We start from the raw sequence: 55,097 nt of genomic DNA on the forward strand, positions 1-55,097 counted from the left end.
GCACCGGGGCGGCGCCGGAGCACCTGACGGGCCAGATCTCCGGGCTCGGCTGGTACGCGATGGCCTACCAGGGCCAGCTCGCCTTCCCCGGCCACCAGATGATGCGGCTCTCCATGGACCTCGCCACCGGAACGGCGGGCTGTCTGCTGGCGCTCGGCGCGGCCCTCGACGGGCCCGGCCCGGCACACCTGCCGTTCCTCCCGCCGCTCACGCGGCCCTGAAGACGCGGCCGCAGTCCCGCGGTCGTGACACCACCCCTGTCCCCATGACGAAAGGACACGATCATGGCTCTTCTCGACCTGCAGACGATGGAGTCCGACGAGCACACCGGCGGCGGCGGCGCGAGCACCGTCAGCCTGCTGTCCTGCATCAGCGCCGCGAGCGTCCTGCTCTGTCTGTGACGCACACCGCGTGACCAAGGCTCCGGGTGGCCTCCTCCCCTCGCGGGAGGGGCCGCCCGGGGCCCTCACTCTTCTCCGGGAGCAGGCAGCATGGCAGGTCCGCACCAGCGAGACGACACGGTGACCCGCGAGAGCCGGGCGCTGCTGCGCACGGCCGCCCGGCACAGCGCGACCCGCCGCACGGCCCTGTCCTCGGCCGAGGTCGCGTCGGCCGGCGCCGCGCTGCTGCTGCCGGCGGCGCTGGGACGGACCCTGGACCTGCTGCTGGCGCACGAACCCGCCACGCGCTGGGTGCTCCTGTGCGCGGGACTCGTTCTGCTGTCGGCCGTACTCGACGCGGCCGGGACGGTGCTCCACGGCACCGTGGACGCCCGCACCACCGCATGGCTGCGCCGCCGCGCGACGAGCCATGTGCTGGCCCTCGGCCCCCGGGCCCAGGACCGCTTCCCGGCCGGCGAGCTGGTCGCCCGGCTCGTCGGGAACGCCGCCGCGGCCGGAACGGAACCCGCCGCCCGCGCCGCGCTGCCGGCCGCGGTCGTCGTGCCGGCCGGGGGTGTCGTCGCGCTGGCGGTGATCGACCCGTGGCTGGCGGTCGTCCTGCTCGCCGGGGCACCGCCGCTGTATCTGCTGTTGCGCGCGCTGGCCCGTGACACCTCCGCCTGCGTCGCCGACTACCAGCAGGTGCAGGGGCGGATGGCGGCGACACTCGCGGAGGCCGTCACCGGACGGCGCACGATCCGCGCGGCCGGACTCCAGCAGCGGGAGACGGCGCGCATCCTCGCGCCGCTGCCCGAACTGTCCCGCGCGGGCCACCGCATGTGGCGGGTGCAGGGCCGGGCCGCCGCGCAGGCGGTCGCGGTCGCGCCGCTGCTGCAACTGGCGGTGGTGGCGGTCGCGGGCCTGCTCCTGGCGCGGCACCGGCTGACGGCCGGGGACCTGCTCGCCGCGTCCCGGTACGCGGTGCTCGCCACCGGTGTCGGCGCGCTCGTCGGCCGGCTCACCGCCGTGGCGCGGGCCCGCGCGGCGGCCGGACGGCTAGGCGAGCTGCACGCCGTGCCCGCGCCGCGGCACGGCGGACGCCGGCTGCCCGAGGGCGGGCCGGGGCGCCTGGAGCTGCGTGGGGTGATCGCGCGGCGCGGCGAGCGCACGGTGCTCGACGGGGTCGACCTGGTGGTGTCCGGCGGGACCACCCTCGCTCTCGTCGGCCGCTCCGGGACCGGCAAGTCACTGCTCGCCGCGCTCGCCGCACGGCTCGCCGACCCGGACGCCGGGGAGGTCCTGCTCGACGGGGTGCCCCTGCGCGAGCTGTCCCACGCGGAGCTGCGTGCCGCGGTGGCCTGCGCCTTCGACCGCCCGGTGCTGCTCGGCACCACGGTGGAGGACGCGCTCGCCCTCGGTCTCCCGCGCCCCTCCCCCGCCCGGGTCCGGGAGGCGGCCCGTACCGCCCACGCCGACGACTTCGTGCGGCGCCTGCCCGCCGGGTACGCCACCGCCTGCGCCGACGCCCCGCGCTCCGGCGGCGAGTCCCAGCGCCTCGGTCTTGCACGGGCCTTCGCCCGGGGCGGGCGGCTGCTCGTCCTGGACGACGCGCTGTCCAGCCTCGACACGGTCACCGAGCATCGCGTCACCGAGGCCCTCACCGCCCCCGGCACGCACGGCACCCGACTGCTCGTCGCCCACCGCGCCGCCACGGCCGCCCGCGCTGACGCCGTGGCCTGGCTGGACGGCGGACGCGTCCGCGCGGTGGGACGGCACGAGACGCTGTGGCGGGACCCCGGCTACCGGGCGGTGTTCGCCGGCGCGGCCCCGGAAGAGGTACGGCGGTGAGCGGCGCGGGACGTACGGCGGTGCGGGGCGGGCTCTTGGCCAGGGGGACGCGTTTTCTGCACCGGCGGTGGCCCGTGCTGCTGCGGCTGGCCGGCTGGTCGGTGCTGGAGACCGGCCAGACCTTCCTGCTCGGGTACGGCCTCGCCCGCGCCCTGGACGACGGGTTCCTGGCCGGGCGGGCCGGGACGGGGCTGCTCTGGCTGGCGGTGGCCGGCGTGGGGGTGCTGGTCGGCGCGCTGGGCACCGGGCGGGTGTACGGCGCCGTCGCCGCGCTGGTGGAACCGCTGCGGGACCGGCTGGTGACCCTGGTGGTGGAACGCGGCGTGCGCGAGGCGGACGACGGGGCACTGTCCGGCCTCACCCAGCAGGTGGAGATCGCGCGGGACACCTTCGCCGGGCTGGTGATGGTGGCGCGGTCGTTCGTGTTCACGTCAGTCGGCGCGGTCGCCGGGCTGCTCGCCCTCGCCCCGCCCCTGCTGCTCGTCGTGGGGCCGCCGCTGGCCGCCGGTGTGGCGCTGTTCGCGATGACGCTCCGGCCGCTGGCCCGGCGGCAGGAGACCTACCTCGCCGCCGACGAGGCGCTCGCCGCGCGCCTCGGCGCCGTCTGTCCCGGGCTGCGGGACATCACCGCGTCCGGGGCGGAGGAACGGATCGCGGCGGACGTCGGGGCCGACATCGACGCCGAACTGCGTGCCGCACGCTCCCTGGCCCGCTTCTCCGTGCTGCGCACGGCGGCCCTCGCCGTCGGCGGCCATCTGCCGGCCGTCCTGCTGCCGGCCGCGGCGCCCTGGCTCCTGTCCCGCGGTGTCACTCCCGGTGCACTGGTCGGCGCCCTCGCCTATGTCACCCAGTCCCTGCTGCCCGCGCTGCGCACCCTCGTCCACGGCCTCGGCACGAGCGGCGCCCGCCTGACGGTGGTCCTGCGCCGGCTGGCACCGCGGGCGGACGCCGCAGAGCAGGGGGCGGGCGATGAGCAGGGGGCGGTCGCGGCGGTCCGTTCGCCGGCTCCCGTGGCCCCACCGGCTCCGGCGCCCGCCGAGGCCGCCCTGTGCCTGACCGGCGTGACCTTCTCCTACGGCCCCGGTGCGGCCCCCGTGATCGACGACCTCGACCTCACGCTCCCGCAGGGCGCCCATCTGGTCGTCGTCGGGCCGAGCGGCATCGGGAAGTCGACGCTCACCGCGCTCGTCGCGGGGCTGCTCGAGCCGGTGCGCGGCGGTATCCGCGTGTACGGCGCGCCGGTGCCCTCGGCGCGGGCCGCAGCGCTGCGGGTGCTCGTGCCGCAGGAGGCGTACGTCCACAGCGGCACCCTCGGGGAGAACCTGAGCCTGCTGCGGCCGGATCCGGTGCCCGAGCCCGAGCTGCTCGCGGCGGCCGACGCGGTCGGGCTCACGCCGCTGCTGGAGCGGCTCGGCGGACCGGGGGCGCCCGTGGACCCGGCGGCGCTGTCGGCGGGTGAACGGCAGCTGATCGCACTGACCCGGGCCCATCTGTCGTACGCGCCGCTGGTGCTGCTGGACGAGGCGACCTGCCATCTGGACGCGGAGGCGGAGGAGCGCGCGGAGCGGGCCTTCGCCCGGCGGACGGGTGGGACGCTGGTCGTCGTGGCCCACCGCATCAGCTCGGCGCGGCGCGCCGACCGTGTGCTGGTGCTGGACGGCCGGCGCACGGCGTACGGCACGCACGGCGAGCTGCTGGCCGGCTCGCCGCTGTACCGCGACCTGGTCGGCCACTGGGCCACCCCCTCAGACCCAGCCCTGGCCCTGGGAGATACGGATGGCGTCGATGCGGTTGCGGGCGCCGGTCTTGCGGGTGATGGCCGCCATGTAGTTGCGCACCGTGCCGTGGGACAGGTGCAGGCTCCCGGCGATCTCCGCGACGGAGGCACCGCCGGCGGCGAGGGATAACACGCTCAGCTCCCGCCGGGTCAGCGGCATCTCGGCGGCCTCCAGGAAGCCGAAGCCGAGGGAGTCGTCGACGAAACGTTCCCCCTTGGCGACGCGCCGGATGCCCTCGACCAGGCGCTCGGGCGCGCCCTCCTTGCCGATGTAGCCGAGCGCGCCCGCCTCCCTGGCTCTTCGCAGCAGCCCCGGCCGGTGCGCGTCGGCCAGCACCAGCAGCCGCGGCCCCGTGCCGTCCGCCGGCCGCCCGCACAGCTCCCCGAGCGGCGGGACGCCCGGTGCGTCGGAGCACTCCAGGTCCGCCGCGCACACGTCGGGCCGTACCGACCGCATCCGGCCCGGCGCGGCGCGCCATGAGGTGTCGTAGACGCGCAGGTCGTCCTCCCGGCGCAGCCAATCCGCGAGGACGGACCGCACCAGAGACGCGTCATGGACCAGAAGTACCCGGATCAATGCTGCCCCTTCAGCTCGTTGCGCCGGAGTCGTGGTGGTGAACGCGTGCCCCATTGTTGGCGTTCGTGACGTTCCCCGGTGGCGGAGATCCGGCCAACGCGAGGCGCGGGGGCGCACGGGTGCAGCCCGTGCACCGCCCCGCGCTCCGACTGCCCGGGCATGATCGCCCGCCGGGCGGGGTAGCCGGACGGGTTTGCGTCGGCGCAGGGCGTCGGCAACGATCCTTCCGCCCACCGGGCCGCCGCGACGGCCGATGGCGCCGCCCGTCACGGCGGCTCGCGGGCGCTCGCCGTGCGCGGCTCGGCCCGGCGAGGCAGATTTGATCCCTGGGACCTCCCCGGGGCTTTCCGGCGTGCCTGCGGGGAATGCGTGCAACGTCGGGTCCGCGGCCGACGCGGGCGGGCGAGGAGGTGGTCGGCGTGACCGACGGGCAGCCGCCCGGGCATGCTGCGCCGGCTCCAAGGGAGCCGGACGGCGGACCGGCCAGCGAGAAGCCGGACGAGAAAGCGGCCCGCGGGAGGCAGGACAGCGGACCACTCCTGTCGCTGGCGCTGACGGCGATGCTGGAGGACGTCGGGGCGCACTCCGGCGCGGTGTACCTGCGGGTTCCCGACGAGCCGGTGCTGGAGATGGCGGTGATGGTCGGGCTGCCCCGGGCGTTCGCCGCCCCGTGGGAACGGGTCGGGCTCGGCGCGCCGATCCCGGTCGCGGAGGCTGCCCGCGAGCGGCGCCCGGTGTGGGTGGGCGGCGAGGAGGAGATGGCCCGCCGCTACCCCCGGATCTCGGTGGTGCTCCCCTACCCCTTCGGGCTGGCCGCGCTGCCGGTGGCCACGGAGTCCACGGTGTACGGGGCGGTGTTCGTCACCTGGCCCGGCGGGCGTCCGGCCGAGCCGCAGCAGGACGAGCTCCGGCGGCTGACCACGGCCTGCGACCACCTCGCCCGGCAGCTGGAGCGGGTCGCCGCCGAGGGCCGGCCGCTGCGGTCCGAGCCCGACCTGCTCGCCACGCCGCCCCCGGAGGGGCTGACCGGCTCGCTCGGCTCCGCCGAGGCGGCCCGGATGGTGGCGCGGCTGCCGTACGGGCTGTGCTCGCTGGACCTGAACGGCCGGGTCTCCTTCATCAACGCGGCGGCGGCCGAGCTGCTGGGCGTCGAGGTGGACGCTCTGCTCGGCAACCAGCCGTGGATCACGCTGCCCTGGCTGCGCGATCCGATGTACGAGGACCGCTACCGGGCCGCGCTGATCAGCCAGCAGGTCACGTCGTTCGTGGCGATGCGCCCGCCCGGCACGTGGCTGTCGTTCCGCCTGTATCCGAGCACGACCGGGCTGAGCGTGCGCATCTCCCGGGCCCGTGCGGTGTCGGAGCTGTACCGGGCCGGTCCGCAGCCCGGGGACGCGCCGTCCCGGCTGGTGACCATCTCGCAGGTGCTGAGCCTGGCGGGGGCGCTGACCGAGGCGGTGGGCGTGCAGGACGTGGTGGAGCTGGTCGCACAGGAGCTGGCCCCGGCCATCGGCAGCCGGGCCGTGGTGCTGCTCGGCTCGCGGGCCGGCCGGCTGCATGTGCTGGGGCACCGCGGCTACCCGGACGCGCACCTCGTGGAGCGGTTCGACGGGACGCCGATGACCGAGGCGACACCCGGCACGCAGGCCCTCAGCAGCGGGGTGCCCGCGTTCTTCGCCTCGCAGCGGGAGCTGGAGCGGCTGTATCCGTCCCGCTACGCCACCCCCGACGGCTTCGCGGCCTGGGCGTATCTGCCGCTCATCGCCTCGGGACGTCCGGTCGGCACCTGCGTTCTCGCCTACGCCGAACCGCACCCGTTCCCGGCCGACGAACGCGCGGTGCTGACAAGTCTCGGCGGACTGATCGCGCAGGCACTGGAACGCGCTCTGCTGTACGACGTCAAACACCAGCTGGCGCACGGGCTGCAAGAGGCTCTGCTGCCGCACTCGCTGCCGCCGCTGCCCGGCATCGACGCGGCCGCCCGCTATCTGCCCGCGACCCGCGGCATGGAGATCGGCGGCGACTTCTACGACCTGGTGCCCTCTCCGCCGCTGGCCGCGGCGGTCATCGGGGACGTCCAGGGGCACAACGTGACGGCGGCGGGGCTGATGGGGCAGATCCGCACCGCGGTACGGGCGTACACGACCGTCGGGCACAGCCCGGGCGAGGTCATGAGCGCCACCAACCGGCTGCTGATCGACCTCGGCTCCGACCTGTTCGCCTCCTGCCTGTACCTGCGGCTGGACCCGGGGCGCGGGCGCGCGGTGATGGCGCGGGCCGGGCATCCGCCGCCGCTGCTGCGCCGGCCGGACGGGCGGGTGAAGGTGCTCGACCGGGCGGGCGGTCCGCTTCTGGGCATCGACGCGTCGGCCGCGTACGCGACGACCGAGTTCCCGCTGCCGCCCGGCGCGCTGCTCCTGCTGTACACCGACGGGCTGATCGAGTCCCCGGGCACCGACATCGAGGACGCGCTGGCCGAGCTGGGCGAGCGGCTCGCCGACTGCGGCGACGTGCCTCTCGGCGAACTCGCCGACACTCTCGTCAGGCAGTACACCGCCGGGGAGGAAAGGATCGACGACGTGGCACTGCTGCTCCTGCGGGCGCGCTGAGCCGGTCGCGGTGAGCGGTCCGGCCCTCCCGCCGGAGGACCGGACCGTCTCCCCTGCCGGCCGGGAACCGCGGTGAGGCCGGTCAGGGGGTCCGGAGCGGGACGAGGTCAGTTCGTCCCGGTGAGCGCGGAGCCGTCGCCCGCGCCGGAGCCGTCCTGCGCGCCGGAGCCGTCGCCCGTGGCCGAACCGTCGCCGGCTCCGCTGCCGGACTGGCCCGCGCCGCTGCCGGACTGGCCGGCACCGGACTGCTGGTCACCCGCGCCCTGGCCCGCGCCACCGGCACCGGCGCCGCCACCCGCGCCCAGCGTCGCCCCCGTCGCCTGCAGTGCCGTCGTGACCGGCTGGAAGAACGTCTCCCCGCCGGAGGTGCAGTCGCCGCTGCCGCCGGAGGTGAGCCCGACCGCGAGGCCGTCCTGGGTGAACAGGGAGCCGCCGCTGTCGCCGGGTTCGGCGCACACGTTCGTCTGGATGAGTCCGGTGACCGTGCCCTCGGGGTAGTTGACGGTGGCGTCGAGTCCGAGGACCTGCCCGTCGTGCAGTCCCGTCGTGCTGCCCATCCGGAAGACCTGCTGGCCGACGGTCGCGTCCGCGGCCTGGCTGATCTGCACGGTCTGCCCGCCGCCGGCATTGACCTCGCTGGGCGCCTGCGTGTTCGGGTCGTCGTACTTCACGAGGGAGAAGTCGCCGTTGCCGGGGAAGACCGCCTGGTCGACGGTGGCGATGGGCTGTCCGTTCTGGGCGTCGGACCACTGCTTGGCGGCGACCCCGCAGTGACCGGCCGTCAGGAAGGCGGGCGAGCCGTCGGACGCCGTGACGTTGAAGCCGAGGGAGCAGCGCGCCCCGCCGCCGAAGATGGCGTCGCCGCCGGAGACGAAGGTCTTGAAGGTCCCGGTGGACTTCTTCACCGTGGCCATGCCGGGGCCGAGGCTCCGCACGGTCGACTGGAGCCGCTCCCACCGCGCGCCGGTGACGGTGCGGTCGGCGGTGACCAGCAGCTTGTCGGTGCGCGGGTCGATCGCCCAGGCGGTGCCGGGTATGGAGGCGCGGTCCTTCAGCGTGCGGGCGCCCGACTTCAGGGCGGCCAGGCTGTGGGCGACCTCGCGCACGGCCGCGCCCGCCTTCTTGGCCTGCACGACGACGTTGTTGTTGTCACCGGGGACGACGTTGACGACGAGTTGGCGCTTGCCCGCGTCGTAGTAGGAGCCGGCGAAGGAGTCGCCCAGCAGACCGGAGAGCTGCGCTGCCAGGCCCTGGGCGTCGGCGGCCTTGAGGGTGCGCGGGGCGGGCGTGCCCGAGGCGCCGTCCTGCGAGGCGTTGGCCTGGGGCAGCAGGATCGCGGCCGCGCCGAGGGCCGCCACACCGCCCGCCGCCATCGCTGCCTTGCGCTTCGGGATTCGCTTGTGACTCAACCTTCTCGCCCTCCTGGGGGTTGTGGGGGTCTGGGCCCTGTCAGCGGCGCCTGGATGGCCGTTGGTACGCAGGGGGCGGGCGGGGCGTTCAACGCGGTGGCCCAACCGGTCGGCCGCGCACGGCGATTCGGCCAGTACACGAACGGGGATCGGCCGGGACACGAAGAGGAGTCGCCCGGAACACGAAGGGGGATCGGCCGGGACACGGGCGTGGCGGGCCGCGTGCGGGAAGAATCCCCGCATGACGATGACGACCGCCGAGGCGGACAAGATCCTCTCCGGCAACTTCGCGCCCTGGGTGCTGGATCTGGGGCTGTCCGTGCAGGAGATCGAGCCGGGCCGGGCGACGCTGCGGCTGCCCTGGTCGGACCGGCTGGCCCGGGAGGGCGGGGCGCTGTCGGGGCAGGCGCTGATGGCGGCCGCCGACACCGCGACCGTGCTCGCCGTGTCGGCGGCGCGCGACGGCTATGTCCCGATGACGACCGTGCAGCAGTCGACGTCCTTCCAGCGCGCCGTGACCGGGGCGGACGTCCTGGTCACGGCGGTGCTCACCAAGCTGGGCCGCCGCACGGCGTTCGCGGACGTGTCGCTCGTCGACGCGGCCTCGGGCGAACTCGCCGCACAGGCCACCACGGTGTACGCACTGCTCGGCTGACGCGGGCGGTCTCGGACCGGTGACGGCTGACGCGGGCGGTCTCGGACCGGTGACGGCTGACGCGATGCGTGTCGGACGGGCGACGGCCGACACGATCGGTATCGGTCCGGCGACGGTCGGTTGCGGACACTGAACGGAATATCTGCTTCAGGGAATCTGCACATCGAATGCTCAACCAGGTCACCGGGCGCCGCGGATCTGCACAACCGCGCGGCGCCCGGTCTTCGTTTGCGCCAAGTGCCCGATTCGGCCGGCGAACCGCAAGCCACGGTGTGCGCCGAAGCGGAGCAAGGTGTGAAGAAGTCGCCGACACGGCGTGGGCACGCCTGCACCTTTGGACCGGTGAGCGGCACAAGTGCCCAGGTGAGAGCCATGGTTGATTGGAAGCGCGCGGTCGCCGCGTGCTTTTATCCAACGCACCGCGGGGATCCCCCGTGACCCCCGGTACCCCCCTTGTGACATACCCATATGAAGGGAAGTTCCATCATGAACTCCACCCCCCAGGTTGCGACCGTCGAGATCTCCGACGCCGAGCTGGACAACGTCTCCGGCGGTCTGTCCGTCAACGCCCTGAACACCGTCACCGGTGCCCTCAACGGCGTTGCCCCGGTCTCCGGCCTGGTGGACACCGCCGTCGGCACCGTCGAGGGTGTCACCGGCCTGAACACCGCCCCGGTCACCAACCTGGTCGCCGGTCTCTGATCGCACCCTTTTGTGCCCCCGGGTCCCGGAAGCCGCCCCCCGGCTCCGGGACCCACGGGTGTGCCATCGGTGCAGTTGTCGATGTAGGTGACCGTGCAGTTCCGCCAACAGGCCCTCGCCAAGCTCCAGTCGCCGGAGGAGCTCGATCTTCCGGTGCGTCTCGCCCGCCCGCAGGGCTGGCTCGTGCTGTCGGTGACGGTGGTCGCGATCGTGGCCGCCTCGGTGTGGGCGGTGACCGGTTCCGTGGCCTCCACGGTCAGCGCACCGGCCGTTCTCACCCATGGGGAGGGCAGTTACGTCCTGCAGAGCCCGGTCGCGGGCCAGGTGACGGCGGTCCTCGCCGAAGAGGGCGCCCGGCTGCCCGCGAACGCCCCGGTGCTGAAGGTCCGCACGGCCGAGGGCGAGACCACGGTCCGCACGGTCGCGGCGGGTCGCATCACGGCGCTCGCCGCCACGATCGGGCAGATCGTCTCCACCGGCGCGAACGTCGCGGCCGTGGAGAAGGTCGCCCACGCCGGCGACCCGCTGTACGCCACCGTGTACGTCCCGGCCGAGAACGCCTCCACCATTCCCGCGCACGCCGCCGTCGACCTGACCGTGCAGACGGTGCCGGCGCAGCAGTACGGCGTGCTGCGCGGCCATGTGAAGTCCGTGGACCGCACCGCCCAGTCGGCGCAGGCCATCGGCGCGTTCCTCGGGGACAGCCAGCTCGGCGAGCAGTTCACGAAGAAGGGCCGACCGGTGGCCGTCACGGTCGAACTGGACACGTCGCCGAGCACGAAGAGCGGCTACCGCTGGTCGTCCGCGGACGGGCCGCCGTACCCTCTGACCTCCATGACCCTGGCCACGGGTTCGATCCACCTGGCCGATCAGCGTCCCGTCGATTGGCTGCTGCCGTGACCACCGCCGCCCCCGAGACGCGGGGCCGGCGCCGCGCCGCCCCGCCGAAGCGCTCCGTGCCGAAGCCGCGCGCGAGGACCGTGCGCACCCCGACCGTGCTGCAGATGGAGGCCGTGGAGTGCGGCGCCGCCTCGCTGGCCATGGTGCTCGGCCATTACGGCCGGCACGTCCCGCTGGAGGAGCTGCGCATCGCCTGCGGCGTCTCCCGCGACGGTTCACGCGCCTCCAACCTGCTGAAGGCCGCCCGCAGTTACGGCCTGACGGCCAAGGGCATGCAGATGGACCTGGCGGCACTGGCCGGGGTCAAGGCACCCGCGATCCTGTTCTGGGAGTTCAACCACTACGTCGTCTACGACGGGATGGGCCGCCGGTTCGGCCGTCGCGGCGTGTTCGTCAACGACCCCGCCAAGGGACGCCGGTTCGTCACCCTGGAGGACTTCGACGGCAGCTTCACCGGTGTGGTGCTGGTGATGGAGCCGGGCGAGAACTTCACCACCGGTGGCCGCAAACCCGGCGTGTGGGGGGCGATGCCCGCCCGTCTGAAGGGCACCGCGGGCACCCTGCCGGCAGCGGTGCTGGCGAGCCTGCTGCTGGTGCTGGTGGGCGCGGCGGTGCCCGCGCTGAGCCGCACCTATATCGACATGTTCCTGATCGGCGGCCAGACTTCGCTGCTGGGCGTGCTGTTTGCGTCCATGGCGGCGTGTGTCGCGCTCACCGTGGCGCTGACCTGGCTGCAACAGGCGAATCTGCACCACGGCCGGATCATCTCCTCGACGCTCTCCAGCGCCCGCTTCCTGCGCCATCTGCTGCGGCTGCCGGTGACCTTCTTCTCCCAGCGCAGCCCGGCCGACCTGGTGCAGCGGCTCCAGTCCAACGACCAGGTCGCCGAGACCCTGGCCCGCGATCTGGCGGCGGCGGGCGTGGACGCGGTGGTCGTCGTGCTGTACGCGATCCTGCTGTACACCTACGATCCGCAGCTGACGGTCGTCGGCATCGGTGTGGCCCTGCTGAACGTGGTCGCCATGCGGGTGGTCATCCGGCTGCGGGCGACGCGCACGGCGAAGCTGCGCGCGGACAGCGCCCGGCTGACCAACACCGCCTACACCGGCCTTCAGCTGATCGAGACGATGAAGGCGACCGGCGGCGAGGACGGCTACTTCCGCAAGTGGGCCGGACAGCACGCCACCACGCTGGAGGAGCAGCAACGGCTCGGCGTGCCGAGCGCCTGGCTGGGTGTGGTCGCGCCGACGCTGGCCACGCTGAACAGCGCGCTGATCCTGTGGATCGGCGGCATGCGGGCGATCGAGGGACACATCTCGGTCGGTCTGCTGGTCGCGTTCCAGGCGCTGGTCACCCGGTTCACCGCTCCCCTGACCCGGCTGAACGGCGTCGCGGGGCGCATCCAGGACTTCGCCGCGGACGTGGCCCGGCTGAAGGACGTGGAGAACTTCCGCGCCGATCCGCTCTACGGCCGCACGGGCGGCGCCGACTCCACGCGCCGGCTGCACGGCCACGTCGAGCTGCAGAACATCACCTTCGGCTACAGCCCGCTGGACAAGCCGCTGCTGACCGGGTTCGACCTGACGGTCGGCCCCGGCCGGCAGGTCGCCCTGGTCGGCGGCTCGGGCAGCGGCAAGTCGACGGTGTCCCGGCTGATCGCGGGCCTGTACACACCGTGGGAGGGCGTGATCCGCATCGACGGGCAGCGCCTGGAGGACATCCCGCGCGGCGCGCTCGCGGCCTCGGTGTCCTTCGTCGACCAGGACGTGTTCCTGTTCGAGGGCACGGTCCGGGACAACGTGGCGCTGTGGGACCCGTCGATCCCCGACGACGCGGTGCTGGAGGCGCTGCGCGACGCGGCGCTGTACGACGTGGTGATGCGCCGGCCCGGCGGCATCCACAGCAAGGTGGAGCAGGACGGCCGCAACTTCTCCGGCGGGCAGCGCCAGCGGCTGGAGATCGCGCGTGCCCTGGTGCGCCGCCCGAGCATCCTCGTCCTGGACGAGGTCACCAGCGCCCTGGACGCCGAGACCGAGCAGATCGTGATGGACAACCTGCGTCGCCGCGGCTGCGCCTGCGTGGTCATCGCGCACCGGCTGAGCACGGTGCGCGACAGCGACGAGATCGTCGTGCTCCAGCACGGCCAGATCGTCGAGCGCGGGCGGCACGAGGAGCTGGTGGCGCTGGGCGGCGCGTACGCGGCGCTGGTCAGGGAGCGGTGAGATGACGGCCGTACACGAAGGTGACCTGGTACTCGGCGCGTTCGGGCAGCTGGGGACGCCGCTGAACTGTGCGGGCCTCGGCCGGCTGGACCTGGAGGGCCCTCAGGTGCTCTGGCTGGTCGCGGCCGGGGCGCTGGACCTGTTCGCGGTCGACGCCGCCCAGCAGGGCCACTGGCACCACCTGGGACGCCTGGAGGCGGGCTCGCTGCTGCTCGGCCCGGTCGCCGGGCCGCAGCACACGCTCGTCGCCCGCCCGGTGCGCGACTGCGTGATGCACCGCATCGCGCTGCGCGAGCTGTACCAGCCCGCGCAGACGCAGACGTGGAGTTACGACGAGTACGGCAACCCGCAGTACGTGCCGCCGACGACGAGTCCGCTGGAGTACGCCCTCGCGCTCGGCGTCGGCCGCGGTCTGTCGGTCCTGTTCCAGGCGCCGATGGCCGACGAACACCCGGCCGAGGGCGGGGGCGCCCCCGCGCGAGCGTATTCGAGCGCGGGGGACGATGACGACGTGTTCTGGATGCAGGTGCCGCCCGGCAGCGTCCAGTACGGCTCCCTGTACGGACAGGAGGCGGCCGCCGACCTGCTGATGGACCCGGCGGTGTGGCAGGGCATGGTCGACCAGCAGTACCGGCTGCTGGCCACCCTGGACCGCTGGATCGAGCAGCTGGAACGCACCCACGAGACCCGCACGGCCGCCGGCATCAAGGCCGGTGAGGCGGTGCGTGCCCAGGCCGACCGCACCCTGCTCGCCTCCATCGGGCGCACCTCCGCGACGCGCACCACGTCCGCCGACGCGGACGCCACCTACGCGGCCTGCAAGCTGGTCGCCGAGGCCGCCGGGATCACGCTGACCGGACCGCCGCAGTCCGGCACCGGTGACGACCGCCTCGATCCGGTCGAGCGGGTCGCGCTCGCCTCGCGGCTGCGCACCCGGGCCGTACGGCTGCACGGCCGCTGGTGGCGGGAGAACGCCGGGCCGCTGGTCGGCCAACGGGCGCTGTCCGGGGCGCCGGTGGCACTGCTGTGGCGACGCGGCGGTTATGTCGCCGTCCACCCGGCGACCGGGCGGGAGACGCCGGTGGAGAAGGCGAACGCCGGGGAGTTCGAACCGCGCGCGGTGATGTTCTACCGGCCGCTGCCCGAGAAGGGGCTCGGGCCGCTGGGGCTGCTGCGGTTCACTCTGCGCGGCACCCGCTCGGACCTGATGTGGCTGCTGCTGGCGGGGCTGGTGACCGTGGCGATCGGCGCGCTGGTGCCGGTGGCGACGGGCCGCGTGCTCGGCGAGTACGTGCCGCGGGCGCAGTCCGGGCTGATCGTGCAGATGTGCCTGGCGGTGATGGTCTCCAGTGTGGTGGCGGCGGCGTTCATGCTGCTGCAGAACCTCACCATCCTGCGGCTGGAGGGCCGGATCGAGGCCACGCTGCAACCGGCCGTGTGGGACAGGCTGCTGCGGCTGCCGACGAAGTTCTTCGCGCAACGCTCCACGGGTGAACTGGCGAGCGCGGCGATGGGCGTCAGCGCGATGCGCCGGCTGCTGGCGGGGGTCGGCCCGTCGGTGGCGCAGTCGGTCACGGTCGGCGCGATGAACCTGGGGCTGCTGCTGTGGTTCAGCGTGCCGATGGCCATGGCGGCGATCGGCATGCTCGTGGTCATCGCGGGTGTGTTCACGGCGCTGGGGCTGTGGCAGGTGCGCTGGCAGCGCAAGCTGGTGGTGCTCACCAACAAGCTGAACAACCAGGCATTCCAGACCCTGCGCGGACTGCCGAAGCTGCGGGTGGCGGCGGCCGAGAACTACGCCTACGCGGCGTGGGCGTCCCAGTTCGCGCGCAGCCGTGAGCTGCAGCAGCGGCTGGGGAAGATCAAGAACCTCAACTCGGTGCTGGGCGCGGTGTATCTACCGCTGTGCTCGCTGCTGATGTTCATGCTGCTGGCCGGTCCGGCGCGCGGTGCGCTGTCGGCGGCCGACTTCCTCACCTTCAACACGTCGGTGACGATGCTGCTGACCTCGGTCACCCAGCTGACCGGCGCCTTTGTCTCCGCGGTGGCGGCGCTGCCGCTGTTCGAGGAGATCAGGCCGGTGCTGGAGGCCGCGCCGGAGGTGCCCGCGGCGAGCACCCGGCCGGGTCCGCTGTCCGGGGCGATCGAGGCGCGCCGGCTGTCGTTCCGCTACTCCGACGACGGGCCGCTCGTCCTGGACGACGTGTCGTTCGAGGTCCACCCGGGTGAGTTCGTGGCGGTCGTCGGCCCGAGCGGCTGCGGCAAGTCCACACTGCTGCGGCTGCTGATCGGCTTCGACAGACCTCTTTCCGGCAGCGTCCTGTACGACGGGCAGGACCTGGCCGCCCTCGACCAGTCGGCGGTGCGGCGGCAGTGCGGGGTGGTGCTCCAGCACGCGCAGCCGTTCACCGGGTCGATCCTGGACGTCATCTGCGGCACCGAGCCGTACACGCCGGAGGAGGCGATGGCGGCGGCCGAGATGGCGGGGCTCGCCGAGGACATCCAGCGGATGCCGATGGGGCTGCACACCATCGTCGCCGGCAACGGGGCGATCTCCGGCGGGCAGCGGCAGCGGCTGATGATCGCGCAGGCGCTGATCCGGCGCCCGCGGATCCTGTTCTTCGACGAGGCGACCAGCGCCCTGGACAACGAGACGCAGCGCACGGTGATCGAGTCCACCAAGGCGCTGAACGCGACGCGGATCGTCATCGCGCACCGCCTGTCGACGGTGCTGGACGCGGACCGTGTGATCGTGATGGAGAACGGCAGGGTGGCCCAGCAGGGGCCGCCCGCGCAGCTGCTCGCCGACACGGGCGGGCGGCTGCACGAGCTGGTGCGACGGCAGATGACGTGACGTTCTCCTTCGTCGAGGTGGGTCAGTCGAGGCCGGGCACCGGGGCGCCGGAGGGAAGTCCGGCGTCGATGTAGGCGGCGTAGAGCGCCTTCCAGTCGGCGGTGGGGCCGGCGTGCGGCCCCTGGAGGCGCTCGCCGCGCGCCGCGGCGTCGAGTGCGGCGAGGCAGACCTCCCACCCGGCGCCGTTGCGGGCGGCGCTGTCCGGTGCGGCGAGGACGTTGGTGAGGGTGAAGCGGGTGCGCCCCTCGGTGAGCTCCTCCAGGTCGAAGCGGAGTTCGTCGTCGCCCCAGGAGAAGGACAGGTGCCGGGGCGGGTCGACCGCGACGACCCGGCCGGTGGAGTCCGGCATGGCCGGGTCGCCGCGGAAGGCGACGGTGCCGCCGGGGCGCAGGTCGAACTCGGCGCGGGAGGGGAACCACTGGGCGAGTTCGTCGGGGTCGGTGACGAAACGCCAGACGCGGTCCACGGGGTGGTCGTAGGTGCGGCTGAAGCGGACCGCGGGGCGGCCGTCGTCGAGGGTGAGGTAGGTGCCGGTGAGGTCGGCGGCCATGGCGGATCAGTCCTTCGAGGTGGGGGGTTCCTGAGGGGGCTCGGGGGCCCCGGCGTTCCCGGACGCCTCCGGCGTGCCGTCGAGGCGGCGGCCGAGGGCGTCCAGGCTCGTGTTCCACAGCCTGCGGTAGGGGGCGAGCCAGGCGTCCAGCGCGGCGATCGGGGCCGGGTCGAGGGCGTAGACGCGGCGCTGCGCCTCCTGCCGTACCCGGACCAGGCCGGCCTGCCTGAGCACCTTGAGGTGCTTGGAGGTGCTGGGCTGGCTCAGTCCGCGGGCCTCGACGATCTCGCCGACGGACCGCGGCCGCTCCAGCAGCAGCGCGACGATGGCGCGCCGGTGCGGGTCGGCGAGGGCGGTCCACAGCGAGGCGTCGTAGTCCATGGGCCTCAATATTCCCTTCTGGTTATATTCCTGTCAAGGAATGCACAGGTGCGTAGTGGCATGATCCCACCGCGCTGGGTACTCGCCATCCATGCGGATGAGTGTGGTGGACGTCGGATCGAACACAGTCCGGCTGGTGGTCGCGGACGCGGAGGGCGGGGTGCCGCTGCCGGTGCACACCGCCAAGTGGCGGCTCAGACTGGGACAGCGGGTCAGACCCGGGGACCCGATTCCCGAGGAGGACATGGTCCAGCTCGCCGACGCGGTCGCCGCGGCGAGCCGGGCCGCGGCGAAGTGGGGCGCGGCGGGGCCGCTGGCGTTCGCGACCGCCGTCGTACGGGCCGCGCCGAACCGGGTCGAGGTGCTGCGGGAGGTGCGGACCCGCACCGGAGTGGACCTGTGCACCCTGCCGGGTGAGCTGGAGGCCGAGCTGACGTTTCTGGCGGCGCGGCGCTGGATGGGCTGGCGGTCGGGTCCGCTGGCACTGCTGGACATCGGCGGCGGTTCGCTCGAGGTCGCCTTCGGGCGCGGCCGGCTGCCGGACTTCGTGGCCTCGCTGCCGCTGGGCGCGGCGCGGCTGACGCATGAGTTCCTCGAGGGCGGCCAGGATCCGCCCGCGCCGGAACAGCTGAGGGCGCTGCGCCGCCGGGTGCGCCACGAGCTGCGGGACGTGGCGGCGCGCATCCGGTGGGAGGGCCCGCGCACGGCGGCCGCCACCTCGCGCACCTTCCAGCAGCTGGGGCGGTTGTGCGGGGCGGCGCCCGGCCGGCACGGGCCGTTCGTGGAGCGGGAGCTGCACCGCGCGGACCTGCGACGGGCCGCCGCCCGGCTGGCCGAGCTGCCGGCCGCGGAACGGGCCACGCTGCCCGGCATCTCCGCGCCGCGCGCCACGCAGAGCCTCGCCGGTGCGGTGGTCGGGCACACGGCGATGAAGCTGACCGGGCTGAGGTCGGTCGTGGTCTGCCCGTGGGCGATCCGCGAGGGCGTGATGCTGCGCCACGTCGAGGACGGACCGTCCTGGTGGGCGGAGATCTGCCGGCGCGCCGAGGAGACGGCGCCGCCCGAGCCGGTGCCGCTGCGGATCGCGACGGCGACGAAGTGAACGGCAAGAGCGAGGAGGACGACGACATGGCCGAGAACAGCAGCCGCCGCCCCGAGACGGCGCTGGGGGAGATCCTGCACGAGGTGGAGGACGCCGAGAAGCACGTCACGGACGAGGAGCGGGATCGGCGCCACCGGGGCGAGGCCGGCGAGGCCATCACACCGAACGTCCGCGCCGAGGAGGAATCCCAGGGCGACTGAACCCGGTCCGGCGCGCAGGGTACACACCGACGGCCACCACCACGCACCCCGCCGCACACACAGGCCGGGGCCCCGGAGCGTTTCCGGGGCCCCGGCCTGTGTGTGCGGCGGGGTGCAGGGGCAGGGGACGTACACGCCTGCGGCTGCGTGAAGCCGGGGCGCGCAGGTCCCAGGCACGGAGACCTGCGGCTGCGTGAAGCCGGGGGTGCGCAGGCCCGAGGCACGGAGACCTGCGGCTGCGTGAAGCCGGGGCGCGCAGGTCCCAGGCACGGAGACCTGCGGCTGCGTGAAGCCGGGGCGCGCAGGCCCGAGGCACGGAGACCTGCGGCTGCGTGAAGCCGGGGCGCGCAGGTCCGGGGCATGGACCCTGGGCTGCGAGGCCCGGGGCACGGGGAGCCCGGGGCGCGCAGGCCCGGCTGACGGGCGCGGACGCCCCCGCGCCCGGTCGGGGGGCCCGCCGCGATGAGGCCTCCCCCGATCTGCCACCGCACCCCACACCCCCGCCGCCGGCGGGCGGGCCAGCCCGGGCGGGGATCGTCCCCCGCGCCCGCCCCCAGGCACACGCCCCGCCGACGCTCCCGCGCCGGAGACACACATCCCGGAATGCAGACCCGGCGGCGTACAGACCCGGGCGCGCAGGCCCGGCTGACGGGCGCGGACGCCCCCGTCCCCGTCCCCGTCCCCGGTCGGAGCCCGCCACGCCCGCCACGATGACGCCTCCACCGACCTGCCACCGCACCACCCACCCCGCCGCAACGCCGGTCGCCCCCCAGCCGGAACCGACTCGTCACTCTCCTCAGCTCCGCCCGCGGGCACGCGCTCCCCCGCCGACGGGCGCGGACGGCCCCGCCCCCGAGCAAGGCCCGCCGTCATGCCCTCCGCGCGCCCGCACCGCGGCAGCGGTGACCAGCCCGCGGCAGGCGACCGCGTGCGGAGCGTTCACGCGCCAGGGCGTGCCACGCGTGTCTTCAGTCCGCCCGGGTACCCAGGCGGCATGGCACATGATCTCCGCGAACCTCGGCTGCCGTCGGCCCGCGGCCCCCTGTCCGGGGCCGTCCTGGACCATCTGCGCGGCACCGGTCCGCTGCCCGCCGCCTCCGCGGTGGCCGGCGCGGACCCCTACGGCGACGACCTGCAACTCGCTCTGTACGTGTGCTACGAGCTGCACTACCGGGGCTTCGCGGGCGTGCCCGGGGACCGCGAGTGGGACCCCGACCTGCTGCGCACCCGGGCCGCGCTGGAGCAGCGTTTCCTCTCGGCGCTGCGCGCGGACACACCCGTGCACGACAGCGTCGAGGAGGCCGTGGGCGACCTGCTGGTGGAACCGGCCGACGGCACCGGCGTCAGCCACCACCTGTGCGAGAAGGGCGAGCTGTGGCAGCTGCGCGAGTACGCGGCGCACCGCTCCCTGTACCACCTGAAGGAGGCCGACCCGCACGCCTGGGTGCTGCCCCGGCTGACGGGACGGGCCAAGGCGGCGATGGCGGCCGTGGAGTTCGACGAGTTCGGCGGTGGTCGCGCCGACCGGGTGCACGCCCGTCTGTTCGCCGACCTGATGACGGACCTCGGCCTGGACACCGCCTACGGCCGCTATCTCGACGCGAGCTGCGCGGAGATGCTGAGCATCGTCAACCTGATGTCGCTGTTCGGCCTGCACCGCGAGCTGCGCGGCGCCCTGGTCGGGCACTTCGCCGACGTCGAGATCACCTCCTCCCCCGGCTCCCGGCGGCTCGCGGAGGCGATGCGCCGCGCGGGCGCGGGCCCGGCCGCCGTGTTCTTCTACGACGAGCACGTGGAGGCGGACGCCGTGCACGAGCAGATCGTCCGGCACGAGGTGATCGACGGCCTGCTGGAGGAGGAGCCGCACCTCGCACCCGACGTGGTCTTCGGCATCGACGCCACCGAACACCTGGAGGGCCGTCTCGCCGACCGGCTGCTCGACGCCTGGCGCTCGGGCACCTCTTCGCTGCGGACACCACCGGACGCCCCGACGGCCACAGAAGTCCCTCATATTTCCTGATGGAGGGGGAACTCGACGCCCGTGACTCCTCTGGTACTTCCGGGCGTGTACGCCCCTCAGGACGATACCCGGCTCCTGGCCGGGGCCCTGTGCGACGAGCCGCTCCCACCGGGTGCGGCCGTACTGGACGTGGGAACCGGCAGCGGCGCGCTGGCCCTGGAGGCCGCGCGTCTCGGTCTGCGGGTGACGGCCGTCGACGTGTCGCGGCGGGCGGTGTGGAGCGCGCGGCTGAACGCCTGGAGGTCCGGCCTGCGGCTGCGCATCCTGCGCGGCAACCTCTTCGAGCCGGTGCGCGGACAGTCCTTCGACCTCATCGTGGCCAACCCGCCCTACGTGCCAGCCCCCGACGGCCCCCGGGCGGCGCGCGGGGCGGCCCGCGCCTGGGACGCCGGAGACGACGGCAGGCTGCTGCTGGACCGGATCTGCCGGGAGGCACCCGGCCTGCTGCGCCCCGGGGGGATCCTGCTGATCGTGCACTCGGCGCTGAGCGATCCCGAGGAGACCCTGGCCTGCCTGCGTGCGGCCGGGCTGAAGGCGTCGGTGACCCGGCGCCACCGGATCGGCTTCGGTCCCGTGCTGCGTGAGCGGCAGGGCTGGCTGCGGGCGCGGGGGCTGCTGTCCGCCGAGGACACGAGCGAGGAGCTGGTGGTGGTCCGTGCCGAACTCCCCGTCTGACCCGCCGCGCAGGATCAAGGTCCAGCGCCGCGGCCCGCTGCTGGTCGAGGGCCCGGTGGAGGTGGAACTGGAGGACGGCAGCACCGTCTCCTCCGACCGCTTCCGCGTCGCCCTGTGCACCTGCCGGCGCAGCCGCCGCTACCCGTGGTGCGACACGAGCCACCGCAGGACGACGAGGCCGGACACGTCGGCCCGGGGCGGCGACAGCCGGACGGACGCGACCGGGGACCGGACGGATCCGGCCCGCCGGGGCGACTGACCCCTTCGACAGGACACAGCAGAGCCGGCCCTCCGGTGTGACCGGAGGGCCGGCTCTGTGGCACGAACGCGATGCCGGGGGTCGGCCGGCGGCCCCACTCCGCCTGGCCGACCCCCGGTGCGAGATCACACGGCGCCCCGCAACAGGGGCTCGCACTCCCCACCTGCGAGCCTCGCGCGGCGTTTCACGGGGTCCGTGCGATCCCGGTCCTTAGAACGCGAAGACGATCGGCCCGTGGGCGGTCTTCACGCACTCGTTGGCGAAGGTCCGTTCGTAGGAGATCCGCTTGCCCTGCCAGACGCCGTCGACGGTGACGACGACGGGGTCGTACTGCTTGGTGCACAGCGGTTCGGCGCCGGCGTTCAGCGCGTCGAGGTCGCCGCCGGCCAGGCGGAGTTCGGCGCAGGCCGCGGCGGGGTCCGGGTGGGTTCCGGAGGCCGTGGGCGCGCAGGAGAGAGTGACCGCGCGGGCCGGTGTGGCGCTCGCGGCGCTGTCACCGTGACCGACGGTCAGGACGAGCGCCGAGGGCGCGTAGAGCGAGGCCGGGGCGGCGTGGGCGGCGCCGGCCAGGGGGCCGCAGACGGCGGTGGCCGTCAGGGTCAGGGCCGCTGCCCAGCGCGCGGGGTTCCGCATTGTGTGCATCCTTCCGCTTCGGTTCGGGGGTGGTGCCGGCCGTGTCCTCGGTCGGAGGCCGCGGCGGCGAGCGCAACTCTGCCGAGTCCGCCGCCGAAACTCACATCGACCCCATGTGTTTCAGTAACATTGCGTATTGAATCAGTGGCGTGAAGTGACGTAATTCGAACGTTCCAATGCCGGTTCCAAGCGCTTTCGATCATGAGAACCGGTCAAATGACGCGATTCACTCGGTCAGTTAATCGTCCGGAAACATTCCGCTTTCGCGTCCCCAGGTCGCCGGAACGACCCATTCCGTTCACCTTTCACCTGCCGCGACCGCCCTACCGGTCGGTATGGTCTGGGCACCACGGTCCCTGTGACGAGAGGCGGATCCCGCATGGCCAAGCACTGGGCGGACTTCCAGTACGAGATCTACCTGAACGGGATGACGGGCGCGGTGCCCCGCCTGCCCACCGATCTGACCCGGCTGGAGGAACTGACCGAGCAGCGGCTCGGCCCCGGTCCGGTCGGCTACGTGGCCGGCAGCGCGGGCGACGGCAGCACCGCCCGCGCCAACCGGGCCGCCCTGGAGCGCCGACGGATCGTGCCCCGGATGCTGCGTGACGTACGCGAGCGGGACCTGTCGGTCCAGGTGCTGGGCCGCTCGCTGCCGGCCCCGCTCGCGCTGGCCCCGGTCGGCGTCCTGTCGATCATGCACCCGGGCGCGGAGCCGGCCGCCGCCCGGGCCGCCGCCGCCCAGGGCGTGCCGTACATCCTGTCCTCCGCCTCCAGCACGCCGATGGAGCAGGTCGCCGAGGCGATGGGGGACGCCGAACGCTGGTTCCAGCTGTACTGGCCCAGGGACCCGGAGGTGGCTCGCAGCTTCCTCGGCCGGGCGAAGGCGAGCGGGTTCAGCGTGCTCGTGGTCACGCTGGACACCCCGCTGCTGTCCTGGCGGCCGCGCGACCTCGACCAGGCGTACCTGCCGTTCCTGCACGGGGTGGGCACGGCCAACTACTTCTCCGACCCGGCCTTCCGTGCGGGGCTCGCCAAGCCGGTGGAGGAGGATCCGAACGCGGCCGTGATGCATTTCGTCGGTATGTTCTCCGACCCGGGCAAGACCTGGCCGGACCTGGAGTTCCTGCGCGAGAACTGGGACGGCCCGATCGTGCTCAAGGGGGTCCTGCACCCGGACGACGCGCGCCGCGCGGCGAGCGCCGGGATGGACGGCGTGGTGGTGTCCAACCACGGCGGCCGCCAGGTGGCCGGCTCCATCGCCGCCGCCGACGCCCTGCCCAAGGTGGTGGAAGCGGTCGGTGACCGGCTCGAGGTGCTGTTCGACAGCGGGGTGCGCACCGGCGACGACGTCTTCAAGGCGCTCGCGCTCGGCGCGCGGGCGGTGCTGCTGGGGCGGCCGTACGTCTACGGGCTGGGCCTGGACGGGCAGGCGGGCGTGGAACACGTGATCCGCTGTCTGCTCGCCGAACTGGACCTCACGCTCGCCCTGTCCGGGCACGCCGGCCCCGCCACCGTCGGTGCCGACGACCTCGCCGAGGAGACCGCGTGAGCGCCCACCGCAATGTCCTCGCGGTCGTTCCGCCGCACGTGGGCGGCCGGGCCTCGGGCGCCGGACTCGCCTCCCTCTTCCCCGGCGACGCCCACGTCACCGTCGTGGAGGGCGCCGACGAGGACCCGGCCGCCCTGCGCGCGGCGCACGTCCTCGTCACGGCCCTCGCCCCGGTGACGGACCGCCATCTCGCCGTCGCCGAGCGGCTGGAGCTGGTGCAGTGCGCGAGCCACGGCTACGACTACGTGGACGTGGCGGCGGCGCGCGCCCGCGGTGTCACCGTGTGCACGATCGGCTCCACCGGTGCGGAGGCGCAGAACGTCGCCGAGCAGACGTTCGCCCTCATGCTGGCCCTCGCCAAGCAACTCGTCCCGGCGCACACCGCGTTGACACAGGCCGACTGGGCGCTGCCCCGCCTCACGCGGTCGCTCACGGAGCTGTCCGGCAAGACGCTCGGCGTCGTCGGCCTCGGCGGGATCGGACAGCAGGTCGCGCGCCGGGCCGCCGCGTTCGACATGACGGTGCTGTACACGGCGCGCCGCCGGGTGCCGGCCGAGACGGAGGACCGGTTCGCCGCCCGGTACGCCCCCCTCGACGAACTCCTCGCCGCCTCCGACTACGTCACCCTGCACACGCCGCTCACCGAGGAGACCCGGCACCTGCTCGACGCGCGCCGGCTCGCGCTGCTGAAGCCGACGGCGTTCGTGGTCAACACCGCGCGGGGCGCCCTGATCGACCAGGACGCCCTCGCCGACGCCCTGGAGCGCGGCGAGCTCGCCGGGGCGGGGCTCGACGTCTTCGACCCCGAGCCCCCGACGCCGTCCCTGCGCCTGCTGAAGGCGCCGAACGTGGTGCTCTCCCCGCACGTCGGCGGCGTCACCCGCGAGACGGTCGTCCGTATCGGCGTGGCCGCTGTCCAGAACGCGACGGCGTTCCTGGCGGGCGCGTCACCCCGGGACGTCGTGACGTAGCCCCCCGCGTCAGGTGGGGTCGGCCAGGCCGGCCGGAAGGGCCTGCCGGGTGGCCGTGCCGACCACCGACCGGGAGGCGGAGGACGGGAGCGGGGTGTCCCTGACCCAGCGCCTGGCGTCGGAGCCGTCACGAACCTTGACGACGATGTCGGCGCCGACGTCCTCGGACGCCGCGGCCAGGGCGAGCGACTCGTCCCAGCGGGGCAGCAGTTCGCCCCGCACCGTGAGGTCGTAGCGCACGTCGTCGGCCCGCCGGTCGCCGCGCGGTGCGCAGGGGCCGAGGATGACGACCCCGGCGTCCGCGTGCGAGTCCAGGCACAGCTGGGGCGCGGCCGTGCTGCGCAGCTGTCCGTCGTCGTCGTACGACCACTGCTGGGTCACGGCCGGGGAGCACACCGCGAGTTGGAGCTGGGCGCCGACGGCGGCCCGGCCGCGGATGTCGAGGCACAGGCCGGCGGCGACGTTGCGCAGCCTGCTGCGCCGGGGAGTCGCCGGCAGCTCGGCTGCTCCGGGCGGCGCGGTGGAGACGGCGGGCGGCAGCGAGGCGGTCGTACGCGGTGAACCGGGGGCGGAGGGGGCCGTACCCGGTGCGCCCGTGGCGGCGGCGGAGGCGGCCGCGCCGGTGCCGTGACCGTCGTCGGACCAGACCCCGGTCACGAGGAGCATGGTCAGCAGCACGCCGGAGGCGAGCCCCGCACCGGTGAGCAGCGTGCGCGTGGACCGGGCCCCGGGCAGCGGGCGGCCCGGCAGCAGCCGACGGCCCGGGCGGCCGCCGCGATGGCGTGCGGAGCCCCGGCCGTGGCTCCCGGCCCGGCCACGGCCGGGTCGGGAGTCGCGATAGCGGCGGGCCCCCCAGCCGAGCACGGCCTCGGCGAGGAGAGTGCCCAACGCGCCCTCGAAGTACTCCAGTTGTTCGGCCGCCGCTCGGCAGTGGCGGCACTGGGCGAGATGCCGGCGCACCTCGGGCAGCAGCCCTCCGCCGCGGCGCAGGGGAATGTCGAGAAGACGGTTGTGATGGCGGCAGTCCGGACTCGGCGCGAGTTCCCGATGGGCGCGGACACAGCCCTCGCGGAGTTTTTCCCGGGCGTCCTCGTAAGCGGCTGCCGCGGCTTCCTCGGTCATGCCGAGCAGTCCGGCCGGAACGGTTACCGGCTCGGCCTCGACGTCGATGTGCCACAGCAGGCACTGGGCCTCGGCGGGAAGGGCGTGGAATGACCGCTCGGTCAGCCGGCGGTTTTCTGCTGTCATGTACTTGGCAACTCGCATACCGCGCCCGCCGGCCGGTTTGCGCAGCTGCGGCAGAACCCCGGTTATCCGCTCGGCGCCGGCCCATTGCCGCACCGTGCCCCTTACGGCCAGCAGCAGCCGCGGGCGCAGTGCGGCGGCTGACTCCCCCAGCGTGAGCCGGTCGAGCACCTGATGGAACGCGGCCGCCGTGACCATCGCCGCGACCTGCGACGACGAGGCCAGGCAGATGACGGCGTAGTCGTGCACCGGCTGCCAGTGCCGTGCCATCAGCAGGGCCGTGGCCTGGGCGACGTCGTCGTCGGGCCCGCCGCGGGCCCGCGCGGCGAGCGCCTCGTCGGATTCCTCCACGGCGCCGCGGGAGAGCGGAAAGGGCGGCGGAAAGGGGGGACGAGGGGGGTGGGGGGTGGGCACGGTGAGCGGATTCCTTCCCACGCGCTGGAGCAACACAGGATCTCCGCGCGCCGTGAAAGCAACACGCGGTACGGCCTGCCATTTCCGGCGCGCGGGAAGCGCTCAGCCTTGCATACCTGACTTGCACGCAACAAGCCGCCCGGAGGGCGTCCGCGCCATTGACAGAAAGTCAGAATGCCGCATCCCAATCCCCCCTTGTGGCAAGCGTTTTCGGACATTCCCGCGCCCCGTGTGAAACGCGCGCACACGTCCGTGCCGCGCGCACGCTCCCGGCCCACCACGCGCTGTAGTCCACTGGACACGGCCTTTCCTCGGAGGCCCCGCGCGGGACGGCGGCTCTCCCGCGCGAAACGGCCGCCGGCCTTGATCCTCCCGCCCTCGGCCGGCGGCCCGGAGGAGGCGTGTTCAGATCTGCCAGGAGCGCAGCCGGTCGGCGGCGCGGTACACGTCCGCCTTGCCGGACATCAGGTCGCGGGCGAGGTCGACCAGAGCGCCGTAGGGCGGGTCGATGCCGACCCCGCTGACGAACATGTAGGCCACCGCGGTGGAACAGGCGAAGCGGGCATTGGCCGAGGGCAGTGGTTTGAGCACGGCGAGGGTGTGGAGCAGGGCGGCGGCCCGCCAGGCGGGGTCGGAGTTCACGCCGAGCCGCGGCGGGTCCACGCGGTGCCGGGCGACGGCGGCGACGAGCGCGGAGAAGTCGTTGATCGTGGGCTGTTCGGGCAGGACCTCTTCGTGTCGCTGCAGCAGCCAGGGAACGTCGATGTGCACGACGGAAGCCATCGCTCAGGCGACCCGCCCCTCGCCGCTCACCGGTGGCTCGTCGTCGGGGAAGGCGACGGCGAACTCCTCGGCGTGGGCCGTGAAGAACCGCCGGAACGCCTCCGCGCCCTCCTTCAGCGCCCGGTGCCGCGCGATGTCGGCGGCGGCCGCCTCCCGTACGAGCGCCTTCATCGACGTACCGCGCTCCTTGGCGATCTGCCGCAGGTCCTCTAGCTCGCGCTCGCTGAACTCCACATTCAGAGCTGGCATGCCCTCACGGTACCGCTCGGGTACTCACGCGTAAATACCCGCAGGTCAGACAAGAGATCAGTAGGTACCGGACGCGATACGGCCCGGGTGCGCGGGACAGCGCGCACCAGGGCCGGACGCGGATGGCCGGAGCCCACGTGGCGTGGCCCCGGTGTCACACCCCCGGCTCGACGCGCCAGGCAGGCCGAATTGTGTCTTGACCCTGAACGGCCGAAGCCGGTGGAGGCCGGGGGTTCCCGACCGCGCGCGGCGGGGACGCACTACTCTGGAACCGAGTGACACACCGTTCACTGTGAGTGTGCGCAATGGAGTGCGAGGATGAGCCCGGACTACCCGTTCGACGACGCCGCGACGGCCCGGGCTGTCATCGCCGACGACGGCACGCTGACCGGGTGGAACGCCGGTGCGCAGCGTCTGCTCGGCTGGACCGCCACGGACGTGGTGGGCCGGCCCGCCACCCGTCTGCTGGTGGACCCGGCGGGCGTGTCGCCCCGTCCGGCGGAACCGCGCCACCACGGAACGGTGACTTTGCGCCACCGGGACGGCCGTACGGTCGAGGTGTGGGTGCTCGCCCATCACCTGAGGCCCCACGACGGCGAACCGGGCCACTGGCTGGTGGTCACCCCCCTGGACGCCACCGGCCCCCCGTCCCCCGACGACCCGCTGGACGCGGCGGCGCTCGTGCAGTCCCCCTGCGCGCTCGCCCTGTTCGACGAGCGGCTGCGGCTGCACCGGATGAACGACGCCATGGTGGAGCTCGTCGGGCTGCCCGAGAACCGGGTGCGCGGACTGCGGCTCGCCGAGATCGGCGGAATCCCGCAGAGCGACGACCTCGAAGGCGGCCTCGTGCAGGTGCTCACCACGGGCCGGCCGCTCGACGCCCAGACACGACTGCGCGCCGACGGTGCGGGCCGTCCGCGCGCCTGGCTCGCCCGGATGGCCCCCGTCACCGACGCCGAGGGCCGGGTGCGCGGGGTGTGCGTGACCGCCCACGACCTCTCCGACCAGTACCAGTCCCGGGAACGGCTGCAACTCGTCAACGAGGCCAGCGTCCGCATCGGCACCACCCTCGACGTCTCGCGCACCGCACAGGAACTGGCGGCCGTGTGTGTGCCCGTGCTCGCCGACTTCGTCAGCGTCGACCTGCTCGACCCGGACCAGTACGGCGGGGAGCCTCCGGCCCGGCTGGTCCCGCCGGTCGTGCTGCGCCGGGCCGCCCACCACTCGGTGAATCCCGGCAGCCCCGGGGCGGTGACCATGCTGGGCGACGCGGAGGAGTACCCGGCTCCCTCACCGCAGGCCGCGGCGCTGCTGGCGGGTCAGGCGATCGTGGTCTCGGCGCCCTCCGAGGACCTGGAACGGTGGCTGTCCTGGGACGAACGCCGCCACCGCCTCTTCCAGCAGTACGGCGTGCACTCCACGATGGCGGTGCCGCTCCAGGCCCGCGGCTCCACGCTCGGCGTCGCCGTCTTCCACCGGTTCCGCCACCCCGAGCCGTACACCGAGGACGACGCGCTGCTGGCGGAGGAGATCACCGCCCGGGCCGCTGTCTGCATCGACAACGCCCGCCGCTACTCGCGCGAGCGGGAGACCGCCCTGGCCCTGCAGCGCAGCCTGCTGCCGCGCTCCCTGCCGCGCAGCGCCGCCGTCTCGGCCGCCTCCCGCTATCTCCCCGCGGCCCGCTCCGGGGTGGGCGGCGACTGGTTCGACGTGATCCCGCTGTCCGGGCTGCGGGTGGCCCTGGTCGTCGGGGACGTCGTCGGACACGGGGTGCAGGCGTCGGCGACCATGGGCCGGCTGCGGACCGCCGTACGCACGCTCGCGGACATCGACCTGCCGCCGGACGAACTGCTCACGCATCTTGACGATCTCGTGCTGCGGCTGTCGGAGGAGGCCGGCGGCGAGGGCAGCCCCGGCGAGGTCGGAGCGACCTGTGTGTACGCCGTGTACGACCCGGTGTCGCGGCGCTGCACGGTGGCCAGGGCGGGGCATCCACCGCCGGTGCTGCTCCCGCCGGACGGTCCGGCGCGCCGGGTGCACCTGCCGTCCGGCCCGCCTCTGGGCGTGGGCGGGCTGCCGTTCGAGTGCACCGAACTGGAACTCGTCGAGGGCAGCGTGCTGGCCTTCTACACGGACGGGCTGATCGAGTCGAGGGAGCGGGACGTCGACGCCGGGCACCGGATGCTGTGCGGCGCGCTGGAGGCCGACGCGGGCTCCCTCGACGAGACCTGCGACCACATCCTGCACACGCTGCTGCCGCCGGGCGGGGCCGCCGACGACGTCGCCCTGCTGCTGGCCCGCACCCAGGGGCTTCCCTCCGCGCAGGTGGCGACCTGGGACATCCCCGCCGACCCGTCACTCGTCGCGCCGATCCGCAAGCAGGTCGTCGACCAGCTCGCGGCCTGGTCGCTGAGCGACACGACGTTCACCGCCGAGCTGGTGGTGAGCGAGCTGGTCACCAACGCCATCCGGTACGGGGCACCGCCGATCCGGCTGCGGCTGATCCACGACGACACCACGCTCATCTGCGAGGTCTCCGACACCAACCACAGCGCCCCGCACCTGCGCCGGGCGAAGACCTGGGACGAGGGCGGGCGCGGGCTGCTGTTGGTCGCCCAGCTCACCCAGCGCTGGGGCAGCCGGCACACCACCGAAGGCAAGACCATCTGGGCGGAGTTGGGGCTGCTGGAGGAGGGACTGGCCCTGGGATTGGCAGACGGACTGGCGGAGGGACTGGCGGAGTGAACCCGCGCGCTCCCGGCATCACGGCCCGGCGCCCGGGGCAGACGTCCGGCATGGGCCCGTACACGCGATTTCCCGTCCTGCTCGTGAGCGCGCTCACCGCGCTGGGCGCGCTGAGCGCCTGCGGCGGCGGTGACGGCGGCGGCACGGCCGCGAGCGCCGCGCAGCGACCACCGGCGACGACCGCCACCGGCTCCGCCGAACCCACCGGGACGACCCGCCCGGGGGCCGCCGAGCCCACCGGCACGTTGGCCCCGGGGGGCGTGCGGCCCACGGCGCCGCCCACGACGTCCGCGCGGCCCGCCGCGTCCTCCCGCTGCCACACCGGCGAGCTGCGCGCAGCCGTCGGGCGCAACGACCCGGGCGCCGGGCAGGAGAACTTCCCCGTCGTGCTGACGAACACCTCCACCCGCACCTGCACCGTGTACGGCTTCCCGGGTGCCGCGTTCGTCGACGCCTCCGGCCGGCAGCTCGGCCCCGACCCGCGGCGCGGGACCGGCTCGGTCGCCGCGCGGGTGACGCTGGCGCCCGGCCGCAGCGCCTGGGCCGGGCTGACCTTCTCCAACCCCGAGATCAGCGAGGCCCGTACGGCCACTCCGGCCGCGCTGCTCGTCACGCCGCCCGACGAGCGCGAGCCCCTGAGGGTGCCATGGCGGGGCGGCCCGGTGCCGGTCGGCGGCAACGCCTCCACGGTGACCCTGACACCGTTCGGTCCCGGCACCGGGCCCTGAGCCGTCCCATCGGCGCCCGGCGGGTCAGTGACCGGCGACCGGGTGCGGCACGTAGGGCTGCTGGAGTTCCTCGATCTCCTTCTCCGTCAGCGTCAGGTCGACGGCGGCCACCGCGTCCTGAAGGTGCTGCGGCTTGGAGGCGCCGACGATCGGGGCGGTCACGGTGTCCTGGCGGAGCAGCCAGGCGAGGGCGACCTGGGCACGCGGGACGCCGCGTTCGTCCGCGATGCGGGTGACGGCCTCGACGATGGCGCGGTCGCCCTCCTGGTAGAGGGTGCTGCCGAAGTTGTCGGTGGTGCTGCGGCTGGTGACGGTGCCCCAGTCGCGGGTGAGCCGGCCGCGGGCGAGCGGGCTCCAGGGCAGTACGCCCACGCCCTGGTCGGCGCAGAGCGGCAGCATCTCCCGCTCCTCCTCGCGGTAGAGGAGGTTGTAGTGGTTCTGCATCGACACGAACTTGGTCCAGCCGTGCCGTTCGGCCGTGTACTGCGCCTTGGAGAACTGCCAGGCGTACATCGAACTCGCCCCGATGTAGCGCACCTTGCCCGCCTTCACCACGTCGTGCAGGGCCTCCATCGTCTCCTCGATCGGCGTGTGCGGGTCCCAGCGGTGGATCTGGTAGAGGTCGACGTAGTCGGTGCCGAGGCGGGTGAGACTGCGGTCGATCTCGGTCATGATCGCCTTGCGGGACAGCCCGCCGCCATTGGGGCCGGGGCGCATCCGGCCGTGCACCTTGGTGGCGAGCACGATGTCGTCACGGCGGGCGAAGTCCTTCAGCGCCCGGCCGACGATCTCCTCGCTGGTGCCGTCGGAGTAGACGTTGGCGGTGTCGAAGAAGTTGATCCCGGCGTCCAGGGCCTGACGGATGAACGGCCGGGAGGCCTCCTCGTCCAGGGTCCACTCGTGCGTGCCACGGTCCGGGACTCCGTAGGTCATGCAGCCCAGGCAGATCCGGGAGACGTCGAGACCTGTGGAACCGAGCTTCACGTACTGCATCGTTGCTGCTCCTGCCTTGGTCAGTGGCTGACGTCCCGAGCCTACGGGTTCGTGCGCACTCGAAGATCATCGCGAGTGTGACCGCTTCCGCGGGCCGCTGGGTTCACCGGAGCGGGAACGTGCGGCCGCGCTCGCTCTCCGGGCGCGGGCCGTGGATGCGGCGCTCGTGCTCCTCGATCGGTACGTCGTTGATGCTCGCCTCGCGCCGGGTCATCAGGCCGTGCTCGTCGAACTCCCACAGCTCGTTGCCGTAGGAGCGCCACCACCGGCCGTCGGCGTCGTGGCACTCGTACTGGAAGCGGACGGCGATGCGGTTGCCGTCGAAGGCCCACAGATCCTTGCGCAGGGCGTATTCCAGCTCGCGCTGCCATTTGGCGGTCAGGAACGCGACGATCTCCTCCCTGCCGGTGAGGAAGGTGTCACGGTTGCGCCAGACGGAGTCCTCGGAGTAGGCGAGCGCCACCTTGTGCGGGTCCCGGGTGTTCCAGGCGTCCTCGGCGGCCTGCACCTTCCGGGCCGCGGTCTCCCGGGTGAACGGGGGCAGGGGCGGGCGGTCGGCCATGGGCCCTCCTCGAAGGAACGACAGAGAGAACGATCGTTCTCCACCTGGTCGGCTAAGGTAGAGAACGATCGTTCTCAGGTCAACGTCCCCTGCTCTCCGCCGTGTCGAGGGACCGTCGAGGAGTGATGCCCCGTGCCCGTGGACAGTACGACCGCCCGTACGCGGGCCCTGGACGCCGCGGAGGAGCTGTTCTACCGGCGCGGTGTGCGCTCCATCGGCATGGACGACATCCGCACCGCCTCGGGGCTGTCGCTCAAGCGGCTCTACCAGCTCTTCCCGGCGAAGGAGCAGCTGGTGGAGGCCTGTCTGGAGCGGCGTGACACGCGCTGGCGCGGGCGGCTCGCCGAGCACGTGGAGCGGCACACGGACCCGCGCGAGCGCATCCTGGCCGTGTTCGACTGGCTGCGCGACTGGTTCGGCGAGGAGGGCTTCCGCGGCTGCGCGTGGATCAACGCCCACGGCGAGCTGGGTGCCACCTCCGAGGCGGTGGCGCGTCAGGTGCGGGCGCACAAGCGGGCGTTCCGGCAGTACCTCGCGGCGCTCGTCGCGCAGGCCGGGCTGGCACCGGAGCTGGCCGGGCAGCTGTTCCTGCTGGCCGAGGGCGCCATGGTCACGGCCGGCGTCACCGGCGGCACCGAACCGGCCGACGAGGCCCGCGAGGCGGCACGGGCACTGATGGCGACGCGGTGACGCACCCCGCGACGCCGACGTCCGCGCCCTTCCCAGCGGGCAGGCCGACGACGCCCACGCCCACCGCCGCACCCGAAGCAGCGCGTCGGTGCCGGGCCGAAGACGCCCGCCGTCCCGGCCCGAAAACGCCCGCCGCGGCGGGCCGCAGCCGCGCGCCGGAGCCGGAGCCCGGGCGGGACGCCGACCGCGACGACGCGGGCACCCGGGGCCGCCACAGAAGACGCCCACCGCGCCAGGCCGAAGACGCCGCCGTGGCGGGCCCCAGCCGCGCGCTGATGCCGGGGCCCAGGCGGGATGCCGGCCGCGATGACCCGGGAACCCGGGGCCGCCGCGAGGCCCAACGCCGGCCCGCATGGGGCTTCCGTGGGGGTCAGTTCGCCGGCTCCCCCACCGTGATCGCCCCCACCGGGCAGGCGCGGGCCGCCTCGCGGGTCATCGGGTCGGGGGTGGGCCCGTCGTGGCCGGGGACGAGGGTGCTGAAGCCGTCGTCGTCCTGGGTGAAGACGTTCGGCGCGGCGAGGGCGCACTGGCCGGCGCCGATGCAGACGTCCCTGTCGATGCGGATGCGCATGGTGCGTCAGCCTCTTACCAGGTCACGGGGAGTTCCAGCATCCCCTGGATGGTGTCTCCGGGCTTGAAGGGGATCTCCTCGGCGGGGACCGCGAGCCGCAGCCCGGGCAGCCGCTCGAAGAGGGTGCGCAGCGCGATCTCCAGCTCGGCGCGGGCGAGGTTCTGGCCCAGGCACTGGTGGATGCCGAAGCCGAAGGCCACGTGATGGCGGGCCGAGCGGCCGAAGTCCAGGCTGTCGGGGTCGGCGTACACCGTCTCGTCGCGGTTGATGACCGACGTCGCGAACAGCACACCCTCGCCCGCCCGGATCGTCGTCCCGGCCACCTCGATGTCCTCGACGGCCAGGCGTACCAGACCGTCGGCGATGGACAGCATCCGCAGCAGTTCCTCCACCACGCCGGGCAGCAGACCCGGGTCGGCGCGCAGTTCGGCCAGCCGGTCGGGGTGCTGGAGCAGGGTGTAGGTGCCCAGGGAGATCATGTTGGCGGTCGTCTCGTGGCCCGCGACGAGCAGGATGATCGCCAGCGCGACCACGTCGGCCCGGCTCACCTCGCCGGTGCGCAGCCGCTGGTGGACCAGCTCGTCGAGGACGCCCTCGCCGGGTTCCGCGTCCTTGGCCTTGCGGTCGATCAGATCACCGAGGTACCCCTCGAGCCCGTCGCGTGCCGCGAGGACGTCCTCGACGCCCGGGCCGCGCAGCAGCCGTCGCGACTGCTCCTCGAAGAACTCGTGGTCGGCGTACGGCACGCCGAGCAGTGCGCAGATCACCATCGAGGGCACGGGCAGGGCGAACGCGCTGACCAGCTCCGCCGGCGGCCCCTGGGCGACCATGGCGTCCAGCAGGTCGTCGACGATCCGCTGGATGTCCGGCCGTAACGCGTTCGCCTGCTTGAGCGTGAAGCGGGGCACCAGCATGCGCCGCTGGGTGTGGTGCTCCGGGTCGTCCACGCCCAGCAGCGCCGCCCGGCGGTCACGGGCCGCCGTGAAGCGCGGGGAGGGCGCGGGGAAGCCGGGGCGGGTGCGGTCGGTCGACAGACGCGGGTCGGCGAGGAGGGCACGGGCGACGGTGTGCCCGGTGACCAGCCAGGCGGCACGTCCGTCGTAGAGGGTGACGCGGGCCAGCGGGGGGCCGGCGCGCAGCGGGTCGTAGGCGGTGGGCGGGTGGTAGGGGCAGGTGCGGTCCTGCGGGAAGGCGACGGGTTCCGGCTGGTGCGTCAAGTCCGTCATGGAAGACCTCGCAGACGTTGAGTACGTCGTTCCGATCTTCATTAGATGCCTCGGGCATCTATGCTGCGACGCGAAGTTCGGCCACATCGGCCAACCGGGGAAACTGGCCGGAACCCTTCATCCGCGCGGCCGGCCGCCCGGTCGGCGCAGCGCGGAGGTGACCCGGTGGCCACCCGCGGAAATGTACGCCCGCGCACCGGTGTTGCAGTCCTGTACAGGAGCGGTACGCATGCGTGCGACGTGACGAAAGGACCGATGCCATGCCTCTGGAGGGCGAGTACGAGCCCAGCCCGACGCGATGGGTGCGCGAGCAGGTGGAGCTGTACGAGAGCTCCGGCGGCACGCGCGGCACCACGCTGCGCGACTCGGGCCTGCCGGTGATCATCCTGACCAGCCGCGGTGTGAAGAGCGGCAAGATCCGCAAGACGCCGCTGATGCGCGTCGAGCACGAGGGACGGTATGCCGTGGTCGCCTCCCAGGGCGGCGCGCCGCAGCACCCGGTCTGGTACCACAACCTCAAGGCCGACCCCCGTGTCGAACTGCGGGACGGCCCCCATGCCTGGGACATGACGGCCCGTGAGGTCACCGGCGAGGAGAAGGCCGAGTGGTGGCGACGGGCGGTCGCCGCGTATCCGCCGTACGCCGACTACCAGGCGCGCACGTCCCGCGAGATCCCCGTGTTCGTCCTCGAACCGGCCGGATGACGCGACCCGCTCACCCGGCGTCCGGGTGAGGAGACTCTCCCGGCCGGCCGTGTCAGGTGACTCCCCTGCCGGCCGTGTGAGGTGACTCCCCTGCCGGCCGGACGAGACCGCTCGCCGCGCCTGCGCCACAGGTGGCGCCGAAGCCGGGCGTCCCCCCGCGGAGAAATCCACGCGCCGGATGCATGGTCCGGCTCGGGGCGGGCACGTGAGTGTCAGGCCCCGCCGCGTTCCCCCGTCGCGGCGGGGCTTTCGTGCGACTCGCGCGCGGCGCGGTCGGTGATGTCGAGGAAGACCTGCGCCGCCTCTGGCACCGCTTCGGCGATGGACCGCTTGATGCGCACCGCGACCTCCTCCACCCGCTCGCTGTCCAGCCCCGGCACCAGGTCGATGCGGGCGGCCACGAGCGCGGAGTCGAGCCCCGTCTTCATGCTGAACAGCGCCTCCACGCTGTCGATCTCCGGCTGCCCGGCGAGCAGGCGCCGGATCCGCTCGCTCGCCTCGGGGTCGGCGGCCTCCCCGATCAGCTGGTCGCGGGCCTCACGGCCGAGGTGGTAGGCCACGCACACCAGCAGCGCGCCGATGGCGAAGGAGGCGGCGGCCTCGTAGACGACCTGCCCGGTGGCCATGTGCAACGCCATCCCGGTCATGGCCAGGACGACGCCGAGCACCGCGGTGCCGTCCTCGGCGACGACCGTGCGCAGCGCCGGGTCGCGCAGACCGGCCGCCACACCGCCCTGGCGGCGCACCTGGTGCACGGCCCGCAGCAGCGAGGCGCCCTCGGCGAGCAGGGCCACGCCGAGGACGACCAGCCCGGCGACGTACCCGCCGAAGCTCTCCTCGGCGCCGTCGCGCAGGGCCTCGACGCCCTGGAAGACGGAGAAGCAGCCGCCCATCACGAAGATCCCGACGGCGGCGAGCAGTGACCAGAAGAAGCGTTCCTTTCCGTAGCCGAAGGGGTGGCGCCGGTCGGCGGGACGGCGGCTGCGGCGCAGCGCGGCCAGCAGGAAGACCTCGTTGAGGCTGTCGGCGACGGAGTGCGCCGCCTCCGACAGCAGCGCGGGGGAGCCCGCGAGAAGGCCGCCGACCGCCTTGGCGACCGCGATGAGGAGGTTCGCCGCCAGCGCCACCAGGACGGTGACCCGCGTCCTGCGGTCCGCCGGGCGCTCCGTGTCACGTTGCGTGGGTGTACCGCTCACGAAGACGCGATTGCCCCGGCCGTGGGGGATCACACCGTGCCGGTGAGGTGTTTCGGGGAACCCGGGGAAGGCAGAGAGGCAGGATCGCACCCCCGGCAGGAGTGAGGAGCGGGTCATGGGGCGGGACGGCGACGGCAACAGCGCGTACGGCAGGAAGGCCTTCCGCCGGTCCAGGAGTCATTTCGCGGACCGGATCACCGCCGACGGCCGTGACGGCTGGCCGGTGGAGGCCGGGCGGTACCGGCTGGTGGTCAGCCGGGCCTGCCCGTGGGCGAGCCGGGCGGTGATCTCGCGGCGGCTGCTCGGTCTGGAGGAGGCGCTGTCGATGGCGATCGCCGACCCGGTCCAGGACGACCGCAGCTGGCGCTTCACGCTCGATCCGGACGGCCGCGACCCGGTGCTCGGCATCCGCTACCTGAGCGAGGCCTACGACCGGCGCGAGACCGGCTATCCGGGCGGAGTGAGCGTACCGGCGATCGTGGACGTCCCGAGCGGACGGCTCGTCACCAACGACTACCAGCGGATCACGCTGGACCTGGCCACCGAGTGGCGGGCGCTGCACCGCCCAGGAGCGCCCGATCTGTACCCGGAAGGTCTGCGGGACGAGATCGACACGGTGATGGCGGAGGTGTACGAGGACGTCAACAACGGCGTCTACCGGGCGGGCTTCGCCACCGGACAGGAGGAGTACGAGGCGGCCTGCACCGGAGTCTTCCAGCGGCTGGAGAAGCTCGCGGCCCGGCTGGAGCGGCAGCGCTATCTGGTCGGGGACACGATCACCGAGGCCGACATCCGGCTGTTCACCACGCTCGTGCGTTTCGACCCGGTCTACCACGGCCACTTCAAGTGCAACCGGTGGAAGCTGGCCGAGAACGAAGTGCTGTGGGCCTACGCCCGGGACCTGTTCCAGACGCCCGGCTTCGGCGACACGGTGGACTTCGACCACATCAAGCGGCACTACTACCAGGTGCACACCGGCATCAACCCGACCGGCATCGTGCCGCTCGGCCCCGACCTCGCGGGCTGGCTGACGCCGCATCACCGTGAGCGGCTGGGCGGGCGGCCCTTCGGGGACGGGACCGCGCCGGGACCGGTGCGCCGCGCGGAGGAGGTGCCGGCCAGCGGCCGTCCCTGATCCCGCAGTCCCCCACGACACCCACACCCAAGGAGACCCTGTGGCCAAGACGAAGAAGAAGACGCTCCCCCTCGCTTACAAGCCCGTCGGCTTCGTGCTCGGCTGGGCCGGTGGTGCGCTGGCCGGACTCGCGTTCCAGAAGACGTGGAAGCTGATCCGGCACGAGGACAACGCGCCCGACGCGCTGGACGCGGACCGCGGCTGGGGCGAGATCCTGCTGGCCGCTGCGGTCCAGGGTGCGATCTTCGCCGCCGTGCGCAGCGCCGTGGACCGCACGGGCGCCAAGGCCATCGAGCGCTCGACCGGGGTCTGGCCGGTGCAGGACAAGGGCGGCCGGGACTGACCGGCCCCGCCGTCGCCGGACCGACCGGGCCGCCCCCGCCGCTCAGCCGAGCTTCGGCGCGGTGGGGGCGACGCGGCGCAGGGTGAAGGAATGGCCGGCCGGGTCGGCGTAACCACGTTCCTCGTACCGGCCCGACGCGTCCTTGGTCTCCAGGGGCCGCCCGCCCAGGCCGACGATCCGGCGCTCGGCCTCGTCGAGGTCCTCGACCAGGAAGTCGAGGTGCACCTGGAGGGAGTTCTCGGGGCGCGGCCAGCTCGGCGGGGTCGCGTTCATGTCGCGGCGGAAGGCGAGCCGGGTGCCCTCCGCTGCGCGGATCTCCACTCGGTTGGCGCTCGCCTCGACCTGCTCGGCGTCCAGCAACGCCGTGTAGAACTCGGCGAGTTTCTCCGGTTCGGCACAGTCGAGCACCACGACGCCGGCCGTGAACAGGGCCATGTCTCCTCCGCGGGTCGGTTGACGCGGGGCGGCAGGGTCCGCCCCTCGCTCCTGCGGATACCCCGGTTTCAGTCGGTCACCAGCCAGCGGCCGTCGCGCATCAGGTCCCGGCCGTCGAGTTCGTCGGCCTCGCGCCAGGCCTGGATGCGGCGGGGCAGCACGTGGAAGTACAGGTAGGGCGTGGTCAGTTCGCGGGGGTCGAAGCCGGTCTTGGCGGCGAAGATCTCGGCGTCCTCCTCCGGCAGGTCGTGCGGCTCGACGGCCGTGGCGGTGCCCTCGACAAGGACGACGTCCCGGGTGGGTCCGATGCCGAGGCGGACGACGCCGGTGGCGGCGAGATTGCGCCCGGTGCGGCTCGCGGCGGGGGTGGCGAACAGCAGGGTGGCGCCGTCCCAGACGAACGACAGCGGGACCAGATGAGGAGCCGCGCCGTCCTCGGCGGCGGTCGCGACCCAGGCGTCGACCTCGTTTTCGAGCCGGTGCAGGGTGTCGCGCTTGCGCTGCTGAGCGGTGCGGGGAGCTGCGGTGGTCATGCCACCAGTGTGGCTGCCGTCTTCCCGCCCTCGCGGAAGACGCGCCCTCAATCCGCCCGCCCCCTCACCTCCGCCAGCCGGGTCGCCGCCGCCTTCAGCAGGAGGTCAAGGGCCGCGGGGTAGGAGCTGTGGCGCATGGTGCTGATCAGGTGGGGGGCCGTGGCGGCGATGTGGGGGTGGGTGGCCGCCGGCAGCTGGGCGTACGTGGCCCGCCAGACCGCGGTCTCCGCTTCCCGGGCGGTGGGCGGCAGGGCGACGCCCGCTGAGTCGAGGGCGCCGAAGGCGAGGGCCTGGTCGACGAAGGCGTGGTAGATGCGTACGGCGTCCACGTCCGGGAAGCCGGCGCCGCGCAGCACTCCGAGGATGGCCTCCACCGCCGCGATCTCGTGCTCGCGCCCGGTCACGCGGTGGGCGCTGAGCACGGCCGCCCGCGGGTGGGCGAGCGCACCGGTGTGCATGCGCAGGCCCAGGTCGCGCAGGTCTGCCCGCCAGTCGCCGCTGGGCCGCCAGGTGCGCAGCGTCTCGCCGATGAGCTCGTCGGCGACGGCGAGCATCAGGTCGTCGGTGTGCCGGAAGTAGCGGTACAGGGAGCTGGGGTCGGCGCCGAGGGCGCGGCCCAGGCGTCGGACCGAGAGCGCCTCGGCGCCGTGTTCCTCGATCAGCCGCAGCGCCGTGGCGACGATCAGCTCCTCGGACAGGACCACGCCCGCTTTGGTGGGCCGCCGACGGCGGCGGGCGCCGGGCGGGACGACACGGTCGGTCATGGAACGCCTCCAGGGTGGGCGGTGCCTCCGGGAGCCGTGACCTTATGACAACACCGTTGACCTGTGAAGCCCGGCGGCAGTTTCATGTCGGCTCACCGGGGCCCGCCGGGCCCCCTGGTGCGAGGAGAGTGCCGGCATGGCGCATCAACCACCCGCGCTGCGAAGAACCCTCGGCGTGCTCGACGGCGTCGCCATCGCCGCGTCCAGTACGGCGGCCACGACCAGCATCGGTATCGGCCTGGGCGTCACGGCCGGCGTGGTGGGGCTGCACCTGCCGGCGATCATGCTGCTGGCGTTCCTGCCGGTCCTGGGCATCGCGGGCGCCTACGCGCGGCTGAACCGCGTCGAGCCCAACGCGGGCAACGGCTATGTGTGGGTGGGCCGTTCGCTCTCGCCCTGGCTCGGCTTCCTGGTGGGGTGGGTGAACATCGTCGCGACGGTGGCGTTCCTCGCGTACACCACGGCCGTCACCGGCTCGGCGCTGCTGCAACTGGCCGGGGACGCCGGGCTGCACCGCTTCGCGGGGCTGGCCCTGGACCCCGGCTCGACCGCGCAGACCACCGCGATCGGCATCATGGTCCTGGCCGCCGTCACGCTCACGGCGGTGACCGGCGCGCGGACCGCGGCCCGTCTGCAGACCGGCCTGCTCGTGTTCGAGTACGCCGTGCTGCTGGGCTTTTGCGGATACGGCCTGGTCACCGGCCCCCACCCCTTCCGCTGGGCGTGGTTCGACCCGTTCGCCCTGCCCTCCCCGCAGGCGCTCGCGCAGGGGCTGCTGCTGTCGGTGTTCTGTTACTGGGGTTTCGAGTCCGCGTTCAGCGTGAACGAGGAGGTCCGCGAGCCGCGTGACGCGTCCCGCGCCGGCTTCATCACGCTGGCGACCATGCTGGCGCTGTTCCTGCTCGGCTCCCTCGCCTTCCAGCGGGTGCTGAGCGAGCCGGAGCTGGTCGGCCACGGGGCCGAGGGGCTGGCGTTCTTCGGCGACCGGCTGGCGGAGCGGCCGCTGGCCGTGCTGCCGCTGGTGGCGCTGATGTTCTCGGCGGTCGCCTCGCTGCAGGCCGGGGTGATCCCGACGGCCCGCGCGATGTACGCGATGGGCCGGGACGCGACGCTCGGCCCGGTGTGGTCCCGGGTCAGCCACCGCTACGGCACCCCGGCGGCCGGGACGCTGCTGATCGGGGCGCTGGCCGTGGCCGTCGCCGCGCTGTCGCTGGTGATCCCGCGCCTGTCGGACATGATCATGGCGACCGTGAACGCCGTCGGGATCGTCGTCGCCCTGTCCTACGCGCTCACCGCGCTCGCCGCCGCCGTACGCTTCCGCGCCCTGCTGCGCACGGACCCCTGGCAGGGGCTGCGGGCGGTGGTGCTGCCCGCGCTGAGCGCCGCCGCGCTGCTCGGGCTCGGCGGTTACCTCGGCTGGTCCTTCTTCACGTCCACCGACCACTTCGCGCTGCGGGCGGACAACGGCTGGTTCCTGCTGCTCACGCCGCTCATGATGATCATCTCCGGATGCATCGCCGCGGCGTGGGCGAAGTGGGGGCGCAGATCGCCGTACTTCCGCACCGGCCGGGGCACCGACGCCGACGCGCCCGAACTGCTCACCGCGGCCCCGTGACCCACGTTCACCACCGAAAGGAACCCATGCACGCCGACCTGCTCTTCCTCAACGGCCCCGTGTTCACGCCCGCCGGGCCCACCGCCACCGCCGTGGCCGTCACCGGTGACCGGATCACCGCGGTGGGCGGTGACGAACTGCGCGAGCTGGCCGGGCCGCGCACCGAGGTCGTCGACCTCGCCGGGCGGCTGCTGCTGCCCGGCTTCCAGGACGCGCACGTGCATCCGGTGCCGGCCGGCCTGGAGCTGACCCAGTGCGATCTGACCGGCACCAGGACGGCCGAGGAGAGCGTCGCGGCCGTCCGCGCGTACGCCGCCGCGCATCCGGAGCGGGAGTGGATCACCGGCGGCGGCTGGTCGATGGAGGCGTTTCCGGGCGGCATGCCGACGAAGGAGCTGCTGGACGCGGTGGTGCCGGACCGGCCGGTGTATCTGCCCAACCGGGACCATCACGGCGCCTGGGTGAACAGCCGCGCCCTCGCCCTCGCCAGCATCACCCGGGACACACCCGACCCGGCCGACGGGCGCATCGAACGGGATGTCTCCGGCGAGCCGAGCGGGACGCTGCAGGAAGGGGCGATGCAGCTGGTCGGGCGGCTCACCCCGGCGGCCACAGCCGCCGACCTGAGGGCGGCGCTGCTGCACGCCCAGCGCACCCTGCACGCGCTCGGGATCACCGCCTGGCAGGACGCGCTCGTCGGGAACTTCCCCGGGATGCCGGACCCGTCCGAGGCGTACCGCGCCGCCGCCCGGGACGGCTCGCTCACCGCACGGGTGCGGGGCGCGCTGTGGTGGGACCGGGAGCGCGGGGCCGAGCAGATCCCCGAACTCGTCGAGAGGCGGGCGGATCTGAGCCACGGGCGGTTCCGGGCGGGCAGCGTGAAGCTGATGCTGGACGGCGTCGCGGAGAACGGTACGGCGGCGCTGCTGGAGCCGTATCTGGACGGGTGCGGTTGCGCCACCGGAAACCACGGCAAGAGTTTCGTGGATCCCGGGCTGCTGCCGAAGTACGTCACCGAGCTGGACGCGCTCGGCTTCCAGTGCCACTTCCACGCGCTCGGCGACCGGGCCGTACGGGACGCGCTGGACGCGATCGAGGCGGCGCGGGACGCGAACGGGCCGAGCGACACCCGCCCGCATCTGGCGCATCTGCAGGTCGTGCACCCCGAGGACGTGCCGCGTTTCGCGCGTCTGGGCGCGGTGGCGAACATCCAGCCGCTGTGGGCGGCGCACGAGCCGCAGATGGACGAGCTGACGATTCCGTTCCTCGGTCCCGAACGGGCCGCGTGGCAGTACCCGTTCGGCTCGTTGCTGCGCTCCGGCGCGCGGCTGGCCGCGGGCAGTGACTGGCCGGTGAGCAGCCCCGACCCGTTGCAGGGTGTCCATGTCGCCGTCAACCGGGTGGAACCGGGCGGCGGCGGCCCGGTGTTCCTGCCGGCCGAGCGTCTCACTCTGTCCGCCGCCCTCACCGCGTACACGGCGGGCTCGGCCCATGTGAACCACCTGGACGACACCGGCGAGGTCCGCGTGGGCGCCCTCGCCGACCTGGTGGTGCTCGACCGGGACCCGTTCGCCGTCCCGGCCCAGGCGCTCGGCGAGACGCGGGTGGCGCTGACGTACGTCGGAGGGGAGCTGGTGTACGCGGCCGCCGGCGCGTGAGCGGTCAGCGGGCCGCCTGGAACGTGCGGCGGTAGGCCTGCGGGGTGACACCGATGGCGGTGTGCAGGTGCGCGCGCAGGGAAGCACCGGTGGCGAAGCCGACCTCGCCGGCGATCTGGTCCACCGGCAGGTCGCTGGTCTCCAGCAGGTGCCGGGCCCGGGCCACGCGCTGCTGGATCAGCCAGCGGCCGGGACTGACGCCGACCTCGTCGTTGAAGCGGCGGGCGAAGGTGCGCCGGCTCATCCGGGCGTGGGCGGCGAGGTCGGCCAGGGTGAGCGGCTCACCGAGGCGTTCCAGGGCCCAGGCGCGGGTCGCGGCCGTGCTCGCCGCGCCGTTCTCGGGCACCGGCTGCTCGATGTACTGCGCCTGCCCGCCGTCCCGGAACGGCGGGACGACGCAGCACCGGGCGATGGCGTTGGCGAGGGCGCTGCCGTGGTCCTCGCGCAGGATGTGCAGGCACAGGTCGACGCCGGCCGCGGCCCCGGCGGAGGTGAGGACCCGGCCGTCGTCGACGAACAGCACGTCCGGGTCGAGCGCGATGTGCGGGAACATCCGGCGGAAGTCGTCGGCGAGCAGCCAGTGCGTGGTGGCCTTGTGGCCGTCCAGCAGGCCGGCCGCGGCGAGCACGAAGGCGCCGGTGCAGATGGAGACGAGCCGCGCGTCGGGGCGGATGCGGGAGAGTGCGGCCCGCACCTGTTCGGGCAGCTCTGCGGTGACGCGGGCCGGTTCGACGGGCGCGACGATCACGGTGTCGGCGGTGTCCAGGATCTCGGGCCCGTGGTCCACGGCGACGGCGAAGTCGGCGTTGGTGCGCACCGGGCGCCCGTCGGCCGTGCAGGTCCGCACCTCGTAGCGGCCGGTGGGGCCGAGGATGCGGCTGGGCATGCCCAGTTCGAAGGGGTAGACGCCGTCGAGGGCCAGGACTGCGACCCGCTCGACGCGCCGGGACGACACGGCACTCATGGCACGATCCTAGCGAAGGGTGGCCATCATGCCATTGTCCCGGCGGCCGCCGGCCGACAGGCTGGACGACCATGAGCGATGAGAACACGACCGTGCGCGCCGTCCGCCAGGACGTCCTCGGCGGTCCCGAGGTGCTGAAGGTGGTCCGGATCCCGCGGCCGGTACCGCGTCCGAACGAGGTGCTGGTGCGGGTGCGCGCCGCCGGTCTCAATCCGACCGACTGGAAGCACCGCGCCTCCGGCGGCTTCCTCGGCGAGCCGCCGTTCGTGCTCGGCTGGGATGTCTCCGGCGTGGTCGAGGCGGTCGGGATCGGCGTCGCCCGGTTCCGGCCCGGCGACGAGGTGTTCGGCATGCTGCCGTACCCGTACGGCCACGGCGCGCACGCCGAGTACGTCACCGGGCCGGCCCGCGCCTTCGCCGCGAAGCCCGCCGGGATCGACCATGTGCAGGCCGGGGCGCTGCCCCTGGTGTCCCTCACGGCGTGGCAGGCGCTGGTGGAGACGGCCGGTCTGCGGGCCGGGCAGCGGGTGCTGATCCACGCGGCGGCCGGCGGGGTCGGGCACGTGGCGGTGCAGATCGCCAAGGAGCGCGGCGCATACGTCATCGGCACGGCCAGCGCCGGCAAGCACGGCTTCCTGCGGTCCATCGGCGTGGACGAGTGCGTCGACTACCGGGAGCAGGACGTCACCGAGGCGGTCAAGGACGTCGACGTGGTGCTGGACACGCTGGGCGGCGAGACCTCCGTGAACTCCCTGCGGGTGCTGCGGCCGGGCGGGATCGTGGTGTCGATCCTGCCGGTGGGCTCCGACGACTTCCCCAGGGAGGCGGAACGGCTCGGGGTGCGCGCGGTGCGGATGCTGGTCGACGCCTCGCACAGTGGTATGCGGCGGATCGCCGAGCTGGTGGAGGCCGGGAAGCTGCGTGCCGAGATCGCGGGCACCTTCCCGCTCGCCGAGGCCGCCGAGGCGCACCGGCTGGGCGACACCGGTCGCACCACGGGCAAGCTCGTGCTGGTGATGGACTGAGCCGCAGCGCTCCGGGCCACCCTCCCGATCAAACTCGGCCGCAATTCGACGACATATGTCAATCGAACATGCTCAAATACTGTCGGCCGAGGGTAACTTGCAGGACGGGAGCCCCTGTTGGGGTTCCCGTCCATGCAGCGGTTTGGAGGCGATGCCGTCGTGCAGCAGGACCCTGCGCCGCCCACGCGTCATCTGCGCGTCCGCGCCGACCGGGGTCACACGGTGCTGGAGTTCCGCGGCGAGATCGACATCGCCGCCGCGGCCGAGATCGCCCCGCACCTCGACCGGGCCACCGCCGGCCCCGCGCCCCGCGTGGTGATCGACCTGAGCGGGGTGGAGTTCTTCGACTGCTCCGGGCTGCGTCTGCTGTACCGGGCCCGGCGACGCGTGCTGGAGCGGGACGGCCGGATCCATCTGGTGTGCACGCACGCCCTCACCCTGCGGGTGCTGCGGCTGACCGGGCTCGCCCGGCTGCTGCCCCCGCAGCCGACACGGGACGCGGCCCTGGGCTGCCCGGGGGCGACATCCGGCCATCTGTAGGCGTCCACAGCCCTCTTGGGACCGCCGGCGGCACGGCGCCCGGCGCGGGTTCACGGCGCCCGGCGCGGGTTCACGGCGTCTCGCGCGGGGCGTCGAACAGGGCGCTGACGGACTCGCCGTTGTGGATGCGCCGTACCGCCTCGGCGAGCGCCGGGGCGACCGTGAGGACGCGCAGCTTGTCCGTGCGCTCCTCGGCAGGCACCGGCACCGTGTTGGTGCACACGATCTCCAGCACGTCCGGCTGCTCACTGAGCCGCTTGAGCGTGCCCGCCGCGAACAGCCCGTGGGTGCACGCCACCCGCACCGAGCGCGGCCCCGCCTCCCGCAGCCGCTCCAGCAGTTCCAGGACCGTACTGCCCTTGGCGATCTCGTCGTCGAGGACGATGACGTCCCGCCCGGCGACGTCGCCGATGACCGAGCTGATGCTGACCCGGTCGTCCGCGTAGCGCTGCTTGGCGCCGGCCGCCACCTGCGCGCCGATCATCCGGGCGAAGGCCGCCGCCTCCTTGGCGTTGCCGAGGTCCGGCGAGACGACCGTGGTGCGGCTCAGGTCGTAGCGCCGGAAGTACGCGGCCAGTTCGCGCCGGGCGTGCAGATGGTCCACCGGGACCGAGAAGAAGCCGTGCACCTGCGGCGAGTGCAGCGTCATGGCCAGCACCCGGCCCGCTCCGGCCGCCACGAGCAGATCGGCGACGAGCCGCCCGCCGAGGGAGATGCGCGGCGCGTCCTTCTTGTCGGAACGGGCGTAGGAGTAGTGCGGCAGTACGACGCTGATGCGCGCCGCGGAGGCGCCGCGGGCGGCGTCGCACATCAGCAGCAGCTCCACCAGATGCTCCTGGACCGGCCTGACCAGCGGCTGGATCAGGAACACGTCCCGCTCCCGGCAGTTGGCCCGCAGCTGCACCTCCAGACAGTCGTTGGCGAACCGGCTCACCCGGGTGGGACTGAGCGGGACCCCGAGCTGGGCGCAGACCTCCTCGGCCAGCTCCGGGTGGGCGCTTCCGCTGAACACGGCGATGTCTCGCACCTGGGCCTCCTCGTGGGCAGTTGCGGCCGACGGCCCCCGCCGACTGGTGTACCCGGCGGACCCCGGGCCGCAGTCCTGCCGGGGGTACCCGCCGGGACGCAGGAGCCGCGCTGGGCTATTTTTTAATGTCAAATTCAATAAACCTGATCCGGCTGCCTGAAGCTCAAGCCAGGAGCCACTTGAACAACTCGAACCGGCCGGTAAAGAATGGCGGGCATGGCGAGACCGAAGAACCAGGGCGCGCGCCGCGAGGCGCTGATCGAGGCGGCCGGCCGGGCGATCTCCGAGCGCGGCATCGCCGCGCTGCGGATCAAGGACATCGCCGCGGAGGCGGGCGTCTCGGCGGGGTCGGTGCTGTACTACTACCCGGAACTCGACGACCTCGTCTTCGAGGTGCACAGCGGCGCCGTGGAGCGCTTCCTCGGCCGGCGCCACGCCGTCACCGACGCCCTGCGCGACCCGGTCGAGCGGCTGCGCGCCGCCGCCGGGTCCGGCCTGCCCGCCCACGCCGACGACGCGGACCACCGGCTGCTGTACGAGCTGCACGGCCTGGCCGACCGCAGTACCGCGCACGCCGCGCTGATGGGCTCGCTCTTCGCCCGGGAGACCGCGCTCTACTCGACGATCCTCGAACTGGGCGCCGCGGCGGGTGAGTTCATCCTCTCCGAAGCGGTGGCGGACATCGCGCGCAACCTGGTCACCCTGGAGGACGGCTACGGCCTGCACATCATCAGCCGCAACGCCGCCGTGGACCGTGCCACGGCGCTGCGCCTGCTGCTCGGCTACGCCCGCTCGGCCACCGGCTGCCCCCGCCTGTGACGCGGGGACCCCAGGGCACCGCGCCGCCGCCGGCCGCCGGCAGGAAGGCGACCAGTCGCCCGGGCGGCGGTAATTCGGTTGCGGCCGGTCGGCGGTGTGCCGTCATGATGACCCCGTCCGAGTTCCCTCACCCCCGGAGCCCCCGCATGCGCCGACTCCTCGGAATCACCCAGCCCACCTTCCGGCTCCCGGTTCCCGAGGACATCACCCCGCATGCACACCCTGAACATCGGCATTCTCGCCCACGTCGACGCCGGTAAGACCAGCCTGTCCGAGCGGCTGCTGTTCGACCACGGGGCGATCGACCGCCTCGGCAGCGTCGACGCCGGCGACACCCGCACGGACGACGGGGCGATCGAGCGGCAGCGCGGCATCACCGTCCGGTCGGCCGTCGCCTCCTTCACCGCGCACGGCACACAGATCAACCTCATCGACACCCCCGGCCACTCCGACTTCATCGCCGAGGTCGAGCGCGCCCTCGAGGTGCTGGACGGGGCGGTGCTGCTGCTGTCCGCGGTGGAGGGCGTACAGGCGCAGACGCGTGTGCTCATGCGCACGCTGAGGCGGCTGCGGCTGCCCACCCTGATCTTCGTCAACAAGATCGACCGCACCGGCGCCCGGGCCGGCGACCTGCTCGCCGACATTCGCCGCCGGCTCACCCCGCACATCGCCCCGCTCACCGACGTCACCGGCGTCGGCACCCCGCGGGCCACCGTAAGGCCGTACCCCCCGAAGGCGCGGACAGCCGAGGCGCTCGCCGAGGTCGACTCCGGCGTGCTCGCGGCGCTCGTGGACGGCCCGGCGCCGACTCCGCGGCAGGTGCGCGCCGCCCTGGCCGCCCGCACCGGCGACGGCTCCTTCCATCCCGTGTACTTCGGCTCCGCCCTCGGCGGCGAGGGCGTCGCCGAGCTGGTTCGCGGAATCGTCGAATTCGTCCCCGTACCGAAACCGTCCGGGACCGGGGAACCGCGCGGCACGGTGTTCGCGGTGCGCCCGGGCCCCGGCGGCGAGCGGACCGCGTATCTGCGGCTGTACGACGGTGAGGTGACGCCACGTCAGTGGCTGACGTTCCTGCGGCGCGAGGCGGACGGGCGGGTCGGCGAGGTCAGGGTGCGGGCCGGCCGGACCGCGGTGACCGGCCGCCCGGGAGAGACGCTCAGCGCCGGGAACATCGCGTCCCTCTCCGGCGTGCCCGGCCTGCGCGTCGGCGACCGGCTCGGCGAACTCGCCGCGAGCGCACCGCAGTTCGCGCCGCCGACGCTGGAGACGGTGGTGCGGGCCCGGCACCGCGGCCGTGCGGCGGCGTTGCGCGCGGCACTGCTCGCCCTCGCCGACCAGGACCCCCTGCTGCACGCCCGCCCGGCCCCCGACGGGGCGACCTCGCTGCTGCTGTACGGCGAGGTACAGCTGGGGGTGCTCGCGGCCACGCTGGTCCAGGACTTCGGGATCGAGGCGGACTTCACGCCCGGCCGGGTGCGGATGCTGGAGCGGCCGGCCGGGACCGGAGAGGCGCACGAGGAGATGCCGTGGCACGACCGCACCCGCTACTGGGCGACGATCGGCCTGCGGGTGGAACCCGGACCGCCCGGCTCCGGCGGGGTGTTCGGCTACGAGACGGAGCTGGGCGCGCTGCCCCGCGCCTTCCACCAGGCGATCGAGGACACCGTCCACGCGACGATGCTCACCGGCCCGCACGGCTGGGAGGTCACCGACTACCGGGTCACCCTGGTCCGCTCCGGCTTCTGCTCCCCGGTCAGCACCGCCGCCGACTTCCGCGGGCTCACCCCGATCGTGCTGCGCCGCGCCCTGCGGCAGGCCGGAACACGGGTGTACGAGCCGTACCACACCTTCGAGGCGGAGGTGCCGCCGGACGCGCTCACCGCGGTGACCGCGCAGCTCGCCGCCTGCACGGCCGATGTCGAGGCGACAGCCCCGGCACCAACGGGCTGGCTGATCACCGGCGAGCTGCCGGCCCGGCGGGTGCGTGAGATGGAGCTGCGACTGCCCGGGCTCACCCGGGGCGAGGGGGTGTGGTGGTCACGCCCGTCCGGTGAGCGGCCCGCCCGCTGAGGGCCGACAGGGCTGTCTGGAAACGAGCTTGGCGGGCATGCGGACGTCAGGAAGGAGGGCCGTCGTCATGACCGATGCCCCCGCGCCACCCGCCCGTCCGTCGCGTCGCCTGCCCGGCTGGGCGAAGGTGCTGCTGTCCGTGGTGCTGGTGCTCGCCGTGTTCTTCGCGGGGCTGCGGCTGAGCGTGCTGCCGGGCCTGCGGGACCTGTTCGGCACCGAGACCCGCGACCGCTCCGGTCCCGCGCTGCTCAAGTCGGTGAGGGACATGAGCCGTTACGACGCCGCCTCCGGCACCTTCCAGGTCGTCGTCGACCTCGAGAAGGACGCCCGGTTCCTGCCGGACGCCATCCGCGGCACCCGCACCCTGTACGTCGGCGCGGGCACCGTCGACGCCTACGTCGACCTCGGCCGGCTCGGCGAGCGGGACGTGCGCGTCGACGCCGACCGCACGACGGCGACGCTGCGCCTGCCGCACGCGCAGCTGGGCCGGCCCGCCCTCGACCCCGACCACTCCTACGCCGTCTCCAAGCAGCGCGGCCTGCTCGACCGCCTCGGCGACCTGTTCTCCGACAACCCCAACAGCGAGCAGGCCGTGCAGAAGCTGGCCGTGCGGCACATCGGGGAAGCAGCGCGCGGCAGCGGACTGACCACGCGGGCGGAGGCCAACACCACCGCCATGCTTCAGGGACTGCTGCGCTCGCTCGGCTTCAAGGAGGTGCACGTGTCCTACGGCGGCACGTGATCAGCCGCCGAGCACCCCGGGCAGGGCGAGCGCGCCGAGCAGGGTCGTGCCCACCAGTACCCACGCCACGTAGTCGCCGATGTGCCCGGACTGCAGACGGCGCAGCGGCAGCGCCCGGCGCGGGGCGGCCAGCAGCTTCGGGCGGGTGACGGCGACAGCGGCGAGGGCCACGGCGAGCAGCGTGGACAGCAGGCCCAGCAGCACCCCGGGCAGTGTCCAGTGCACATCGCTGCGCAGCCCGCCGGAGCCGGCCTCGTTCACGGCGTCGGCGACGGCCGTGCCGACGCCGGGTACCACGCCGACGGCGAGCGAGCCGGCCAGCAGCAGTGCCGGGACCGCCCGCATGGTGTCGGGGACCCGGGTGATCCGGCGTCCGGTCTCGGGTTCCTCGTCGGCGCCGGTCGTCTCGTACGCGCCGCTGTCCTGCGGCTTCGGACCGAGACCGAGGAAGACCCGTGCCGTCACCCGCAGCACCGCGCCGGCGGTGATGGCGGAGACGGCGACGTAGAGCACGGTGAGCGCGCCGCCCGCGGCCTCCTCGCCGACCGCCTTGCCGAGACCGGTGCCGAAGGGGGGCAGCCCGGCCAGGGCGAGCCCGCCGATGGCGAACATGAGCGCGACCGCGCGCATCCGGCGGCCCCGGCCGTGCAGTGCCTGTTCGTCGAGACTGCCGAAGCGGTCCAGGAGGAGGCCGGCGCAGGCGAAGAGCGCCGCCTTCACCCCGGCGTGACCGAGGAGGTAGATCGCCACCCCGTCGTCGGCCTCGGGCGTGAGCTGCCCGATGCCCAGCAGGAACAGGCCGGTGTGAGCGACGGTGGAGTAGGCGAGCAGCCGTTTGACGTGCCGCTGGTACCAGCACATCACCGCGCCGACCACGGCGCTCAGTGCGCCCGGCACCACCAGGGCGTGCCCGGCGTCGGATGCGGGCACCCCGCCCGGCCCGGAGAAGATGGTGGAGTACACCCGCCACACGCCGTACACGCCGAGTTCCACCATGACGCCGGACAGCAGCATGCACACCGGGGTCGGTGCGACGGCGTGCGCGTCGGGCAGCCAGAAGTGGAACGGCAGGGCGGCCGCCTTGACCATCAGGCCGGTCAGCACCAGCACGAACGCGGTCAGTACCAGGGCGTCCGGCTTGCCGTGCGCGTCGAGGCCGCGCCCGATCGCCGTCATCGACAGCTCCCCGGTACGCCCGTACAGCAGGCCGACGCCCATCAGCATCGCGTACGCGCCGAGGGAGGTGACGACGGCGAAGGTCAGCGCGCCCTGCACGGCGCTGGGTTCCTCGATGCGGTAGCCGGTCAGGGCGTAGGCGACGACGCTCATCAGCTCGAAGAACACGAACGCGTTGAACAGGTCACCGGCGATCGCGAACCCGCACATCCCGGCCTGGAAGGCCAGCATCAGCGCGGGGAAGGACCCGGCGTGCCGGCGCGGCGGTTCGTCGAAGTAGCGCCAGGAGTACACCAGGGCCGCGAGCGTGAGCAGGGAGGCCAGCGCGGCGAGCCCGAGGCCGGGGCCGTCCCCGACGACGACGATGCCGACGCTCTCGCCGTTCACGGGCAGCCAGCCGCCGACCCACTCCACCATGGGCGGCGAGGAGTTCAGCAGCAGCACCAGCGCGAGGGAGAGGGTGCCGGCGGAGACCAGACAGCCGATGGTCTCGGCGGCGGGTCGGGGCAGCCGGCGGCCCCCGGCGACGAGCAGGCCCGCCCCGAGCATCGGGAGCGCGACGAGCAGCGGGATCAGATGGTGCATCAGCCGCGCAGCTCGGACAGCTCGTCGGGGTCGACCGTGCCGTGCCTCTTGGCGATCTGCACGACGAGGGCGAGCAGCAGGGCGGTGACCGTGGCGCCGACGACGACGTCGGTCAGCGCGAGCGCCTGCACGACCGGGTCGACGACGGGCCGCGAACCGGGCTTGATGTCGGAGAACACGGGCGCGGTGGCGCCGTCGCGGTAGCCGACGGCCAGCAGCAGGACGTAGGTGCCGGCCTGGCAGACGGACAGACAGCCCACGGCGTGGATGAGGTTGCGGCTGGTGGCGAGGCCGTAGGCGCCGGCCAGGAACACCCAGGCGGCGACGAGGTACGGCAGGACGTGCATCACGTCGGTCACCCGTTCTCCTTTCCTTGCCCGTTCCCCGGCTCCTCCACGATCTCCACGGCCTGGTCCAGGAAGCGGGCGAGCAGGACGACGATCGCGCAGGCGACCTCCATGCCGATGGCCGCGTTCAGCAGCGGGACGAGCCCGCCGGAGGAGAGCGTGTTGAACGTGCCGTACGGCAGCAGTGTGTTGGCGAGGAAGGCGGCGCCGGCGAGGACGCAGGCGATGCCGGTGACCAGGTAGGCGCAGGCGGCGACCGCGTCGCCGGCCTCGTACAGGCCGAGCGGGCGGATGCGTTCGAGGGCGCGGTAGTCGGCGCCGAGGTAGAGCAGGTGCAGGGCGGTCGCGGTGACGACACCGCCCTGGAAGCCGCCGCCGGGGCTGAGCTGACCGTGCGCGATCACGTACAGGCCGGTGAGCACGGCGACGGGCAGCACGACGAGGGCGTAGCGGCGCACCGGGCGGGCCACGTCCGCGGGCTGCGGGGCGGCACGGTGTTCGTCGCGGGCCTGGCGCAGCAGCACGACACAGCCGAGCACGCAGGCGAACAGGATGCTCATCTCGCCGAGGGTGTCGTACGCGCGCAGGTCGAAGTTGACCGACGCGATCGTGTTGGCCGTCTGCCGGCTGAGGGCGGCGCGTACGGCCCGGTCGCCGTAGGGGTGGCCGCGGCCGCCGAACGACGGCAGGTCGAGGCAGGCGGCGACGAGCAGCGCGGCGAGGCCGGCACCGCCGAGCGCCACGAGCCACAGCCGGGCCCGGCGGCTCATGGAGCGCTCCCCTTGCCGTCGGCGTCCTTGGCGCGGCGGCGGACCTTGCGGACCGTCAGCAGCAGCAACAGCGGGGTGACCGCGGCGCCCACCGCGAGCTGGGACAGGCCGACGTCGGGTGCCTGGAGGACGGTGAACAGCACGGCGAGCACCAGGCCGAGCACGGACAGCACCAGCGACTGCCGCGCGGGGTCGCGGGTCGCCACGGCAGCGGTCGCGCCCCCGGCCACGAGCACCAGCGCGACGACGATGACGGCATCGGTCACCGAGACATCGCCTCCTCCTGCACGGCAGCCCCCGGCCGGATGAACCGACGACGGCGCCCCGCGGCCAGGCGCCCTGACCGCCACAGGCGGTCAAGGGGCGCGGGGAACGGCGCGGCCGGCCACAACGCAGACCTCACAGGCCGGTGCAGGCACAAAAGGGGCGCGGAGAACGGCGCGACCAGCCACGACGAGACCCGCACAGACCGCCGCAGGCGGCCCTGGACATCCACCCCCGCACGGAGTGCAGGCCGCACCGGGGAACAGGCATCAGCCACCTCGCACCCCCGTGATCCCGCCGGACAGGGCGCGGGAGGCGATCAGGTTGCCGGCGATGAGCAGCGCGCCGATCACCAGCAGCTTGACCATGGCCCGGCCGGGCCCGGTCGCCGCGCACAGGGCCACGACGGTCACCGCGCCGACGCCGGCGGCCGCCCAGGTCGCGCCCCGGGCGCGCGGCGGGTCGTCGGCGAGTTCGTCGGCGAGCAGCCGGGCGAAGACGAGGGTGCCGACCGGACCGAGCAGCGCGAGCAGCAGGGCGAGGTCGACGTAGGAGGTGCGCTGGTAACCCTGGGAGAGCAGCAGCAGGCCGGGGCAGACCAGGGCGGTGGACAGGTTCTGGGCGACGGCGCGGCGGCGCAACGGGCCGGTGGCGACGCCCCACAGGGCCGCCCCGGCGCCGGCGGCCAGGACGACGGCCGCCGCGAGGAGCCAGCCGTTCACGGTTCGGTCACCGCCCGCCGGGCGGCCCGCGCTGCGACGGCACCGACCGCGGCCGCGCCGCCGCCCACCGCGAACTCCAGCGGGTAGACGGCGCTGATCAGCATCAGCCACAGCACCGCGAGCGCGGCCCACCAGGCGAGGAGTTCGCCCGCGGCGCGCAGTGCCGTACGCCTCCGCACCGCGCCACCTCCTCGTCGCCGCCGTCACCCGGAGCCTGCGGGCATCCAAGCACCGCGCGTGCTCCGCCGGGCGGCGGCACGCGCGGGTCTGCACCCGGAGTGCCCCGAGCGCAGGAACGGAAACCGGCCGACGGCCGCACGGTCGGGGACGAGCGGCGGAGTGGCCGGACGGATCGCGGGTAACCGCCGTGCCATGCAGGGAACTTGGAGGCAATCCACGATGGCCCGGCTGCCCTTCGCCGGGCGCAAGCCCCGCGCGCGGCGGCAGCCGGAAGGCGGTCAGGGGCCACTGCGCCTGGTCGTGCGGCTGCTGGCGATGGCGTGTGCGTTCGTCCTGATGGTGGCGTTCGCCGTGGTGCTGGCCCGGCTGACGCTGCGGCCCTCCCCGGCCTCGGAGGCGTTCACGCACACCAATCTGCACCCCGGACGCTCCCTGAAGGCGTATCTGGACCAGCCGTCATTGCGCGACGCGGCGAAGCAGATCGGCGGCAATCTGCTGCTCGGTGTGCCGTTCGGGGTGCTGGTGCCGCTGGTCGCGCCGCGCGCCCGGCGCCTGCTGCGGGTCCTGCTGCTGACGGCGGTCGTGATGCTGCTGGTGGAGCTGGCACAGGGGGCGATGATCACCGGGCGGGCCTTCGACATCGACGACGTCATCCTCAACACCACGGGGGCGCTGGCCGGTTACCTGCTGCTGGGACGGCGCATGGGTCGGGCGGTCCACGCACGGGCGGGGCACGCACGGGCGGGGCACGGGCGACGCGACCGGTGAGGTGACGGGCGCTCACGTCCCGCCAACCCCAGGTCTGTACCAGGGTATTGACGTCCCCTTACTTCACTCCTTAAATCAAGAGGCGACACGCACTACTCCCCCACCCCCACCTGGTCCGGCGGCCCGCGCACACGGGCCGCCGGACGGAAGGGAGAGCCGTGGTCCGCCCACGCCTGCTCCGCAGATGTCTCCTCGCCGCCGTCTCCGCCCTGCTCGCCGCGTCCGCCGCGGCGGTC

General features: G+C 73.7%; 55 protein-coding genes and 1 pseudogene (2 of these 56 running past the window's edge). 32 read left to right on the plus strand and 24 right to left on the minus strand.

Annotation, left to right across the window (positions count from 1 at the left end; genetic code table 11):
* From lanKC to ACZ67Q_RS13265, 4 genes are all read left to right on the plus strand, one after another.
* Positions 1-221: the 3' portion of a class III lanthionine synthetase LanKC gene (lanKC, locus tag ACZ67Q_RS13250; RefSeq protein WP_471180494.1), read on the plus strand. It extends 2,347 nt beyond the left edge of the window; the window shows 221 of its 2,568 coding nt (coding positions 2,348-2,568); its start codon lies beyond the left edge, outside the window; it ends in the stop codon at positions 219-221.
* Positions 222-284: 63 nt separating this feature from the next.
* Positions 285-401 (plus strand): SapB/AmfS family lanthipeptide, encoded by a 117-nt coding sequence (locus tag ACZ67Q_RS13255; RefSeq protein ID WP_028798592.1) that lies wholly within the window; start codon positions 285-287, stop codon positions 399-401.
* Between the two features lie 90 nt (positions 402-491).
* On the plus strand, positions 492-2,228 hold the full coding sequence (locus ACZ67Q_RS13260; protein ID WP_471180498.1) for an ABC transporter transmembrane domain-containing protein: 1,737 nt from the start codon (positions 492-494) through the stop codon (positions 2,226-2,228).
* Positions 2,225-4,135 carry an ATP-binding cassette domain-containing protein gene (locus ACZ67Q_RS13265; protein ID WP_471180502.1) on the plus strand — a complete coding sequence of 637 codons (1,911 nt, stop codon included), beginning with the start codon at positions 2,225-2,227 and terminating at the stop codon, positions 4,133-4,135. Before ACZ67Q_RS13260 ends, ACZ67Q_RS13265 begins: the two co-directional genes overlap by 4 nt.
* Here ACZ67Q_RS13265 and ACZ67Q_RS13270 read toward each other — a convergent pair.
* Positions 4,058-4,636 (minus strand): annotated as a pseudogene (locus tag ACZ67Q_RS13270) (LuxR C-terminal-related transcriptional regulator); the annotation flags it as partial. The gene ACZ67Q_RS13265 and the pseudogene ACZ67Q_RS13270 sit on opposite strands and share 78 nt — an antisense overlap.
* Positions 4,637-4,992: 356 nt before the next feature.
* Here ACZ67Q_RS13270 and ACZ67Q_RS13275 point away from each other — a divergent pair.
* Positions 4,993-7,191: a SpoIIE family protein phosphatase gene (locus tag ACZ67Q_RS13275; protein ID WP_471181083.1), complete on the plus strand. Its 2,199-nt coding sequence runs from the start codon at positions 4,993-4,995 to the stop codon at positions 7,189-7,191.
* A gap of 107 nt (positions 7,192-7,298) precedes the next feature.
* Here the strand turns inward: ACZ67Q_RS13275 and ACZ67Q_RS13280 are convergent, their stop codons facing one another.
* Positions 7,299-8,600 carry a S1 family peptidase gene (locus ACZ67Q_RS13280; protein ID WP_471180504.1) on the minus strand — a complete coding sequence of 434 codons (1,302 nt, stop codon included), beginning with the start codon at positions 8,598-8,600 and terminating at the stop codon, positions 7,299-7,301.
* Positions 8,601-8,841: 241 nt separating this feature from the next.
* Between ACZ67Q_RS13280 and ACZ67Q_RS13285 the strand changes: the two genes are divergently transcribed.
* The 5 genes from ACZ67Q_RS13285 (at position 8,842) to ACZ67Q_RS13305 (ending at position 15,933) form a co-directional block, all read left to right on the plus strand.
* Positions 8,842-9,255: a PaaI family thioesterase gene (locus ACZ67Q_RS13285; RefSeq protein WP_471180506.1), complete on the plus strand. Its 414-nt coding sequence runs from the start codon at positions 8,842-8,844 to the stop codon at positions 9,253-9,255.
* 486 nt (positions 9,256-9,741) lie between these two features.
* Complete coding sequence (locus ACZ67Q_RS13290; RefSeq protein ID WP_471180509.1) at positions 9,742-9,957, plus strand: type A2 lantipeptide; 216 nt, start codon at positions 9,742-9,744, stop codon at positions 9,955-9,957.
* A gap of 93 nt (positions 9,958-10,050) precedes the next feature.
* Positions 10,051-10,857 carry a hypothetical protein gene (locus tag ACZ67Q_RS13295; RefSeq protein WP_471180512.1) on the plus strand — a complete coding sequence of 269 codons (807 nt, stop codon included), beginning with the start codon at positions 10,051-10,053 and terminating at the stop codon, positions 10,855-10,857.
* Entirely contained in the window at positions 10,854-13,079 is a 2,226-nt protein-coding gene (locus ACZ67Q_RS13300; RefSeq protein WP_471180514.1) for an NHLP family bacteriocin export ABC transporter peptidase/permease/ATPase subunit, read from the plus strand. The genes ACZ67Q_RS13295 and ACZ67Q_RS13300 overlap by 4 nt, the downstream gene beginning before the upstream one ends.
* A 1-nt stretch (position 13,080) precedes the next feature.
* Positions 13,081-15,933 (plus strand): NHLP bacteriocin export ABC transporter permease/ATPase subunit, encoded by a 2,853-nt coding sequence (locus ACZ67Q_RS13305; RefSeq protein ID WP_471180517.1) that lies wholly within the window; start codon positions 13,081-13,083, stop codon positions 15,931-15,933.
* Positions 15,934-15,955: 22 nt separating this feature from the next.
* Here the strand turns inward: ACZ67Q_RS13305 and ACZ67Q_RS13310 are convergent, their stop codons facing one another.
* A complete protein-coding gene (locus ACZ67Q_RS13310; RefSeq protein WP_471180520.1) occupies positions 15,956-16,483 on the minus strand; it encodes an SRPBCC family protein in 528 nt (175 codons plus the stop codon).
* A 6-nt stretch (positions 16,484-16,489) separates the two neighbouring features.
* A complete protein-coding gene (locus ACZ67Q_RS13315) occupies positions 16,490-16,864 on the minus strand; it encodes an ArsR/SmtB family transcription factor (RefSeq protein ID WP_471180522.1) in 375 nt (124 codons plus the stop codon).
* A gap of 91 nt (positions 16,865-16,955) precedes the next feature.
* On the opposite strand from ACZ67Q_RS13315, the gene ACZ67Q_RS13320 reads away from it, so the two are divergent.
* The 5 genes from ACZ67Q_RS13320 (at position 16,956) to ACZ67Q_RS13340 (ending at position 21,120) form a co-directional block, all read left to right on the plus strand.
* The gene (locus ACZ67Q_RS13320; RefSeq protein ID WP_471180525.1) at positions 16,956-17,966 is read left to right on the plus strand and encodes a Ppx/GppA family phosphatase; all 1,011 of its coding nucleotides are present in this window, start codon (positions 16,956-16,958) and stop codon (positions 17,964-17,966) included.
* Positions 17,963-18,166, plus strand: a complete 204-nt coding sequence (locus ACZ67Q_RS13325) for a hypothetical protein (RefSeq protein WP_471180527.1) — start codon at positions 17,963-17,965, stop codon at positions 18,164-18,166. The genes ACZ67Q_RS13320 and ACZ67Q_RS13325 overlap by 4 nt, the downstream gene beginning before the upstream one ends.
* A gap of 994 nt (positions 18,167-19,160) precedes the next feature.
* A complete protein-coding gene (locus ACZ67Q_RS13330) occupies positions 19,161-20,186 on the plus strand; it encodes an iron-containing redox enzyme family protein (RefSeq protein ID WP_471180530.1) in 1,026 nt (341 codons plus the stop codon).
* Positions 20,187-20,207: 21 nt separating this feature from the next.
* Complete coding sequence (locus tag ACZ67Q_RS13335) at positions 20,208-20,861, plus strand: HemK2/MTQ2 family protein methyltransferase (protein ID WP_471180532.1); 654 nt, start codon at positions 20,208-20,210, stop codon at positions 20,859-20,861.
* Positions 20,842-21,120, plus strand: coding sequence for a CDGSH iron-sulfur domain-containing protein (locus ACZ67Q_RS13340; RefSeq protein ID WP_471180534.1), 279 nt, complete (start codon positions 20,842-20,844; stop codon positions 21,118-21,120). Before ACZ67Q_RS13335 ends, ACZ67Q_RS13340 begins: the two co-directional genes overlap by 20 nt.
* Before the next feature lie 210 nt (positions 21,121-21,330).
* Here ACZ67Q_RS13340 and ACZ67Q_RS13345 read toward each other — a convergent pair whose 3' ends face one another.
* Positions 21,331-21,753: a subtilase-type protease inhibitor gene (locus ACZ67Q_RS13345; RefSeq protein ID WP_471180537.1), complete on the minus strand. Its 423-nt coding sequence runs from the start codon at positions 21,751-21,753 to the stop codon at positions 21,331-21,333.
* Positions 21,754-22,132: 379 nt separating this feature from the next.
* Here ACZ67Q_RS13345 and ACZ67Q_RS13350 point away from each other — a divergent pair, with 379 nt between their 5' ends.
* Positions 22,133-23,302: a lactate 2-monooxygenase gene (locus ACZ67Q_RS13350; RefSeq protein WP_471180539.1), complete on the plus strand. Its 1,170-nt coding sequence runs from the start codon at positions 22,133-22,135 to the stop codon at positions 23,300-23,302.
* Positions 23,299-24,273 (plus strand): 2-hydroxyacid dehydrogenase, encoded by a 975-nt coding sequence (locus ACZ67Q_RS13355; RefSeq protein ID WP_471180542.1) that lies wholly within the window; start codon positions 23,299-23,301, stop codon positions 24,271-24,273. Before ACZ67Q_RS13350 ends, ACZ67Q_RS13355 begins: the two co-directional genes overlap by 4 nt.
* A gap of 9 nt (positions 24,274-24,282) precedes the next feature.
* Here the strand turns inward: ACZ67Q_RS13355 and ACZ67Q_RS13360 are convergent, their stop codons facing one another.
* The 3 genes from ACZ67Q_RS13360 to ACZ67Q_RS13370 form a co-directional block, all read right to left on the minus strand.
* Entirely contained in the window at positions 24,283-25,932 is a 1,650-nt protein-coding gene (locus ACZ67Q_RS13360; RefSeq protein WP_471180544.1) for an RICIN domain-containing protein, read from the minus strand.
* A gap of 405 nt (positions 25,933-26,337) precedes the next feature.
* Positions 26,338-26,715, minus strand: coding sequence for a toxin Doc (locus tag ACZ67Q_RS13365; protein WP_361629685.1), 378 nt, complete (start codon positions 26,713-26,715; stop codon positions 26,338-26,340).
* Between the two features lie 3 nt (positions 26,716-26,718).
* Positions 26,719-26,964, minus strand: coding sequence for a hypothetical protein (locus ACZ67Q_RS13370; protein WP_361629682.1), 246 nt, complete (start codon positions 26,962-26,964; stop codon positions 26,719-26,721).
* 318 nt (positions 26,965-27,282) lie between these two features.
* On the opposite strand from ACZ67Q_RS13370, the gene ACZ67Q_RS13375 reads away from it, so the two are divergent.
* Together ACZ67Q_RS13375 and ACZ67Q_RS13380 are read left to right on the plus strand one after the other, a co-directional pair.
* On the plus strand, positions 27,283-29,709 hold the full coding sequence (locus ACZ67Q_RS13375) for a SpoIIE family protein phosphatase (RefSeq protein ID WP_471180548.1): 2,427 nt from the start codon (positions 27,283-27,285) through the stop codon (positions 29,707-29,709).
* Positions 29,710-29,759: 50 nt separating this feature from the next.
* Complete coding sequence (locus ACZ67Q_RS13380) at positions 29,760-30,437, plus strand: DUF4232 domain-containing protein (protein ID WP_471181086.1); 678 nt, start codon at positions 29,760-29,762, stop codon at positions 30,435-30,437.
* 24 nt (positions 30,438-30,461) lie between these two features.
* Here the strand turns inward: ACZ67Q_RS13380 and ACZ67Q_RS13385 are convergent, their stop codons facing one another.
* Together ACZ67Q_RS13385 and ACZ67Q_RS13390 are read right to left on the minus strand one after the other, a co-directional pair.
* Complete coding sequence (locus ACZ67Q_RS13385) at positions 30,462-31,430, minus strand: aldo/keto reductase (protein WP_471180551.1); 969 nt, start codon at positions 31,428-31,430, stop codon at positions 30,462-30,464.
* A 103-nt stretch (positions 31,431-31,533) separates the two neighbouring features.
* Positions 31,534-31,992: a nuclear transport factor 2 family protein gene (locus ACZ67Q_RS13390; protein ID WP_471180554.1), complete on the minus strand. Its 459-nt coding sequence runs from the start codon at positions 31,990-31,992 to the stop codon at positions 31,534-31,536.
* Positions 31,993-32,130: 138 nt separating this feature from the next.
* On the opposite strand from ACZ67Q_RS13390, the gene ACZ67Q_RS13395 reads away from it, so the two are divergent.
* Positions 32,131-32,682, plus strand: coding sequence for a TetR/AcrR family transcriptional regulator (locus ACZ67Q_RS13395; protein ID WP_471181089.1), 552 nt, complete (start codon positions 32,131-32,133; stop codon positions 32,680-32,682).
* Between the two features lie 370 nt (positions 32,683-33,052).
* Here the strand turns inward: ACZ67Q_RS13395 and ACZ67Q_RS13400 are convergent, their stop codons facing one another.
* Together ACZ67Q_RS13400 and ACZ67Q_RS13405 are read right to left on the minus strand one after the other, a co-directional pair.
* Positions 33,053-33,253 (minus strand): ferredoxin, encoded by a 201-nt coding sequence (locus ACZ67Q_RS13400; RefSeq protein ID WP_471180556.1) that lies wholly within the window; start codon positions 33,251-33,253, stop codon positions 33,053-33,055.
* 14 nt (positions 33,254-33,267) lie between these two features.
* On the minus strand, positions 33,268-34,479 hold the full coding sequence (locus ACZ67Q_RS13405; RefSeq protein WP_471180559.1) for a cytochrome P450: 1,212 nt from the start codon (positions 34,477-34,479) through the stop codon (positions 33,268-33,270).
* 260 nt (positions 34,480-34,739) lie between these two features.
* On the opposite strand from ACZ67Q_RS13405, the gene ACZ67Q_RS13410 reads away from it, so the two are divergent.
* Positions 34,740-35,183 (plus strand): nitroreductase family deazaflavin-dependent oxidoreductase, encoded by a 444-nt coding sequence (locus tag ACZ67Q_RS13410; protein ID WP_471180561.1) that lies wholly within the window; start codon positions 34,740-34,742, stop codon positions 35,181-35,183.
* 212 nt (positions 35,184-35,395) lie between these two features.
* Here ACZ67Q_RS13410 and ACZ67Q_RS13415 read toward each other — a convergent pair whose 3' ends face one another.
* Positions 35,396-36,412: a cation diffusion facilitator family transporter gene (locus tag ACZ67Q_RS13415; RefSeq protein WP_471180564.1), complete on the minus strand. Its 1,017-nt coding sequence runs from the start codon at positions 36,410-36,412 to the stop codon at positions 35,396-35,398.
* A gap of 82 nt (positions 36,413-36,494) precedes the next feature.
* Between ACZ67Q_RS13415 and ACZ67Q_RS13420 the strand changes: the two genes are divergently transcribed.
* Positions 36,495-37,514 carry a glutathione S-transferase family protein gene (locus ACZ67Q_RS13420; protein ID WP_471180566.1) on the plus strand — a complete coding sequence of 340 codons (1,020 nt, stop codon included), beginning with the start codon at positions 36,495-36,497 and terminating at the stop codon, positions 37,512-37,514.
* Positions 37,515-37,554: 40 nt separating this feature from the next.
* Positions 37,555-37,857: a DUF4235 domain-containing protein gene (locus ACZ67Q_RS13425; RefSeq protein WP_471180569.1), complete on the plus strand. Its 303-nt coding sequence runs from the start codon at positions 37,555-37,557 to the stop codon at positions 37,855-37,857.
* 42 nt (positions 37,858-37,899) lie between these two features.
* On the opposite strand, the gene ACZ67Q_RS13430 is transcribed toward ACZ67Q_RS13425, so the two are convergent.
* The 3 genes from ACZ67Q_RS13430 to ACZ67Q_RS13440 form a co-directional block, all read right to left on the minus strand.
* Complete coding sequence (locus ACZ67Q_RS13430; protein ID WP_471180572.1) at positions 37,900-38,292, minus strand: VOC family protein; 393 nt, start codon at positions 38,290-38,292, stop codon at positions 37,900-37,902.
* A 68-nt stretch (positions 38,293-38,360) separates the two neighbouring features.
* Positions 38,361-38,825 (minus strand): pyridoxamine 5'-phosphate oxidase family protein, encoded by a 465-nt coding sequence (locus ACZ67Q_RS13435; protein WP_471180575.1) that lies wholly within the window; start codon positions 38,823-38,825, stop codon positions 38,361-38,363.
* A 47-nt stretch (positions 38,826-38,872) separates the two neighbouring features.
* A complete protein-coding gene (locus ACZ67Q_RS13440) occupies positions 38,873-39,589 on the minus strand; it encodes a TetR/AcrR family transcriptional regulator (protein ID WP_471180578.1) in 717 nt (238 codons plus the stop codon).
* A 136-nt stretch (positions 39,590-39,725) separates the two neighbouring features.
* Between ACZ67Q_RS13440 and ACZ67Q_RS13445 the strand changes: the two genes are divergently transcribed.
* Both ACZ67Q_RS13445 and ACZ67Q_RS13450 read left to right on the plus strand, forming a co-directional pair.
* Positions 39,726-41,204: an APC family permease gene (locus tag ACZ67Q_RS13445; protein ID WP_471180581.1), complete on the plus strand. Its 1,479-nt coding sequence runs from the start codon at positions 39,726-39,728 to the stop codon at positions 41,202-41,204.
* A 26-nt stretch (positions 41,205-41,230) separates the two neighbouring features.
* Positions 41,231-42,862 (plus strand): amidohydrolase, encoded by a 1,632-nt coding sequence (locus ACZ67Q_RS13450; protein WP_471180584.1) that lies wholly within the window; start codon positions 41,231-41,233, stop codon positions 42,860-42,862.
* Between the two features lie 4 nt (positions 42,863-42,866).
* Here ACZ67Q_RS13450 and ACZ67Q_RS13455 read toward each other — a convergent pair whose 3' ends face one another.
* Complete coding sequence (locus ACZ67Q_RS13455) at positions 42,867-43,826, minus strand: GlxA family transcriptional regulator (RefSeq protein WP_471180586.1); 960 nt, start codon at positions 43,824-43,826, stop codon at positions 42,867-42,869.
* Between the two features lie 71 nt (positions 43,827-43,897).
* Between ACZ67Q_RS13455 and ACZ67Q_RS13460 the strand changes: the two genes are divergently transcribed.
* Together ACZ67Q_RS13460 and ACZ67Q_RS13465 are read left to right on the plus strand one after the other, a co-directional pair.
* Complete coding sequence (locus ACZ67Q_RS13460) at positions 43,898-44,851, plus strand: NADP-dependent oxidoreductase (protein ID WP_471180589.1); 954 nt, start codon at positions 43,898-43,900, stop codon at positions 44,849-44,851.
* Positions 44,852-45,010: 159 nt separating this feature from the next.
* Entirely contained in the window at positions 45,011-45,391 is a 381-nt protein-coding gene (locus tag ACZ67Q_RS13465) for an anti-sigma factor antagonist (RefSeq protein WP_471180592.1), read from the plus strand.
* A 70-nt stretch (positions 45,392-45,461) separates the two neighbouring features.
* Here ACZ67Q_RS13465 and ACZ67Q_RS13470 read toward each other — a convergent pair whose 3' ends face one another.
* Positions 45,462-46,418 (minus strand): ribose-phosphate diphosphokinase, encoded by a 957-nt coding sequence (locus ACZ67Q_RS13470; protein WP_471180595.1) that lies wholly within the window; start codon positions 46,416-46,418, stop codon positions 45,462-45,464.
* Between the two features lie 216 nt (positions 46,419-46,634).
* Between ACZ67Q_RS13470 and ACZ67Q_RS13475 the strand changes: the two genes are divergently transcribed.
* The 3 genes from ACZ67Q_RS13475 (at position 46,635) to ACZ67Q_RS13485 (ending at position 50,049) form a co-directional block, all read left to right on the plus strand.
* Entirely contained in the window at positions 46,635-47,237 is a 603-nt protein-coding gene (locus ACZ67Q_RS13475; protein ID WP_471180598.1) for a TetR/AcrR family transcriptional regulator, read from the plus strand.
* 213 nt (positions 47,238-47,450) lie between these two features.
* Positions 47,451-49,307 (plus strand): tetracycline resistance ribosomal protection protein Otr(A), encoded by a 1,857-nt coding sequence (otr(A), locus tag ACZ67Q_RS13480; RefSeq protein ID WP_471180601.1) that lies wholly within the window; start codon positions 47,451-47,453, stop codon positions 49,305-49,307.
* 67 nt (positions 49,308-49,374) lie between these two features.
* A complete protein-coding gene (locus tag ACZ67Q_RS13485) occupies positions 49,375-50,049 on the plus strand; it encodes a DUF4230 domain-containing protein (protein ID WP_471180604.1) in 675 nt (224 codons plus the stop codon).
* Here ACZ67Q_RS13485 and ACZ67Q_RS13490 read toward each other — a convergent pair whose 3' ends face one another.
* The 6 genes from ACZ67Q_RS13490 to ACZ67Q_RS13515 form a co-directional block, all read right to left on the minus strand.
* The gene (locus ACZ67Q_RS13490) at positions 50,050-51,810 is read right to left on the minus strand and encodes a complex I subunit 5 family protein (protein WP_471180606.1); all 1,761 of its coding nucleotides are present in this window, start codon (positions 51,808-51,810) and stop codon (positions 50,050-50,052) included. It abuts the gene before it with no gap.
* On the minus strand, positions 51,810-52,157 hold the full coding sequence (locus tag ACZ67Q_RS13495; RefSeq protein ID WP_471181092.1) for a sodium:proton antiporter: 348 nt from the start codon (positions 52,155-52,157) through the stop codon (positions 51,810-51,812). Before ACZ67Q_RS13495 ends, ACZ67Q_RS13490 begins: the two co-directional genes overlap by 1 nt.
* A gap of 8 nt (positions 52,158-52,165) precedes the next feature.
* Positions 52,166-52,927 (minus strand): MnhB domain-containing protein, encoded by a 762-nt coding sequence (locus ACZ67Q_RS13500; protein ID WP_471180609.1) that lies wholly within the window; start codon positions 52,925-52,927, stop codon positions 52,166-52,168.
* Positions 52,924-53,193 carry a Na(+)/H(+) antiporter subunit B gene (locus ACZ67Q_RS13505; RefSeq protein WP_471180612.1) on the minus strand — a complete coding sequence of 90 codons (270 nt, stop codon included), beginning with the start codon at positions 53,191-53,193 and terminating at the stop codon, positions 52,924-52,926. The genes ACZ67Q_RS13500 and ACZ67Q_RS13505 overlap by 4 nt, the downstream gene beginning before the upstream one ends.
* 267 nt (positions 53,194-53,460) lie before the next feature.
* Positions 53,461-53,913 carry a monovalent cation/H+ antiporter complex subunit F gene (locus tag ACZ67Q_RS13510; protein WP_471180615.1) on the minus strand — a complete coding sequence of 151 codons (453 nt, stop codon included), beginning with the start codon at positions 53,911-53,913 and terminating at the stop codon, positions 53,461-53,463.
* A complete protein-coding gene (locus ACZ67Q_RS13515) occupies positions 53,910-54,092 on the minus strand; it encodes a hypothetical protein (protein WP_471180617.1) in 183 nt (60 codons plus the stop codon). The genes ACZ67Q_RS13510 and ACZ67Q_RS13515 overlap by 4 nt, the downstream gene beginning before the upstream one ends.
* Before the next feature lie 220 nt (positions 54,093-54,312).
* Here ACZ67Q_RS13515 and ACZ67Q_RS13520 point away from each other — a divergent pair, with 220 nt between their 5' ends.
* Positions 54,313-54,861, plus strand: coding sequence for a VanZ family protein (locus tag ACZ67Q_RS13520; protein ID WP_471180620.1), 549 nt, complete (start codon positions 54,313-54,315; stop codon positions 54,859-54,861).
* A 158-nt stretch (positions 54,862-55,019) separates the two neighbouring features.
* On the plus strand, positions 55,020-55,097 hold the start of the coding sequence (locus tag ACZ67Q_RS13525; RefSeq protein WP_471180623.1) for a lectin. The gene runs 1,158 nt beyond the window's last position; the window shows 78 of its 1,236 coding nt (coding positions 1-78); it begins with the start codon at positions 55,020-55,022; its stop codon lies off the right edge, out of view.

The organism is Streptomyces sp. NPDC036813 (assembly GCF_055609245.1).

Excerpts from the sequence above, each read along its gene's own strand:
- ACZ67Q_RS13350 (WP_471180539.1), top strand. The coding sequence starts at position 22,133 with ATGGCCAAGCACTGGGCGGACTTCCAGTACGAGATCTACCTGAACGGG.
- ACZ67Q_RS13420 (WP_471180566.1), top strand. The coding sequence starts at position 36,495 with ATGGGGCGGGACGGCGACGGCAACAGCGCGTACGGCAGGAAGGCCTTC.
- ACZ67Q_RS13385 (WP_471180551.1), bottom strand. The coding sequence starts at position 31,430 with ATGCAGTACGTGAAGCTCGGTTCCACAGGTCTCGACGTCTCCCGGATC.
- ACZ67Q_RS13400 (WP_471180556.1), bottom strand. The coding sequence starts at position 33,253 with ATGCGCATCCGCATCGACAGGGACGTCTGCATCGGCGCCGGCCAGTGC.
- ACZ67Q_RS13405 (WP_471180559.1), bottom strand. The coding sequence starts at position 34,479 with ATGACGGACTTGACGCACCAGCCGGAACCCGTCGCCTTCCCGCAGGAC.
- ACZ67Q_RS13430 (WP_471180572.1), bottom strand. The coding sequence starts at position 38,292 with ATGGCCCTGTTCACGGCCGGCGTCGTGGTGCTCGACTGTGCCGAACCG.
- ACZ67Q_RS13460 (WP_471180589.1), top strand. The coding sequence starts at position 43,898 with ATGAGCGATGAGAACACGACCGTGCGCGCCGTCCGCCAGGACGTCCTC.
- ACZ67Q_RS13370 (WP_361629682.1), bottom strand. The coding sequence starts at position 26,964 with ATGCCAGCTCTGAATGTGGAGTTCAGCGAGCGCGAGCTAGAGGACCTG.
- ACZ67Q_RS13490 (WP_471180606.1), bottom strand. The coding sequence starts at position 51,810 with ATGCACCATCTGATCCCGCTGCTCGTCGCGCTCCCGATGCTCGGGGCG.
- ACZ67Q_RS13485 (WP_471180604.1), top strand. The coding sequence starts at position 49,375 with ATGACCGATGCCCCCGCGCCACCCGCCCGTCCGTCGCGTCGCCTGCCC.
- ACZ67Q_RS13455 (WP_471180586.1), bottom strand. The coding sequence starts at position 43,826 with ATGAGTGCCGTGTCGTCCCGGCGCGTCGAGCGGGTCGCAGTCCTGGCC.
- ACZ67Q_RS13285 (WP_471180506.1), top strand. The coding sequence starts at position 8,842 with ATGACGATGACGACCGCCGAGGCGGACAAGATCCTCTCCGGCAACTTC.
- ACZ67Q_RS13450 (WP_471180584.1), top strand. The coding sequence starts at position 41,231 with ATGCACGCCGACCTGCTCTTCCTCAACGGCCCCGTGTTCACGCCCGCC.
- ACZ67Q_RS13380 (WP_471181086.1), top strand. The coding sequence starts at position 29,760 with ATGGGCCCGTACACGCGATTTCCCGTCCTGCTCGTGAGCGCGCTCACC.
- ACZ67Q_RS13475 (WP_471180598.1), top strand. The coding sequence starts at position 46,635 with ATGGCGAGACCGAAGAACCAGGGCGCGCGCCGCGAGGCGCTGATCGAG.
- ACZ67Q_RS13445 (WP_471180581.1), top strand. The coding sequence starts at position 39,726 with ATGGCGCATCAACCACCCGCGCTGCGAAGAACCCTCGGCGTGCTCGAC.
- ACZ67Q_RS13310 (WP_471180520.1), bottom strand. The coding sequence starts at position 16,483 with ATGGCCGCCGACCTCACCGGCACCTACCTCACCCTCGACGACGGCCGC.
- ACZ67Q_RS13520 (WP_471180620.1), top strand. The coding sequence starts at position 54,313 with ATGGCCCGGCTGCCCTTCGCCGGGCGCAAGCCCCGCGCGCGGCGGCAG.
- ACZ67Q_RS13410 (WP_471180561.1), top strand. The coding sequence starts at position 34,740 with ATGCCTCTGGAGGGCGAGTACGAGCCCAGCCCGACGCGATGGGTGCGC.
- ACZ67Q_RS13315 (WP_471180522.1), bottom strand. The coding sequence starts at position 16,864 with ATGGACTACGACGCCTCGCTGTGGACCGCCCTCGCCGACCCGCACCGG.
- ACZ67Q_RS13435 (WP_471180575.1), bottom strand. The coding sequence starts at position 38,825 with ATGACCACCGCAGCTCCCCGCACCGCTCAGCAGCGCAAGCGCGACACC.
- ACZ67Q_RS13260 (WP_471180498.1), top strand. The coding sequence starts at position 492 with ATGGCAGGTCCGCACCAGCGAGACGACACGGTGACCCGCGAGAGCCGG.
- ACZ67Q_RS13390 (WP_471180554.1), bottom strand. The coding sequence starts at position 31,992 with ATGGCCGACCGCCCGCCCCTGCCCCCGTTCACCCGGGAGACCGCGGCC.
- ACZ67Q_RS13305 (WP_471180517.1), top strand. The coding sequence starts at position 13,081 with ATGACGGCCGTACACGAAGGTGACCTGGTACTCGGCGCGTTCGGGCAG.
- ACZ67Q_RS13345 (WP_471180537.1), bottom strand. The coding sequence starts at position 21,753 with ATGCGGAACCCCGCGCGCTGGGCAGCGGCCCTGACCCTGACGGCCACC.
- ACZ67Q_RS13365 (WP_361629685.1), bottom strand. The coding sequence starts at position 26,715 with ATGGCTTCCGTCGTGCACATCGACGTTCCCTGGCTGCTGCAGCGACAC.
- ACZ67Q_RS13440 (WP_471180578.1), bottom strand. The coding sequence starts at position 39,589 with ATGACCGACCGTGTCGTCCCGCCCGGCGCCCGCCGCCGTCGGCGGCCC.
- ACZ67Q_RS13290 (WP_471180509.1), top strand. The coding sequence starts at position 9,742 with ATGAACTCCACCCCCCAGGTTGCGACCGTCGAGATCTCCGACGCCGAG.
- ACZ67Q_RS13495 (WP_471181092.1), bottom strand. The coding sequence starts at position 52,157 with ATGCACGTCCTGCCGTACCTCGTCGCCGCCTGGGTGTTCCTGGCCGGC.
- ACZ67Q_RS13320 (WP_471180525.1), top strand. The coding sequence starts at position 16,956 with ATGCGGATGAGTGTGGTGGACGTCGGATCGAACACAGTCCGGCTGGTG.
- ACZ67Q_RS13500 (WP_471180609.1), bottom strand. The coding sequence starts at position 52,927 with ATGAGCCGCCGGGCCCGGCTGTGGCTCGTGGCGCTCGGCGGTGCCGGC.
- ACZ67Q_RS13375 (WP_471180548.1), top strand. The coding sequence starts at position 27,283 with ATGAGCCCGGACTACCCGTTCGACGACGCCGCGACGGCCCGGGCTGTC.
- ACZ67Q_RS13255 (WP_028798592.1), top strand. The coding sequence starts at position 285 with ATGGCTCTTCTCGACCTGCAGACGATGGAGTCCGACGAGCACACCGGC.
- ACZ67Q_RS13330 (WP_471180530.1), top strand. The coding sequence starts at position 19,161 with ATGGCACATGATCTCCGCGAACCTCGGCTGCCGTCGGCCCGCGGCCCC.